Origin of the sequence: Streptomyces sp. NPDC001985 (genome assembly GCF_040296845.1) — a bacterium.
In the GTDB taxonomy this organism is placed as follows: Bacteria; Actinomycetota; Actinomycetes; order Streptomycetales; family Streptomycetaceae; genus Streptomyces.
In genome coordinates this window covers 1-46766 of sequence record NZ_JBEOYB010000066.1, presented here as the reverse complement: position 1 = coordinate 46766, position 46766 = coordinate 1, and the positions used below count along the sequence as shown (strand labels likewise).

Sequence of the window (46766 nt, the reverse complement as noted above, 5' to 3'; positions counted from 1 at the left end):
CGGACATGTTCGCGATCGACGGCAGCAACCATCTGCGGCTGTACGGAGGCACCGGCAACGGCTCGGTGGCCGCCTCCGTCGTGGCGGAGGGGCTGAGTGGACCCAGCCCGTCCGGCGCTTGAGGACGGACGCCGCGCCCCGGGGGGCCCGGGCATTCCAGCTCGTCCGGGGGCAGCTCCCGGGGAGATGGCGGACGGACCCCGTGCAACAGGACCCCGCGCACCGCGGGGCGGCCGGGAGGCCGGGGGGCGGGGGGCGCCTAGACTGGGGGGCGTGAGTGAGCATCCCGCCGACCGCCCCGCAGACCCCGACCGCTTCGACGAGATCATCGAAGCCGAGACCGACCGCGATCCCGACCTGGCGGTGATCGAGGCCGGCAGCCGCACCCTGCGCGCCCAGGCCGGAGCCCCCCAGCCCGACTCCGTCCCCGCCCGCCCCGCCGACCCCGAGGTCGACCGCGCCCTGCGCGCGGTCGAGGCGGATCTGGCGAACCGCTGGGGCGAGACCAAGCTCGACCCCTCGGTGACCAGGATCGCCGCGCTGATGGACGTCCTGGGCGAGCCGCAGCGCGCCTACCCCTCCATCCACATCACCGGCACCAACGGCAAGACCTCCACCGCCCGGATGATCGAGGCCCTGCTCTCCGCCTTCGAGCTGCGCACCGGCCGCTACACCTCCCCGCACGTGCAGTCGATCACCGAGCGCATCAGCCTCGACGGCGCCCCCATCGACCCCGAGCGCTTCATCTCCACGTACGAGGACATCAAGCCGTACGTCGAGATGGTCGACACGGCCCAGGAGTACCGGCTCTCCTTCTTCGAGGTGCTCACCGGAATGGCGTACGCCGCCTTCGCCGACGCCCCGGTGGACGCCGCCGTGGTCGAGGTCGGCATGGGCGGCACCTGGGACGCCACCAATGTGATCGACGCCTCCGTCGCCGTGGTCACCCCGATAGACCTGGACCACACCGACCGGCTCGGCTCCACCCCCGCCGAGATCGCGGTGGAGAAGTCCGGGATCATCAAGCAGGGCGCGACCGTGATCCTGGCGCAGCAGCCGGTGGACGCGGCCCAGGTGATGCTGAAGAAGGCCGTCGAGGTCGACGCCACCGTCGCCCGCGAGGGCATGGAGTTCGGGGTGGTCTCCCGCGAGGTCGCCGTCGGCGGCCAGCAGCTCACCCTGCGCGGCCTCGGCGGTGAGTACGGCGAGATCTTCCTCCCGCTCTACGGCGCCCACCAGGCGCACAACGCGGCGGTGGCCCTCGCGGCGGTCGAGGCGTTCTTCGGTGTCGGCGCGGACCACGCGCGGACCCTGGACGCGGACACCATCCGCAAGGCGTTCGCCGCCGTCTCCTCGCCCGGCCGGCTGGAGGTCGTGCGGCGCAGCCCCACGGTCGTGCTGGACGCGGCCCACAACCCGGCGGGCGCCCGGGCGGCGGCCGACGCCGTCACCGAGGCGTTCGGGTTCTCCCGGCTGATCGGGGTGGTCGGCGCGAGCGGCGAGAAGGATGTCCGGGGGCTGCTCGAAGCCTTCGAGCCGATCTTCGCCGAGGTGGTCGTCACCCAGAACTCCAGCCATCGCGCGCTGGACGCCGACACCCTCGCGGCCGTCGCCGTGGAGGTCTTCGGCGACGACCGGGTGGTGGTCGAGCCCCGGCTCGACGAGGCGATCGAGACGGCGATCACCCTCGCGGAGGAAGAGGCCGAGTACGCGGGCGCCGGGGTGCTGGTGACCGGCTCGGTGATCACGGTCGGGGAAGCCCGGCTGCTGCTCGGGAGGGGCTGACCATGCGCATGCTCTGTTCGTCCACGCTGATCGGCGAGTTCTTCATCGTCGCCTTCGCGGGTCTGGTCGCCATGAAGGACCCGGATCTGTCGACGGGCACGGTCTGGACGGTCTGCGGGATCGTCATGGCCCTGTCGGTCCTGCTCTGCGGGATGGTCACCCGCCCGGGCGGGGTGCAGCTCGGCTGGGCGCTCCAGATCGGTCTGGTGCTGAGCGGTTTCATCGTGCCCATCATGTTCTTCCTGGGCGCGTGCTTCGCGGGCCTGTGGTGGGCGTCCGTGCACTACGGCCGCAAGATCGACGAGGCGAAGGCCCGCTGGGCCGACCAGGCGCGCGTCCAGGCCTGAGTCCGCCTGAGCCCCGTCCGCGCGCGGCGGACGGCACCCGGTTGACCGGTGGTCAGGTCCGGGTGCCGCCCCCGGGGCGGCCCCCTGTAATCTCGGCTCACCGCACATGTGTATGCCTGCAAGGAGAGCCTCACACCATGACCCAGCGCACCCTCGTCCTCCTCAAGCCCGACGCGGTCCGGCGCAAGCTGGTCGGCGAGATCATCGGCCGGATCGAGGCCAAGGCCGGCTGGACCATCGGCGCGCTGGAGCTGCGCACGCTCGACCAGGAGACCCTGGAGCAGCACTACGGTGAGCACCGGGGCAAGCCGTTCTACGAGCCGCTGGTCGCGTTCATGGCCTCCGGCCCGGTCGTGGCGCTGATCGTCGAGGGCGAGCGGGTCATCGAGGGCGTGCGCAAGCTCGCGGGCCCCACCGACCCCATCGCGGCCGAGCCCGGCTCCATCCGGGGCGATTTCGGCACCATCGTCCGCGAGAACCTGATCCATGCCTCGGACTCCGAGGAGTCCGCCATTCGGGAACTGAAGATTTTCTTTCCGGGACTTTCCTGACCCCGCATCAGCCAAACAGCGCTCATGACCTGGGGCGACCGATGTAATTCGGTCGCCCTTCGGCATATGCGAACGCAATGCGGGAACGGATCGCTGCGACACCTCGTCACCTAAAGAGAGGTGGACCACCGCGCCGTGTCCGTGGAGGCGGCATTACGATGGAAGCCTCACGCCACAGCACCCACCTCGCCATCCTGAAAAGTCGTCAACGCTCGATTTGGGAAGGCCAGACGCATCCTCATGGGGAACAAAATGTCGTTCATCGGCCGTGACATGGCTGTCGACCTCGGGACCGCCAACACGCTGGTGTACGTCAGAGGCAAGGGGATCGTTCTCAACGAGCCGTCCGTCGTCGCCATCAACACCAACACCGGCGGCATTCTGGCGGTCGGCTCCGAGGCGAAGAAGATGATCGGCCGGACGCCGGGCAACATCGTTGCCGTCCGGCCGCTGAAGGACGGCGTCATCGCCGACTTCGAGATCACCGAGCGGATGCTCCGCTACTTCATCCTCAAGATCCACAAGCGCCGCTATCTCGCCCGCCCGCGCGTGGTCGTCTGTGTGCCCTCCGGTATCACGGGAGTCGAGCGCCGCGCGGTCATCGAGGCGTCGACCCAGGCCGGCGCCCGCCAGGTGCACATCATCGAGGAGCCCATGGCCGCGGCCATCGGCTCCGGCCTCCCGGTCCACGAGGCCACCGGCAATATGGTCGTCGACATCGGCGGCGGCACCACCGAGGTCGCCGTCATCTCGCTGGGCGGAATCGTCACCGCGCAGTCCATCCGGGTCGCCGGCGACGAACTGGACAACGCGATCATTCAGCACATCAAGAAGGAGTACTCGCTCCTGCTCGGTGAGCGCACCGCGGAACAGATCAAGATCACTATTGGTTCCGCCTACGACATGGACCAGGACGAGCACACCGAGATCCGCGGGCGCGACCTGGTGTCGGGGCTGCCGAAGACCGTGGTCATCTCGGCCGCCGAGGTCCGCAAGGCGATCGAGGAGCCGGTCAATTCCATCGTCGACGCCGTCAAGACCACCCTCGACAAGTGCCCGCCCGAGCTGTCGGGCGATGTGATGGACCGGGGCATCGTCCTCACCGGCGGCGGCGCCCTGCTGCGCGGACTCGACGAGCGGCTCCGCCGCGAGACCGGTATGCCCATCCACATCGCCGAGGACCCGCTGGACTCGGTGGCCCTCGGCTCCGGCAAGTGCGTGGAGGAGTTCGAGGCGCTGCAGCAGGTCCTCGACGCCCAGCCGCGCCGTTAGCCGTGCCGCCGGCCCCGCCGCCACGACCGGGGCGGGGCCCGGCCGTACCCCCCGGGCTCCCACGCCCCGGGGGGAACCCCTGTACGGGTGTCGGCCAACCCGTACGGCAGATCGTTGATATACAGACATCTCCATTCCTACGAGGAAGGCACGGCCGCCGCACGTGAGGGACACACGAGAGAGCCGTCTGCTCCTGGTGCTGCTGATCGCCATCGCGTTCGCTTTGATCACGGTGGACATCCGCGGGGGCGAGGACTCACCGATCGACGGCGCCCGGCAGGCAGCCGCCACCGTCTTCGGACCGGTGGAGAACGGCGTCGCGTCGGCGGTCAACCCGGTCGGCAACGCCATCGGGGCCGTACGGGACTCCGGCGAGCGCCATGACCGCATCAGCGTCCTGGAGCGGGAGAACGCGGAGCTGAGGGCCAGACTCGGCAGCGACGACCGGCACCGCAGCCGCGCCCGCGAGCTGGACAGGATGCTCAGGACGGCGGGCGCAGGACAGTACGGCATCAAGGGCGCCGAGGTCATCGCCATAGGAGCGGCCCAGGGCTTCTCCTGGACGGTCACCATCGACATCGGCTCCCGGGACGGCATCACGCGCGACATGACCGTCCTCAACGGGGACGGACTCGTCGGCCGGGTCACCACCGTGGGCCCGCACACCGCCACCGTCCTCCTCGCCAACGACCCCGACTTCGCCGTCGGCACCCGGATGGAGAAGAGCGACGAACTGGGCTTCGCCACCGGACAGGGCGACCGCCCGCTCTCGGTCCAGCTGCTCAACGGCAAGCACAAGGTGCGGAAGGGCGACCGTCTGGTCACCTTCGGCTCGCAGGCCGATAAGCCCTTCGTGCCGGGCGTCCCCATCGGTGAGGTGGTCCGCGTCGACCCCTCGGGCGGCGATCTGACCCGGACCATCTACGTCGACCCGTATGTCGGCTTCAGCAAGCTCGACATCGTCGGCGTCGTCGTCCAGGCCCCGCGCACCGACCCCCGGGACACCGTGCTGCCGGCCAAGCCCGCCGGGCCCCGGCCGACACCGACCGTCACGGTCACGGTCACCCCGAGCGGACCCGCCGGGCAGAACATCGCCGAGGCCCAGGGCGGCGACACCGGCCGGCTGCCGGACACCGGCCCGTCCTCCGGCACCGGCCAGGCCCCCGCGCCCGGCCGGAGCCCCGCCGCTCAGGCCCCCGGCGGCAGCCAGGCACCGGGCGCCCGCCCGACCCATGAGCAGCAGTAGGAGCTGATCCGTCATGCGAGTCAACCGGACGCTTCTCTCCACGGCCCTCGTCGTGGTCGCCCTCGTCCTCCAGGTCTCCGTACTCTCCCGGCTCCAGCTCCCCGGCGCCGTCCCCGATCTGCTGCTCCTCACCGTCCTCGGACTCGCCCTGGTCTACGGGCATGTCGCCGGCGCGTTCATCGGCTTCGGCGCCGGACTCCTCGCCGACCTCGCGCCCCCCGCCGACCACGCCGCGGGGCGGTACGCCCTGGTCCTGTGCGTCATCGGCTATCTGGTCGGCCTCGCCCGCCCCGAGAACGGCAGACTGAAGTCCGCCACCGTCCCCATGCTCGTGGTCGTCGCCGCCGCCGTCGGCTCCACCCTGCTGTACGCGGGCGTGGGCGCCCTCGTCGGTGACACCGCCGCCCGCCATGTGGGCCTCGGCAATCTGCTGTTCACCGCCGCTGTCTACGATCTGCTGCTGGCGCCGTTCACCGTGCCGTTCATCATGGCGCTGGCCCGCCGCACCGACAACGATCCGCTCGCCGACACCCAGAGCGGCGCCGGCGATGTCTCATCGGGGTGGCTCGCCTCCGGCACCGGGCTGCGCATCGGCACCCAGCGCGGCGGCATGCGCCTCAAGGCCGCGCGCAACCGGGCCGCCCGCGCCGGACGCATCAAGGGGGTCAAGCGACTGTGAGCAACATCCCGGAGACCGGCCGGACCCCACGGGTCCAGATCCGGCTCGTCGTCATCCAGGTCCTGGTCTTCTCGCTGCTGCTCACCCTCGGCGGGCGGCTGTGGTACCTCCAGATCCGCAACGGCCAGGAGTACACCGACGAGGCCAAGAACAACGGCGTGCAGCGTGTGGTCCAGCCCGCCGTCCGGGGCTCCATCCTCGACTCCCGGGGCGTCGCCCTCGCCGACAACGAGACCCGGCTCGTGGTCTCCGCCTCCCGCACCGAGCTGATGAAGATAAAGGACGACGGGAAGGCCGTGCTCGCCCGTCTCGCGGGCGTCCTCGGCATGTCGCCCAAGGAGGTCCAGGACAAGGTCAGGCTCTGCGACTCCAAGACCCCCAAGCCCTGCTGGAACGGCTCCCCCTACCAGCCGATCCCCGTCACCGACGAGGCCACCACGCAGCAGGCGCTCCAGATCCGCGAGCGCGCCGAGGACTTCCCCGGCATCACCGCCGAGCCCACCGCCGTCCGCCGCTACACGGCGCCCGGCAAGGCCAACACCGCCCAGGTGCTCGGCTATCTCTCCCCCGTCACCGACGCGGAGATCGAGAAGGCCAAGGACACCGAGTCCCCGTTCCTCCGCTCCGACCAGGTCGGCCGCTCCGGTCTGGAGCGCACCTACGACCACGCGCTGCGCGGCAAGGCCGGTGTCACCCGCTACGAGGTCGACAACCTCGGCCGGGTCATCGGCGAGGCCGACCGCGACAAGGCCCAGCCCGGCGCCAACCTCGTCACCTCCATCGACGCCCGTGTCCAGGCCGTCGCCGAGTACGAGCTGAACGAGGCGATGAAGGCCGCGCGCAAGGAGATCGACAAGAACAACACCGGGGTGAACTACAAGGCCGACGCGGGCGCCGTCGTGGTCATGGAGAACCGGACCGGCCGCGTCATCTCGATGGCCTCCCTGCCCACGTACGACCCCAACGCCTGGGTCGGCGGCATCTCCGGCAGGGACTACCAGCAGCTCACCGACAAGGCGTCCAACTACCCGCTGCTCAACCGGGGCATCCAGGGCCAGGCGGCGCCCGGCTCGATCTTCAAGGTGATCTCCTCCACCGCCGCCGTCAACGCGGGCTACGACTTCGACGCCAACTACCCCTGCCCCTCCTCCCTCTCCTTCGGCGGGCGCGAGTTCAAGAACTTCGAGTCCAAGGGGTACGGCTCCATCAACCTCGGCCGCGCCCTGGAGGTCTCCTGCGACACCGTCTACTACGGGCTCGCGCACCGCGAGTGGGTCAAGGACGGCGGCATCAACCCGAAGAAGGACCCCAAGGACTGGTTCTACCGCACCGCCCACCAGTTCGGTCTGGGCAAGAAGACCGGTATCGACCTCACCAGCGAGGTCCCCGGCCGGGTCCCCGACCGCCAGTGGAAGCAGAGCTACTGGGAGCAGCTCAAGGGCACCTGGTGCAAGGAGGGCAAGAAGGGCGGCAGCTACGTCGAGCAGATCGCGTACGAGAACTGCCTCGAAGGCAACCGGATGCGCGCCGGTGACTCCGTCAACTACTCCATCGGCCAGGGAGACACCCTCGTCACCCCGATACAGATGGCGACGATCTACGCGGCGATCTCCAACGGCGGCACGCTCTACCAGCCCACCGTCGGGCGGGCCGTGGTCAGCGCCGACGGCAGGGAGGTGACGGAGATCAGGCCGAAGCCGGCCGGCAAGCTCCCCATGGACACCGCCACCAACCGGAAGATAAACGACGCCCTCGCGGGGGTCGCGACCCGGGGCTCGGCCGCCTGGCGGTTCGGCGGCTGGCCGCAGGACGACATCCCGATGCACGCCAAGACCGGCACAGCGGAGGTCTACGGCAAGCAGACCACCTCGTGGTTCGCCTCGTACACCGACGACTACACCATCGTCATGACCATCTCCCAGGGCGGTACGGGCTCGGGCGCTTCGGGGCCCGCCGTCCGCAAGATCTACGAGGCGATGTACGGGCTCGACGAGAAGGGCACCCAGGATCTGAAGCGCGCCCTGCTGCCCGCCCCGCAGAAGGCGCTCCCGAGGATCGGCGCCGACGGCACCATCGACGCGCCCCGGATCAAGCCGTACCAGCCGCGCAAGCCGCTGGAAGAGAACCAGCAGCTCGCGGGGCCGCCCGCGCGAAGGGACTGAGGCATGGCCGGCACCAATGGCTTCTCCGTCTCCGGATACGGCCCCCGGCGCGACGGGCTCTGGTCCCAGCTCTCCGCCCGCGACTCGGTGGTCCGCCGGCTCGACTGGCCGCTGCTCCTCGCCGCCTTCCTGCTCTCCGGGATCGGCGCCCTGCTGGTCTGGTCGGCGACCCGCGGCCGGACCGAGCTGACCGGCGGCGACCCCTACGACTTCCTCTTCCGCCACATACTGAACACCGGTATCGGCATCGCGCTGATGATCGGCACCGTCTGGCTCGGCCACCGCACCCTGCGCGGCGCCGTCCCGGTCCTCTACGGGCTCTCCGTGCTGCTCATCCTGCTGGTGCTCACCCCGCTCGGCGCCACCATCAACGGCGCGCACGCCTGGATCGTCATCGGCGGCGGCTTCTCCATCCAGCCCTCCGAGTTCGTGAAGATCACGATCATTCTGGGGATGGCGATGCTGCTCGCCTCCCGGGTCGACGCCGGCGATCTCGCCCACCCCGACCACCGCACCGTCGCCAAGTCGCTGGGCATCGCCGTCCTGCCGATGGCGATCGTCATGCTGATGCCGGACCTCGGCTCGGTGATGGTGATGGTCGTCATCATGCTGGGCGTGCTGCTCGCCTCCGGGGCGTCCAACCGCTGGATTCTCGGGCTGATCGGCAGCGGAGTCGCGGGCGCCGTCCTCGTCACCGCCCTCGGTCTGCTGGACGAGTACCAGATCAACCGGTTCGCGGCCTTCGCCAACCCCGAACTCGACCCGGCCGGTGTCGGCTACAACACCAACCAGGCCCGGATCGCGATCGGCTCCGGCGGGCTGCTGGGCACCGGCCTCTTCAAGGGCTCCCAGACCACCGGCCAGTTCGTCCCCGAGCAGCAGACCGACTTCGTCTTCACCGTCGCCGGCGAGGAGCTGGGATTCGTCGGCGCCGGACTGATCCTCGTACTCCTCGGTGTGGTGCTCTGGCGGGCCTGCCGGATCGCCCGCGAGACCACCGAGCTGTACGGCACGATCGTCGCCGCCGGCATCATCGCCTGGTTCGCCTTCCAGTCCTTCGAGAACATCGGGATGACGCTCGGCATCATGCCCGTCGCCGGGCTGCCGCTGCCGTTCGTCTCCTACGGCGGCTCGTCGATGTTCGCCGTCTGGGTGGCGATCGGACTGCTCCAGTCGATCAGGGTGCAGCGGCCGATAACGGCATAAGTGCTGGTGTGGGGGTCCCGTCGGCAGGCTTCGCGAACTAGATTCGGTGCATGGCGGACACCAAGCGCGAAATCGAGCGGAAGTACGAAGCCACCCCCGAGACCCGGCTCCCCGATCTGACCGGGACGGCCGGGGTCTCGGCCGTCGCCGCGCAGGACACGGCCGAGCTGGACGCGGTCTACTACGACACGGACGATCTACGGCTCGCCGCGGCCTCCATCACCCTGCGCCGGCGCACCGGCGGCGGCGACGCGGGGTGGCACCTCAAACTGCCCGTCGCCCCCGGGGTACGGGACGAGATCGCCGCCCCCCTCTCCTGGCAGCTCCCGCGCCCCCTCCAGGGCCTGATCAGGGCCCGGGTCCGGCAGGCCCCGGTCAGCCCCGTGGTGCGGCTGCGCTCCACCCGCGAACTCCACCATCTCCTCGACGCCGACGGCACGCTCCTCGCCGAGCTGAGCCGGGACGCCGTCCGCGCCCAGCGGCTGAGCGGCGGCGACACGGAGGCCGCCTGGGACGAGATCGAGGTCGAGCTGGCGGACGGGGCCGACCCCAAGGTCCTCGACCGGATCGACAAACAGATGCGCAAGGCCGGTCTGGTGCCCGCCACCGCCCCGTCGAAGCTGGCCCGGGCGCTGGAGGAGACCGGTTTCACCGCCGATCCGGCCGTGGCACCGGCCGCGCCGGACGGCACCGACGCGGGCGGCCACATCCTCGCCTACCTCCGTGAGCAGGCCGCGGCGCTGCTCGCCCACGACCCCGGGGTGCGGCGCGACCTCCCCGACGCCGTCCACCAGATGCGCGTCGCCACCCGGCGGCTGCGCAGCGCCTTCCGCACCTACCGCAAGATCCTCGACCGCACGGTGACCGACCCGCTCGGCGAGGAGCTGAAGTGGCTGGCCGGAGAGCTGGGGGTCGCCCGTGACCAGGAGGTTCTCGCCGAACGGCTGCGCGAGCGGATCGACGCCCTGCCGCGCACCCTGCTGCTGGGCCCGGTGCGCGGCCGGCTCCGCATCTGGTCCGTCGCCCAGGGCTCGGGCGCCCGCCGCCGAGCCGTCGCCACCCTCGACAGCCCCCGCTATCTGGCCCTGCTGGACGCCCTGGACGCGCTGCTGGCCCACCCGCCGCGGCTCAGGGCCGCGTCCGGCGCCCCGGGCACGGTCCTCCCCAAGGCGCTGGTGAAGGAGTACGAGCGGCTGGCGGCCCGGGTCGGCAGCGCGCTGGACCTCGCCCCGGGCCCGGAGCGCGATCTGGCCCTGCACGACGCCCGCAAGGCCGCCAAGCGCGCCCGGTACGCGGGCGAGGCGGCGACCCCCGCGCTCGGCCGCCCCGCCAAGCGGTTCGCCAAGCGGATGAAGGCCGTGCAGACCGTGCTCGGCGACCACCAGGACAGTGTGGTGGCCCGCGACACCCTGCGGCATCTGGCGGTCCTGGCGCACGCGGCGGGGGAGTCCGCCTTCACCTGGGGACTGCTGTTCGGACAGGAGCAGCGCGCGGCCGCCGACCGCGAGCGGGAGCTGCCCGGGGTGTGGGCCGAGGCCGCCGATCCGCGGCTCCGCGAGGACCTCGGCGGCTGACCGCGCGGCCCCGGCCGGGTCCCGGGCCGTGCGGGGGCGGCTCTCCGGCGCGTTACGCTGGGGAGTCGCCCCCTTGCCAGCTCACGAAAGTCCCGAGATGTCTGCTGCTGAGTCGGTCTTCCCACAGCTCGAAGCTCTGCTCCCGCATGTGCAGAAGCCCATCCAGTACGTCGGAGGTGAGCTGAACTCCACCGTCAAGGAGTGGGACGCGTGCGAGGTGACCTGGGCGCTCATGTACCCGGACGCGTACGAGGTCGGCCTCCCCAACCAGGGCGTCATGATCCTCTACGAGGTGCTCAACGAGCGCGAGGGCGTCCTCGCCGAGCGCACCTACAGCGTCTGGCCCGACCTCGAAGAGCTGATGCGCGAGCACGGCGTGCCCCAGTTCACCGTGGACTCGCACCGGCCCGTCGGCGCCTTCGACGTCTTCGGCCTCAGCTTCTCCACCGAGCTGGGCTACACCAATATGCTCACCGCCCTCGATCTCGCGGGCATCCCGCTGGAGGCGCGGAACCGCACGGTGGACCACCCGATCGTCCTCGCGGGCGGCCACGCGGCCTTCAACCCCGAGCCGATCGCCGAGTTCATCGACTGCGCCGTCATCGGCGACGGCGAGCAGGCCGTTCTCGACATCACCGAGATCGTCCGCGCCTGGAAGGCGGAGGGCCGCCCCGGTGGGCGCGAGGAGGTGCTGCTGCGGCTCGCGAAGACCGGCGGGGTCTATGTCCCCGGTTTCTACGACGTCGAGTATCTGCCCGACGGCCGGATCGGCCGGGTCGTGCCCAACCGCTCGGGCGTCCCGTGGCGGGTCTCCAAGCACACCGTCATGGACCTGGACGAGTGGCCCTACCCCAAGCAGCCCCTCGTCCCCCTCGCCGAGACCGTCCACGAGCGGATGTCCGTCGAGATCTTCCGCGGCTGCACCCGCGGCTGCCGTTTCTGCCAGGCCGGCATGATCACGCGCCCCGTGCGGGAGCGAAGCATCACCGGCATCGGCGAGATGGTCGAGAAGGGTCTCAAGGCGACCGGCTTCGAGGAGGTGGGACTGCTCTCGCTCTCCAGCGCCGACCACTCCGAGATCGGCGATGTCGCCAAGGGCCTCGCCGACCGGTACGAGAAGGACAAGATCGGCCTCTCCCTCCCCTCCACCCGGGTCGACGCCTTCAATGTCGACCTCGCCAACGAGCTGACCCGCAACGGCCGCCGCTCCGGGCTCACCTTCGCGCCCGAGGGCGGCTCCGAGCGGATGCGCAAGGTCATCAACAAGATGGTCTCGGAGGAGGATCTGATCCGCACCGTCGCCACCGCGTACGGCAACGGCTGGCGGCAGGTGAAGCTGTACTTCATGTGCGGCCTCCCCACCGAGACCGACGAGGACGTCCTCCAGATCGGGGACATGGCGGTGAATGTCATCGCCAAGGGCCGCGAGGTCTCCGGCTCCCAGGACATCCGCTGCACCGTCTCCATCGGCGGCTTCGTCCCCAAGCCGCACACCCCCTTCCAGTGGGCCCCGCAGCTCAGCGCCGAGGACACCGACGCCCGGCTCACCAAGCTCCGTGACAAGATCCGCGGCGACAAGAAGTACGGCCGCTCCATCGGCTTCCGCTACCACGACGGCAAGCCGGGCATCGTCGAGGGCCTGCTCTCGCGCGGCGACCGCCGCGTCGGCTCCGTCATCCGCGCCGTCTACGAGGACGGCGGGCGCTTCGACGGCTGGCGCGAGCACTTCTCGTACGACCGCTGGATGGCCTGCGCCGACAAGACCCTCCCCGAGTACGGGGTGGACGTCGACTGGTACACCACCCGGGAGCGCACCTACGAGGAGGTGCTGCCCTGGGACCACCTGGACTCCGGTCTGGACAAGGACTGGCTCTGGGAGGACTGGCAGGACGCCCTCGACGAGACCGAGGTCGAGGACTGCCGCTGGACGCCGTGCTTCGACTGCGGGGTCTGCCCGCAGATGGACACCCACATCCAGATCGGCCCCACCGGCAAGAAGCTGCTGCCGCTCACCGTCGTCAAGTAGCCGCACCACAGGGCCCGGTCACCGCGCGTATCCGGTGGCCGGGCCTCTCCGTGCCCCGCGCCATGGGCCGATGCCGCGGCTGATCATCCCCGGCACCCGTGTCCACGCCTCACCCCGTTCCCGCGCGCGGAGGGCGGGTCATGTCGGCCACGCCGTCCGCCCGTCGGCCCGCCGCCGGGGTCACGCCACCGCGCTGCTCCGGGATTCCCTTCCGTACGCCCGCGAGCCGGGCATACAGTCCGTACTGATCACCGCGACACGGGCAGCACCGGTTCGCGCGAGGCCACGGGGCCGGCGGCGGAGTCCTGGAGCACGAACGGGACGGCAAGCGCCGCTACTGGATCAGCACATCCCACCAGCTGTGAGGCGCCATGGCCGACCGACCCGCCGCGACGATGAGCAGCCGTTCCGGCGCGCCGCCCGAAGGGTGTCTGGCGACCGCGATACGGATACCCGTACGGCTGGTGGCGCTGATCGTCGTCGTGCCCCTGCGGGTGCTCTGGGATCTGCTCACCGTCATCGGCCGGGCCCTGAGACCGGTCCTGCGGTGGGGGTACGAGAATCTGCTCGTCCCGCTCGGCCGCGCGCTCCGGCAGGTGCTCGTCCTCACCGCGAGGCTGCTGGTGGTGTGGCCCTGGCGGTATCTGCTGGTGCCGCTCTGGACCCGCGGCGTGGCCCGGCCGCTCTCCTGGCTGTGGACGCATGTGCTCCGGTACCTCCTGGTGGTGCCGCTGATCCGGCTCTGGCAGTGGGTGCTGGTGCCGGCCGGGCGGGGGATCGCCTGGGTGGTCGAGAACGCCGTCGTCCCGCCGCTGCGGCTGCTCTGGCGGCATGTGCTGCGGCCCCTCGGCCGGGAGGTCCTCGCCGCCCTCAAGGCGGCCTGGCGGATCGGGGGGCATGTCTCCCGGGCGGTCGGCACCGTCCTGAAGTGGCTCCTCTGGTACCCGGTGCGCTGGACCTACCGGCATGTGTGCACACCCGTCGGCCATGTTCTGCGCGATCTGTGGCGCCCCGTCGGCGCGGCGCTCCGTTCGGCCCGGGCCACCGCGCGGGAGGCCGGGCGGGCGGCCTGGCGGAGCCTGGGCGGCGGGGCGCGCGGGCGGGGCGGTCCGGGAGGCCGGTGACGGGCTCCGGCCGAGCCCGGGGAACCTTGGACGCCCGCGGCGCGTACTCTGGGTAGTACAACGACTGTCCCCGGCGCGGCGGCCGGGCCCGAGGTCTCCCTCCACCAGCGGGGGTGAGCCGGGCCGGCCCGCACGGGGCGAACCGCCTTCCGAGGGCGGCGCCACCAGCGCCGTCCCGCACCGAGGAGAAGAACCACTGGGCAAGCGACAGCCCGAAGGCCCGCCGCCCGCACCCGCGGTGCAGCGCATCCGACTGCGCTACACCAAGCGTGGCCGCCTCCGGTTCACCAGCCACCGTGACTTCCAGCGCGCCTTCGAGCGGGCGCTGCGGCGTGCCGAGGTGCCCATGGCGTACTCGGCGGGCTTCACCCCGCACCCGAAGGTGTCGTACGCCAATGCCGCACCCACCGGCACGGGCAGCGAGGCCGAGTATCTGGAGATCGCCCTCACCGAGCACCGCGACCCCGCGACCCTGCGGGAGCTGCTCAACGAGTCGCTGCCGAGCGGGCTCGACGTCACCGACGCCGTGGAGGCCCGCACCCCGGGCCTCGCCGACCGGCTCACCGGCTCCGAGTGGGAGCTGCGGCTGGACAAGGTGGCGCCGGCGGACGCGGAGCGGGCCGTCGCGGCCTTCCTCGCGGCGGAGACCGTCGAGGTCCAGCGCAGAACGAAGAACGGCATGCGGACCTTCGACGCCCGCCCGGCCGTGGCCGAGCTGCGGGTGGTGCCGCCACAGCCTGATAGGCCCGTGGACGGCCCCTGTGCGATACTGCGGCTGGTTGTTCGGCACGTAACACCTGCCGTGCGACCCGACGACGTCCTGTCCGGTCTCCGCGCTGTGGCCGACCTGGCGCCGCCGGTCCCCGCAGCGGTGACCAGGCTGGCGCAGGGGCTCTTCGACGAGGAGACCGGCACGGTGACCGACCCGCTCGCGCTCGACCGCGAGGCAGTTCCGGCCGCCACACCCACGGCCGTCGGATCGGCCTCCCCCCAGTCCTGACCCGGGGGGTCCCCACGCAGGCGGGGTGTTTCCGGTCCCGCCGCGCTCACAGGCAGTCGTTGCAGCACGGCCCTGGTACTCGGGAGCCACCTGAGTCGGGCCGCGCGAAACCACAAAAGACTTTCGCCAGGCCGTGCGTACATCGCGCACGGAACCGGCGGGCCAGACACAACAGCTCCCGTGCGGCGCCCACGCCCCGGACGGCACCACCGCGCGACGCGCGGCCGTGCCGTGCGGTAGGCCCGGCGCCCGGGAGCGTGACGGGAGAACCGCCCGCATGCACGAGCTGAACGAACCCGGTACCACCGGGGACACCAACGAGGACCAGAACAACAGCCCCAGCGACACGCTGCCCCCGCGCCGCCGTCGCCGGGCCGCTTCCCGCCCGGCGGGACCGCCGGGAGGCGCGGCCGAGACCGCGGCACCGGCCGCCGAGGCCGCTCCCGCCGCCGAGACCGCTCCGGTCGAAGAGGCCGCTGAGGCTGTGGAGGAGGCTCCGGCGCCGCGTGCGCGTCGTCGTGCGACGCGTAAGGCGACGGCGCCCGCTGGTGCGGCGCAGGGTGAGGAGTCGGAGGCGGCTGAGGCTGTTGCGGCGCCTGCTCGTAAGCGTCGTACCGCCGCCGCTGCGGCTGCTCCGGTGGAGGAGGCCGCTCCGGTCGAAGAGGCTGCTGAGGCTGTGGAGGAGGCTCCGGCGCCGCGTGCGCGTCGTCGTGCGACGCGTAAGGCGACGGCGCCCGCTGGTGCGGCGCAGGGTGAGGAGTCGGAGGCGGCTGAGGCTGTTGCGGCGCCTGCTCGTAAGCGTCGTACCGTCGCCGCTGCGGCTGCTCCGGTGGAGGAGGCCGCTGAGGCTGTGGAGGAGACTCCCGCGCCGCGTGCCCGCCGCCGTGCCACCCGTGCGGTGAGCACCCCCGAGCCCGTCGCCGCCGAGATCCCGGCCGAGGACGACGAGGCCGAGGAGGCCGAGGAGACCGCGGAGACCGAGGAGGTCACCGCGACCGCCGAGGCCCCCGAGGCCGCCCCCGCGCCCCGCGCCCGGCGCCGCGCCACCCGCGGGGCATCCGCCCCCGCCGTGGCCGCCGAGCCCGCCGCGTCCGCCGAACCGGTGGAGCCCGTGGAGCAGCCCGCACCCGCCGCCCCGGTGGAGGAGGCCGCTCCGGCGCCCCGTGCCCGCCGTCGCGCCACCCGTGGCGCCTCCGCGCCGGCCGCCGAGGCCGCCCAGGCTCCGGAGGCCCCCGAGGCCGCCGCCGTGGAGTCCTCCGACACGGAGGCCGACGCGGGACCGCGCAGGCGCCGCCGCGCGACCCGTGCCGTGAGCGCGCCCGCCGAGCCCACGGCTCCCGTCCAGCGCGAGGAGCCCGCCGCGAGCGCGCCCGCCGCGCCCGCCGCCGAGCCGGTCGCCGCCACCCGTGGCCGTGGCCGCAGGCGCGCCGCGTCCCCCGAGTTCACCGCCCAGCCGGCCCGGGACACCGAATCGCCGCGCGCCCGCCGCGCCGCGCGTCCCGCCGTCGCCGTCTTCCAGGCCCCGGTCTTCACCGAGCCGATGTTCCAGACCCCGGAGACGGCCGCCGCCGCTGCCGCCGCGGCCGCGGTCCCCGACGAGGAGCCCGTGGAGGAGCCGGCGGTCCAGGAGACCCAGCCGGTGCGGGAGCCCCGGCAGCAGCCCGCCGCCGAGCAGGCCGCCGAGCCCGCCGGGCGCCGGCGCCGCCGCCGCCGTGGTGAGAGCGCCGAGCAGCCGGTCGCCGAGGCCGCGCCCGCGCCCGCCGCTCCGGTCGAGGCGCCCGCCGCCGAGGAGCCCGCCGAGGACGAGGCCGACCAGCCGGCCGAGCCCGCCGGCGGCGAGGACCACGACGAGTACGAGGACCGCCCCTCGCGCCGCCGCCGCCGCGGTGGCCGCCGCCGTCGCCGGGGCGAGGCCCCCGACGCCGACGAGTCCGGCGACGAGCCGTCGGACGAGCACGCCTCCGACGACGCCCCGGACGAGGAGCAGGACGACGAGGACGAGCACGCCGCCGGCAGCTCCAGCAGCCGTCGCCGCCGCCGTCGCCGCCGTCGCAGCGGTGAGCCGGCGGGCGACGAGAACAACGGCGTCAGCGACCCGGAGCGCACGGTCGTCAAGGTCCGTGAGCCGCGCGCCGCCCGCTCCCGTGGCGACGAGCCGTCGGACGAGGTGCAGTCCATCAAGGGCTCCACCCGTCTGGAGGCGAAGAAGCAGCGCCGCCGCGAGGGCCGCGAGCAGGGCCGCCGCCGGGTGCCGATCATCACCGAGGCCGAGTTCCTCGCGCGCCGCGAGGCCGTCGAGCGGGTGATGGTCGTCCGCCAGAGCGGCGAGCGCACCCAGATCGGTGTCCTGGAGGACAACGTCCTGGTCGAGCACTACGTCAACAAGGAGCAGGCGACCTCGTACGTCGGCAATGTCTACCTGGGCAAGGTGCAGAACGTACTGCCGTCCATGGAGGCCGCGTTCGTCGACATCGGCAAGGGCCGCAACGCCGTGCTCTACGCCGGTGAGGTCAACTTCGAGGCGCTCGGCATGGCCCACGGGCCGCGCCGGATCGAGGCCGCGCTCAAGTCCGGCCAGTCCGTGCTCGTCCAGGTGACGAAGGACCCGATCGGCCACAAGGGCGCCCGGCTCACCAGCCAGGTCTCCCTGCCCGGCCGCTACCTGGTCTATGTCCCCGAGGGCTCGATGACCGGGATCAGCCGCAAGCTGCCCGACACCGAGCGCGCCCGGCTGAAGACCATCCTCAAGAAGATCGTCCCCGAGGACGCGGGCGTCATCGTGCGCACCGCGGCCGAGGGAGCCAGCGAGGACGAGCTGCGCCGCGATGTCGAGAGGCTCCAGGCGCAGTGGGAGGACATCCAGAAGAAGGCCAAGAGCGGCAACGCCCCGACGCTGCTCTACGGCGAGCCGGACATGACCGTCCGGGTCGTCCGGGACATCTTCAACGAGGACTTCTCCAAGGTCATCGTCAGCGGTGACGAGGCGTGGCAGACCATCCACGGCTATGTCGCGCATGTCGCCCCCGACCTCTCCGACCGCCTCCAGCGGTGGACGAGCGAGGTCGATGTCTTCGCGACGTACCGCATCGACGAGCAGCTGATGAAGGCGCTGGACCGCAAGGTCTGGCTGCCCTCGGGCGGTTCGCTGGTCATCGACAAGACCGAGGCCATGATCGTGGTCGACGTCAACACCGGGAAGTTCACCGGCCAGGGCGGCAACCTGGAGGAGACCGTCACCAGGAACAACCTGGAGGCGGCCGAGGAGATCGTCCGCCAGCTGCGGCTGCGCGACCTCGGGGGGATCGTCGTGGTCGACTTCATCGACATGGTCCTGGAGTCCAACCGCGACCTGGTGATGCGCCGGCTGCTGGAGTGCCTGGGCCGGGACCGCACCAAGCACCAGGTCGCCGAGGTGACCTCGCTGGGTCTGGTCCAGATGACCCGCAAGCGGGTGGGCCAGGGGCTGCTGGAGTCCTTCTCCGAGACCTGTGTCCACTGCAACGGCCGTGGTGTGATCGTGCACATGGAGCAGCCGACCTCCGTCGGCGGCGGCGGGGGCGGTGGCGGCAAGCGCTCGAAGAAGCGCGGCCGCGGCGGCTCCGAGCACACCGAGCACGACCACGCCCAGGAGCACGAGGACACCGGCCGCGCCGAGCACGCCGAGACCGAGGCCGAGACCGAGGCGGAGGTCGCCGCGGAGGTGGCGGCGCCGACCGCGCTGCCCGAGCCCGCGTTCGTCCCGGACGAGGATCTGTACAGCAGCGCCGCCGAGGCGGAGGCCGCCGCGCTGCGCGGCCGTGGCCGCCGCCGGGCGACCCGCAGGGCGTCGGCTCCGGCCGGTGCGCCGAGGGCCGCCGAGCCGGAGGTCGTGATCGAGGCCAAGCCGGAGCCGGAGCCCGCGCCGCAGAGCGCGCCGGAGCCGGAGCCGGAGCCCGCCGCTGTCGTGGCCGACGCCGCCCCGCCGAGGGCCCGTCGCCGGGCGACCCGCAAGGTCTCCGCGCCGGCCGGTTCGCCCTCGGGTTCGGCGGACGCGGCGGTCGTCGTGGTCGACACCCCGGTGGAGTCCGCGCCCGAGGCCGAGCCGGAGCCCGAGGCTCCGGCCAAGAAGGCGGTCCGCAAGACCGCCGCCAAGAAGGCCACGGCGAAGAAGGCCGCCACCAAGAAGACGGCGGCCAAGACCACGGCCAAGAAGACGGCGGCGAAGAAGACGACCGCCAAGAAGGCCGCGAAGAAGACGGTCGCGGCCGAGCAGCAGGCGCCGTCGTCGGTCTCGGCCCCCACCGAGGGCTGACCGTCCGGTCCGGTCCCGACTGCCGTGCCCCCGCCCCGTACTCCGGGTCGGGGGCGCGGTGCGTGTGCGGCGTCGGGGCGGGTTGCTGGGCAGGTGGTGTCGTTGTTGGTTTCCGCTCCGGCCGAGGGCTGATCGTCCGGTCCGGTCCCGACTGCCGTGCCCCCGCCCCGTGCTCGGGGTCGGGGGCGCGGTGCGTGTGCGGCGTCGGGGCCGCTTCGTCCACCGCGCCGAGCCGCCGCGTTCCGGCCCGCCGCGCGCGCCCCGCGCCCCCTTCGCCGGGACCGCGAGCGCTCGCCCTTCACCCTCGGGCCGTACGGCCCGACCGCCCGACCGCCCGACCGCCCGACCGCCGTACGGGCCGCCCGTGCGGCCGAACGGTTGACGCGCCGGGTTGACGGGGCGTTCGCGTTGCGCCGATGGGGTGTGCCCGGCCTCGTGAGACATCCCCGGCCCCCTCCCCCTCCTGCACGATGGCACTGCCGCGATCAAGGAGGGCGTCCATGACGTACCAGGTGGTGACCCGCCGTCAGGGCCCCTTCCCGCACCGGATCGCCGCGGTCGGGGTGGTCAAGGACCCGGCCACCCACGACATCGGCCTCGCCGGCCGGGTGACCGGACAGGAGTACGCCTCGGTCGCGGCGCGCACGGTCCCCACGTCGGGCCGTCCGCACGAGGACATGGTCTCGGTGGTCGGCCGCCTCCGCGACGGCACCATGGCCGGCCATCTGGTGAACCGGCTCGGCCCGCTGAAGGAACGCTTCATCTCGGTCACCGCCGAGAAGGGCTGCTTCGTCGCCGATCCCGCCCCCCCACTCCCACGCCGCGCGGGCCACCGGGTGGGAGGCGCTCCGGGTGTTCCGGGGGGTCTGTGAGGGCGACATGATCCGGTACGCCATCGCCGAGCGGGACCCCTTCCTCGTCGAGCACGAACTGTTCCGGGACGCGGTGCTCGGCGGCCCCGCCGACCTCTGCGCCCTGCGCCGGGGGCCGCGGACGGTGGAGGTCGCGGTGGCCGTGCCGGAGTCCGCCGCCCACGGCCGTACGGTCGACCTCCCCGCCTCCGCAGCGGCCGGGTAGGCGGAGCGCCGTGGCCACCGCCGAGCCCCGCGACGGGAAGCCCGGGGATTCCGGGAAGCCCTCCGCCGCCGCTCCGGAAGCCGCCGCTCCGGAGGGCGCCGTCCCGGGAGCCGCCGCTCCAGAGGCCACCGCCCCGGAAGCCGCCCCTCCGGAGGGCGCCGTCCCGGAAGGCGCCGCTCCAGAGGCCACCGCCCCGGAAAACACCGTCCCCGATGTGACCGTCGTCCTCGCCGTCCACAACACGATGCCCGATCTCACCGAGTGCCTGGACTCCCTGCTCGCCCAGACCATCGGCCTCGGCCGGCTCCAGATCGTGGCCGTCGACGACGGCTCCACCGACGGCGGCGGCGAGGAACTGGACCGGCTCGCCCGCGCCCACCCGGACACCGTCACCGTCCTCCACCAGCCGGACTCCGGCGGCCCGGCCGCGCCCAGCAACAGGGGCCTGGAGCGGGCCCGCGGCCGGTACGTCCACTTCATGGGCGCGGACGACCGCCTCGGCGAGGAGGCCCTCGCCCGTCTGGTGGCCCACGCCGACGCCCTCGGTTCCGACATCGTCATCGGCCGGATGACCGGGGTCGGGGGCCGCTATGTCCACCAGGGGCTCTTCCGCCGCAGCGACCCCGACATCACCCTCCACGGCTCCGCCCTGCCGTTCACCCTCTCCAACGCCAAGCTCTTCCGGCGCGAGCTGGTCGAGCGGCACCGGCTCCGCTTCCCCGAGGACCTGCCCGTCGGCAGCGATCAGCCCTTCACCATCGAGGCCTGTGTCCGCGCGGGCAGGATCTCCGTCCTCGCGGACTACACCTACTACTACGCCGTCCGCCGCCGCGACGCGGGCGACATCACCCACCGGGCCGGCCACCTCGAACGGCTGCGCTGCACCGCCCGGATCATGCACCACGCCGCCGGTCTCATCGGCCCGGGGCCCGAGCGGGACAGCCTTCTCCACCGCCACTTCACCTGGGAGCTGGCCAAGCTCCTCCAGCCGGACTTCCCGGACCTCGGCGAACCGGTCCGCCGGGAGCTGTGCGCCGGGATCGCCGAGCTGGCCGACGCGTATCTCACCGAACCGCTGCGGGACTCGCTGCCGGTGCGGCGGCGCGCCCTGCTCGCCCTCGCCCAGCGCGGCGCGGTGGACCTCCTGGTCCGGGCGATCGAGGACGCCGCGGCGCACGGCCCGCTGTTCCTGCTGGAGGGCGACCGGGCGTATCTGCGCTGCCCCGGCTTCCGGGACCCCGCGCTGAACCTCCCCGACCGGGTCTTCGAGGTGCTCGACGAGCCCCTGACCGCCGTGCTCTGTGCCGGTACGGAGCTGCTGGCGGCCGACTGGGACCAGCGCGGCGACGACCTCGCCCTCTCGCTCACCGTCCGCACCCCGCTGACCGGTGACACCTCCGCCACCGTCGTCCGGCTGATGCGCGGCTCCCTGCCGAGGAGCGCGGACCGGGCGGGCGGCCGGCGGCTGCCCGAGCCCGACACTCTGCCTCCCGCCGCGGGCGACTTCGAGCGCGGGGGCGGCGACGGGACCGTGATCCACGCCCGTATCCCCGTCGCCGCGGCCACCGCCTCGCTCGGCGTCCGCGTCCACGCCCGGGTCGCGGGCCGCACCTACGAGATTCCCCTGCGCGCCCGGGGCAAGCCCATGCCGCTCGCCCGCCGCTGGCGCCTGGAGGACTCCTACCGGGCCGCCGCCCGGGTCAGCGGCAAGGGCAGGATGACCGTCCGCACCGGCCCGGTGGACCCGCCGCGCGAGCGCCGCTGGCCGGCCCGGCTCCGCCGCGCCCTGCGGTTCCGTCCCCCGCCGACCCGCACCGGGGCCGCCCGGGAGGGGAAGTGACCATGGACATCCGTGTGGTGGCCCTCGGCGGGATCGGACTGCCGCTCGCCGTCCGGTTCGCGGCGAAGGGCCACCGTGTCACCGGCGCGATCCTCCAGGCCGACCACGCCGAGTACCGGGCCCTGGCCGCCGCCGGTCCGCCCGGGGCGCGGGTGCTGGTCGGCGGCCGCCGCACCACCCGACCCCGCCCTCCGGGAGGGCGTCCGCCGGGTCGTCATCGGCGGCTGACCACCATCCGCCTCCGGAGCACAGGAAGGACCGATGCGCATGCCGCCACCGCCACCCCTGCCGCGCCGCGCCCCCTGCCGTGCCGGCACCCCCGTCGCGCCGGCGCCCGCGCCCGCGTCCGAGCGGCGCCGCCCCGCCGAAGCCGGCCGGCGTCGTCGCCCATGCCGACGAGGAGTCCGTCGCCGCCCGCGGGGTGCCACCCCCGATCGTCGGCGCCACCCCCGCCACCCCCGCCACCCCGGCCGGCGCCGGCCCCGGCGCCGGCGAACGGCTCCTGGACGACCGCGACCCGGCCGCCGCCACCGGCCGCGCCCGTGCCGCCTCCGCCCGCACCCACCACGACGGCACGGCGACGGTGGCCGCCCCGGCCCCTTCCTCAACTCCTGACGGCCCTCATGTCCCGCTCTCCTCCAGGAGCCGCACGACACGCCGCGCGGCCCCGCCGTCCCCGTACGGCGCCCCGCGCGGCGAGGCCGGCGCCGCCCGCGCCGCGAGCCCCGCCCACCGCCCGGCCGGCAGCTCGTGCGGATCGGGCACCAGCAGATTCCAGCCGCCGTCCAGGGTCTCCAGCCACTCCGTCTCCGGCCGCAGCGTGGTGCACGGCCGGCCCAGCAGATACGCCTCCTTCTGGAGCCCGCCCGAATCGGTCACCACCCCCGCCGACGCCAGCACGGCGGCGATCAGCTCCGCGTACGGCAGCGGGCGCCGCACCCGCACCGAGCCCCGCGCGAGATCGATGCCGAACTCCCCGGCGCGCGCGACCAGCCGGGGGTGGGCGGGCAGCAGCACCGGCAGCGGCAGCCGGGCCAGCGCGCCGAGCAGGGCGGAGAGCCGGGCCGGGTCGTCCGTGTTGTCCGGGCGGTGCAGGGTGGCCAGCAGAAACGGCTCGCGGGGCAGTTCGGCGACGGCGGCCGGCGGGCGTGCCAGCACCGCGTCCCGTACGCGCAGACAGATGTCGACCATCACATCCCCGGCCAGCCGGGTGCGCGCCGCGAGACCCTCCCGGGCCAGGTGGCGCACCGCCTCCTCGGTGGGCGCGAGCAGCAGATCGGCGCAGTGGTCGGTGAGGACCCGGTTGTGCTCCTCCGGCATCCGGCGGTTGAAGGAGCGCAGCCCCGCCTCCAGATGGGCCACCGGGACCCGCGACTTCACCGCGCAGAGCGCGCCCGCCAGCGTCGAGTTGGTGTCCCCGTACACCAGCACCCAGTCGGGGCGCTCCTCGGCGACGACCTTGTCGAGCGCGGCCAGCGCCGCCCCCGTCTGCGCCCCGTGGCTGCCCGAGCCGACCCCGAGATGGACATCGGGGCCGGGGATCGCCAGCCCGGAGAAGAACACATCGGAGAGGTCGGCGTCGTAGTGCTGCCCGGTGTGCACGATCGTGTGCCGGTGGTCCGTCGAGGCGAACGCGGCGGCGACGGGGGCCAGCTTCACCAGCTGGGGGCGGGTCCCGACCACACTGAGGACCTTCATGACCGCTGTGCTCCCTGCGCTCGTCCCCTGGACCGGTTTCGCCGAGCGGCGCGTGGCGAATGCGCCGGAAAACCGATCAAACCATGACGATGGGGTGGCGGGTGGGAGAACCGGCCGGAACCAGCCGACCGGGGCACCGGCCCGCCGGGAGCGGGTCGGGCAGATCGGGAATGGAGTCCGCATGGAGCCCTCGCACGGCACCCGGGGCCGGGTCGTCATGCTCGTCGACAACGAGGTCAGGGCCGACTCCCGCGTCCAGAAGGCGGCCCGCTCCGCCGCTTCCGCGGGCTGGGACGTGGTCCTCCTCGGGGTCTCGCCGACCGCGAAGCCCCAGTCCTGGAGGCTCGGCGCGGCCCGCGTCCGGCTGCTCCCCAAGCCCGCGCATCTGGAGCCGCGCCGCCATGAGCTGCGCCATCCGCTGCTGCGCCGCCCCCTGGCGTACCGCTCCCGGCGGCTGGCCCGCTACCGCGTGCAGACGGTCAAGGCATGGCGCTCCGATCTGGCGTTCCGCCGGGCGGCGGCGCGGGCCGCGCGCGCCGGGCACCCCGGCGCCAGCGCGAGCGGCTCCGCCCTGCGGCTGCTGCTGCCGCGCGCCTGCGCCCGGGCGCTCGGCGCGTGGGTCGCCCTGCGGGCCCGGGAGACCGACCGGCTGCACCGGCTGCGCACCCCGCTGACCGCGCCGCTGGACCGCACGTCGACCGCCGTGTGGTCGAAGCTGATGGGGGAGCGGGCCTGGCGCCGGCTGATGCCGAACCTCTGGGACTACGAACTGGCCTTCGCCGCCACGATCGACTCCTGCGAGCCCGATCTGATCCACGCCCACGACTTCCGCATGCTCGGCGTCGGCGCCCGGGCCGCCGTCCGCGCCCGCGCCCGGGGCCGCTCGGTCAAGCTCGTCTGGGACGCGCACGAGTACGTCCCCGGGCTGCCCGCCTTCCACGGCCGCTGGCTGCCCGGCCATATCGCCTGGGAGAAGGAGCACGCGGTCTTCGCGGACGCCGCGATCACCGTCTCCCAGCCGCTCGCGCGGATGCTCCAGGAGCGGCACCGGCTGCCGGAGCCGCCCGCCGTGGTGCTGAACGCGCCCGTCATGGAGCCGGACGACGAGGAGATCGCGGACGCCCCGCCACTGCCGGACCTGCGCGGACTGTGCGGCATCGGGGCGGACACCCCGCTGCTGGTGTACGCGGGCGGGATCAGCCCGGTGCGCGGGGTCGAGACGGTCATCGAGGCGCTGCCGGAACTGCCGGGGGTCCACCTCGCGCTGGTGTCGGTCACCCCGGGGAAGCTGAAGGCCGTCGCCACCACGCGCTCCCTCGCCGAGGTCACGGGGGTGGCGGACCGGGTCCACTTCCTGCCCTTCGTCCCGCACTGGCAGGTGCCGCACTTCCTCGCCCCGGCGGACGCCGCCGTCAGTCCGCTGCACCATCTCGCCAACCACGAGCTGGCGCTCGGCAACAAGTTCTTCGAGTACGCGCAGGCCCGGCTGCCGCTGCTGGTCAGCGACATCCGCACCGTGGCGGAGCTGGTGGAGGCCACCGGGCAGGGCGAGGTCTTCCGGGCCCGCGACCCCGAGGACTTCGCCCGGGCCGCGCGGGCGGTCCTCGCGGAGCCGGGGCGCTACCGCGCGGCCTATGAGCGGCCCGGGCTGCTCGACGGCTGGACCTGGGAGGCGCAGGCCGGGATCATCGACCGGCTCTACACCCGGCTGCTGCCGGACCGCGCGGCGCCGTCCGTCCCGCTCAGCGTCCCCTCGGGCGACTCGCGGTAGCGGGCGCCGGTCTCCGCGCACTCCCACGCCCCCGGCTCGCCCGGCAGCTCGGTCAGCCGCGCCCCGGCCCGTCCGACCCGTCCGACCCAGCCGCGCCCCGGCCCGTCCGACCCGTCCGACCCAGCCGCGCCCCGGCCCGTCCGACCCGGTCGCCGCGCCGCGCGGCTCCGGGCCGCTCCGGGCCTCCCCGGGCGCGTCCGGCGAGCACAGGGCCGGTTTGACCCCCGGAAGCGGCCCCCGCTACTCTTGACCCTCGGTGTGTTTCCCTATGCACCCACCTCTGAGCACCCACCTCCCCGCGGTTTCACCTGACGCGGGGGGAGGCCGCTCGTCCTTCCGGATCATCACGGGCCCCGGCCCATGTGAGCGGCTGGCATCAGGGGTCCCGATCCGAGTGAGAGAGAGATCCGCGTGTACGCCATCGTGCGCAGCGGTGGTCGCCAGCACAAGGTTGCTGTCGGCGACATCGTTGAGGTTGACAAGATCCCCACCGCCAAGGTTGGCGACACGGTAGAGCTCTCTACCCTGCTCGTTGTCGACGGCGACGCCGTGACCAGCGACCCGTGGGTCCTGGACGGCATCAAGGTCACGGCTGAGATCGTGGACCACCACAAGGGTGTGAAGATCGACATCCTGCGCTACAAGAACAAGACCGGCTACCGCCGCCGCCAGGGTCACCGCCAGCAGTACACGGCGATCAAGGTCACCGGCATTCCCACGGCCGCGAAGTAAGGGACTGAGGAGACATGGCACATAAGAAGGGCGCATCGTCCACTCGGAACGGTCGCGATTCCAATGCTCAGCGGCTCGGCGTGAAGCGCTTCGGCGGTCAGGTCGTCAACGCCGGTGAGATCCTGGTCCGCCAGCGCGGCACCCACTTCCACCCGGGCTCGGGCGTCGGCCGCGGCAGCGACGACACCCTCTTCGCGCTGAACGCCGGTGCGGTCGAGTTCGGCCGGCACCGTGGCCGCAAGGTCGTGAACATCGTTCCGGTCGCCGGCTGATCGAGCAATCGGTCTTTCCGGAACCGTAGAACGGTTTCCACCGCGGAGTATTCCGCGGGATTTCTGTGGAGGCGGATCTCACTTCCCCAATCGGGAAGCGGGTCCGCCTCTGCTGTGTTACAGGTAGGGACAATTCCGTCAGCAATGGAGGCACACCCATGACCACCTTCGTGGACCGCGTCGAACTGCATGTCGCCGCGGGTAACGGAGGCCACGGCTGCGCCTCCGTTCACCGGGAGAAGTTCAAGCCGCTCGGCGGCCCCGACGGCGGCAACGGCGGCCGTGGCGGCGATGTGATCCTGGTGGTGGAGCAGTCGGTGACCACCCTGCTCGACTACCACCACAGCCCGCACCGCAAGGCCACCAACGGCCAGCCCGGCGCCGGTGACAACCGCTCCGGCAAGGACGGCCAGGACCTGGTCCTCACCGTCCCGGACGGCACCGTCATCCTCGACAAGGAGGGCAATGTCCTCGCCGACCTCGTCGGCCAGGGCACCACCTTCGTCGCGGGCCAGGGCGGCCGCGGCGGCCTCGGCAACGCGGCGCTCTCCTCCGCCCGCCGCAAGGCCCCCGGCTTCGCGCTGCTCGGCGAGCCCGGCGAGGCGCGCGATGTCGTGCTGGAGCTGAAGACCGTCGCCGATGTGGCGCTGGTCGGCTACCCCAGCGCCGGCAAGTCCTCGCTGATCTCCGTGCTCAGCGCCGCCAAGCCGAAGATCGCGGACTACCCCTTCACCACCCTCGTGCCGAACCTGGGCGTGGTGACCGCGGGCTCCACCGTCTACACCATCGCCGATGTGCCCGGACTGATCCCCGGCGCCAGCCAGGGCAAGGGCCTCGGCCTGGAGTTCCTGCGCCATGTCGAGCGCTGCTCGGTCCTGGTGCACGTCCTGGACACGGCGACCCTGGAGTCGGACCGCGACCCCGTCTCCGACCTCGATGTGATCGAGGCCGAGCTGAAGCAGTACGGCGGCCTGGACGACCGCCCCCGGATGGTCGTCCTCAACAAGGTCGACATCCCCGACGGCCAGGACCTCGCCGAGATGATCCGCCCCGAGCTGGAGGCCCGCGGCTACCAGGTCCTGGAGGTGTCGGCGGTCGCCCGCACCGGGCTGAAGGAGCTGTCCTTCGCCCTCGCGCAGATCATCGCCGAGGCCCGCGCGGCCAAGCCGGCCGAGGAGGCCACCCGGATCGTCATCCGCCCCAAGGCGGTCGACGACACCGGCTTCACCGTGGTCCGCGAGGAGGAGCGCCTCTACCGGGTGCGCGGCGAGAAGCCCGAGCGCTGGGTCCGCCAGACGGACTTCAGCAACGACGAGGCCGTCGGCTACCTCGCCGACCGGCTCAGCCGCCTCGGTGTCGAGGAGAAGCTGATGAAGGCCGGGGCCCGCGCGGGCGACGGCGTCGCCATCGGCCCCGAGGACAACGCCGTGGTCTTCGACTGGGAGCCGACCATGATGGCCGGCGCCGAGATGCTCGGGCGCCGCGGCGAGGACCACCGCCTGGAGGCCCCGAGGCCCGCCGCCCAGCGCCGCCGCGACCGCGACGCCGAGCGCGACGACGCCCAGCGCGAGTACGACGAGTTCCACCCGTTCCAGTGAGGAAGCCGATCCGGTGACGGAACCGAACCGGTGACGGGCCGGGCCCCGTCCCGGACCGGCTCCGCCCGGCACCGGCCCGGTGCACGGCGCCCCGCCCGGGCCCGCGCCGGCCCCGCCGCCCACAGCCGCTGCCATCAGGCAGCGGCTGTGACGGTTCACCCTGGTCTCACGGCTCGGGCCGGACGGCCCCGGCGGACGAGCGGAGCACCGGTGAAGATCTCATTCCTCATCCACACCATCTACGGCATCGGCGGGACCATCCGGACCACGCTGAATCTGGCGGAGGAGCTGGCCGGCGGCCACGAGGTCGAAATCGTCTCGGTCTTCCGCCACCGCGACCGCCCCCTCTTCGACATCGATCCGCGCGTCGCCGTCGTACCGCTGGTCGACATCCGCCCCAAGGCGCCCGCCCGGGAGAAGGAACACCCGCTCCGCGCGGAACCCGCCGAGCACTTCCTCCGCTCCGAGGCCCGCTACGGCGAGTACAGCGCCCTCACCGACGAGCGGGTGCGCGGGCACTACGCGGCCTCCGGCGCCGATGTCGTCATCGGCACCCGGCCCGGTCTGGTCGGTTACGCGGCCCTGTTCGCACCCGCCGGCGCGGTGGTCATCGGCCAGGAGCACATGACGCACCATCACCACAGCGAGGCGCTCCGGGAGGAGCTGCGGCCCCATCTCGCGGCCATCGACGCCCTGGTGACGGTCTCCGAGGGCGACGCCGCCGTGTGGCGCGAACGGATGCCCCTGCCCGGCACCCGCGTGCTCGCCATCCCCAACAGCGTCCCCGCGCCGGTGGTCGCCCCCTCCGATCTCTCCGACCGGATCGTCGTCGCGGCCGGCCGGCTCTCCCGCGAGAAGCAGTACGAGGTGCTGATCCGGGCCTTCGCCCAGGTCGTCGAGCGCCACCCGGAGTGGACCCTGCGCATCTGCGGCTGGGGCGCCGAGAAGGACCGGCTGCGCCGCCGCGTACTGCGGCACCGGCTCGGCAACCACGTCCATCTGATGGGGCCGCGCTCGCCGATCGACCCCGAGTGGGTCAAGGGCGCCATCGCGGTCTCCACCTCGCGCCACGAGTCCTTCGGGATGACGCTCGTGGAGGCCATGCGCAATGGACTCCCGGTGGTCAGCACGGACTGCGACTACGGCCCGCGCGAGATCGTCGAGGACGGCGAGGACGGACTGCTGGTACCGGTCGGCAGCGCCGACGCGGTGGCCCGCGCCCTGATCACCCTCATCGAGGACGAGGGCATGCGCCGCAAGATGGGCGCCGCCGCGCTCGCGAACTCCCGCCGCTTCGACCCGGGCGCCGTGGCAGGGCGGTACGCGGACCTCTTCGCCGAACTGGGTGCGGGCACACCGGCCCGGCGCCGCGCCGGCACCCCCGCGGAACCCGCCCCGGTCGCGGGCACCCCGCACGGTGCTGTCCCGGAAGACGTACGGGACGGCCCGGAGGTTGCCTCCGATGGCGCGTTCGTGCCCCTGGTGGACTGTGTCGCCCGGGACGACGGCTCCATCGACGTCACCCTGGTCGGACCCGGGGCCGCCGGCGGTCCCGGTGGTGCTGGTGGTTCCGGTGGTTCCGGTGGTTCCGGTGGTCCCGGTGGTGCTGGTGGTTCCGGTGGTTCCGGTGGTCCCGGTGGTCCCGGCGGTCCCGGTGTCCCGTCCGGGCTCCGGCTGGTCTGCGTCCTCGGGGCCGGCGGCGGTCCCGAGGAGACCCGGAGCTTCCCCTTCGGCCCGGACGGCACCGCCACCGTCCCGGCCGCCGCCGACCTCCCCGAGGGCCAGTGGCTCTGCCACACGGAGCACCCGGCACCGCCCGACGGTCCGGGGGCGGCCTCCCCCCGGCCCCCCGAGTCCCCCGGCGGTGCCGCACCCTCGGGCGCCCCCCGCACCGGGGCGCCCGAGCCCTCGCCGGGCGCGCCCGGCGCCACTCTCCGTACGCCGTTGCCCGCCCGCTCGGTCGACCAGCGCGGCTCCCTGCGGGTCGCCGGCCGGCTCGCCCCCGGGGACGGCGTCCGCCACCGGGTGCCCCACCGGCGCGCCCCCCGGCAGCAGCTCGCCCTGCGGTCCTGGGTGCGCCCGGTGCACGCCGAGGCGGGCGGAGTCAGCCGCGACGGCACCCGGCTGACCCTGGAGGGCCGGGTGCTGGGCCCGGTCGAGCCCTCCGGGGCGCCCTCGCTGGTGCTGCGCCGCCGAGGCGGGCCCTGGGAGGAGCTGGACCTCCCCGCCGACCGCGAGGGCGCCCGGGAGTTCCGGGCCGTGATCGACGGGGACACGGTCGCCCGGCGCCGGCTCACCGAGCACGACGTCTGGGACGTCTTCCTCCGATTCGCCCCCGGCCACAGCCCGGTACGGGTCGCGCGCCTCCTTGACGACGTGGTCCAGAAGAGTGATGTCTTCGTCCACCCCGACGCCCTCGCGCACCGGCGGCGCCCGCTGCTGCTGGCCCGGCGGGTGGTCCGCCGGCTGCTCCGCCGGGAGCAGCTCCTCGTCCGGGTGACCCTCGCCTACGACGGTGACAACGGACTGGTTTTGCGGGTGGTCGACCGCTGAGCACCCGGGCGGCCCCAATACCGCCTCGTGAAGGGCACCAAACGCACCTGGGCTGTGGCGTCCGTCACTTCCGGGCACGGGTCGTGGGGGCCCAACCTCCCTGGCCACTCCGTGAACCCCCGGCTACCACCGGGGGCGGGGCGGCTTCCACTCGCTTGCGAGACGGTCACACAGAGTGCGACCATCGCACGGTCCCACTCGTCTGAAGGTAGGTCGTTCTGTGTCTGTGCCGCACGAAGCCAAGCCCCGTACCACGGCAGTCGTTCTCGCCGGCGGTACCGGCCAGCGCGTGGGTCTGTCGATCCCGAAGCAGCTGCTGAAGATCGCCGGCAAGGCTGTCATCGAGCACACACTGACGATCTTCCAGCAGGCGGAGTCGATCGACGATGTGATCGTGCTGATGGCGCCCGGGTTCGTCCCCGACATCGAGAGGATCGTCGCCAAGGCCGGACTGACCAAGGTCACCCAGGTGATCGAGGGCGGCGCCACCCGCAACGAGACCACCGAGCGGGCCATCGCCGCCCTGGGCGAGGGCCTCGCCGAGGGCGAGGACCGGAACGTCCTCTTCCATGACGCCGTCCGCCCGCTGTTGTCACAGCGAGTGATCCAGGACTGTGTGGACGCGCTGGAGCGCTACCAGGCCGTCGACGTCGCCATCCCCTCCGCGGACACCATCATCGTGACCCGCACGCACGGTGAGGACGGCGAGTTCATCACCGACGTCCCGGACCGCTCCCGGCTGCGCCGGGGCCAGACCCCGCAGGCGTTCAAGCTCTCCACGATCCGCCGTGCCTACGAGGTCGCCGCCGGCGACCCCAACTTCCAGGCGACCGACGACTGTTCCGTTGTCCTCAAGTACCTGCCGGACGTGCCGATCCACGTCGTCGCGGGCGACGAGTACAACATGAAGGTCACCCAGCCGGTCGATGTCTTCATCACGGACAAGCTCTTCCAGCTGGCCTCCACCGCCGCCCCCCGCCAGGCCGACGAGGCCGCCTACCGCGAGCTGCTGAAGGGCAGGACGCTGGTCGTCTTCGGCGGCTCCTACGGCATCGGCGCGGACATCGCCGAACTGGCCGCGACCTACGGCGCCAAGGTCTACCCGCTGGGCCGCTCCACCACCGGCACCCATGTCGAGAACCCCGAGCACGTGGACGACGCCCTCTCCAAGGCGTACTCCGAGACGGGCCGGATTGATTACGTCATCAACACCGCGGGCGTACTGCGTATCGGCAAGTTGGCGGAGACGGACAACAGCACCATCCAGGAAGCGCTGAACGTCAATTACCTGGCGCCGGTGCAGATTGCCCGTGCCTCATACAAGTATCTGGCCGAAACCAAGGGGCAGTTGCTGCTCTACACATCGTCCAGCTATACGCGCGGGCGTGCCGAGTACAGCCTTTACTCCTCCACCAAGGCCGCGATGGTGAATCTGACGCAGGCCCTCTCCGACGAGTGGGCGAATGAAGGCATCCGCGTCAACTGCGTCAATCCCGAGCGCACGGCGACCCCGATGCGCACCAAGGCCTTCGGTGCCGAGCCCGCGGGCAGTCTTCTCTCGTCCGAGGCGGTCGCCAGGACCTCCCTCGATGTGCTCCTCTCCGAACTGACCGGCCATGTCATCGACGTACGCCAGCAGGACCCGACCCGGGGCGCCAGCGAGGCCTCCGGCTTCGAGCAGGCGCTCGCCGCTGTCCTGATGCGCGAAGAAGATATGCAATAATTCGCTGTTAATGCGATGAATGCTGTCACAGCAGTTCTGCGGGCCCCCTGTGAGCATCCTGACGCGCGGAATACCGGGATGCTGGGGACACGGGGCCGGCCATGCACTGTGCGGAGTCCTGACTGCACCTTCGGGTAGCGAAGTTCCGGGATTTGCAATTCTCGCAAAAGGACCAAACCGCCACCCTTGGAGCAGGTTCTTCGTGATTTCCACAGCCATTCGTCTGGCGCGCGTCGGCAGCCTGTCCGAGCTGGCCGCCGCAGTTCTTCTCGGACTCGGTTATCCCTGCGTGATGATCGCCGCCCTGCTGCCGAACACCTGGCTGTTCGCGGCGGCGGCGGCAGTCACCTACGCGTCCGACTGGTATCTGCACCGCAGGGGCAGCTACCTGATCAACCGCCTCGGCAAGCTGCGCGTCGGACTGACCATCCGCTTTCTGCTGCGCCAGGTCCTGCTGGTCCTGCTGCTCGCCCGCGAGGGCCTCGCCGAGACCACGCTCTTCTACGTCGCCGTCGCCGGCTTCCTGGTCTTCTACGGCCTCCAGGCCCCGCACGGCGCCCTGGTCACCCTGATCCGGCTGCGCCGGGTGATGCCGGTCGTCACCCGCAATGTCGATCTCCAGCGGCTGAACATCCCCGACGCCCCGCCGAACGCCCTGCGCACCCGCGCCGCCGAGAAAGTCCTCCACCTGGACATCCCGGCCGTGATCGGTGTGCTGCTGGCCACCGCTCTCCAGCGGGACGTCATCGGATACGCGGGCGTGGCCGCCAGCATCGCGCTGATCGTCCTCTACATCGCCGCGCTCGCCCCGTATCTGCGCGCCAAGCGCCGGGTCCCGCAGGCCCCGGTGGTCCTGGAGGCCGTCAGCGACTGGCTGCGCGAGTACCGCCCCACCGTCGTGCTGTACTTCTCCGGCTCCAAGGAGTCCGCCTACCAGGCCAATATGTGGCTGGAGACGATGGAGGAGATCGACGGGCGGCCGCTGATCATCATGCGGGAGCGCGGTCTGGTCAACAAGCTGAACCCGACCACCGTCCCCGTCATCTGCGTGCCCGGCGCCACCCATCTGATGAACATGGACCTCTCCACGGTCCGGGTCGCGCTCTACGCGGCCAATGTCGGCAAGAACATCCACCTGCTGCGGGTGCCGACCATCCAGCACGTCTTCATCGGCCACGGCGACAGCGACAAGCTGGCCAGCGTCAACCCGTACAGCAAGGTGTACGACGAGGTGTGGACCGCCGGCCGGGCCGGCCGCGACCGCTACGCCCTCGCCGACGTCGGTGTCCGCGACGACGACATCGTCGAGGTCGGACGCCCCCAGCTCGCCCCCATCCAGTCCTGGACCGGGACGCCGAAGAACCCCGTACCGACGGTGCTCTACGCCCCCACCTGGGAGGGCTGGGACGACAACCCCGGCAACACCTCCCTGCTGCTGGCCGGCGAGAACATCATCCGGCGGCTGCTCACCGCCGAGCGGCCGGTGCGGGTGATCTACAAGCCGCACCCCTTCACCGGCATCCGCGACCAGCGGGCCAAGGCCGTCCACGAGCGGATCACCGCGATGATCACGGAGGCCGTCGCGGCCCGCGCCGCCGACCCCCGCTGGTCGGGCCGGGCCGCCGCCGCGAAGCCCGCCCAGGAGGCGGCCCGCGCCGAGCTGGCCCGTATCGAGGCGGAGCTGGCCGCGCTCGCCAAGCCCGGCCGGGCCCGCCGCGACGGTGCCGAGGAGTCCCGCGACTCTCTCGCCGACCCGCAGCGACTGGAGCGGATCAAGGCACTCCGGGACGCGTGGAACACCGCGTACTGGCGCTCCACCGGCTTCTGGGAGCACCTGGTCGTGACCGGCCCCGAGCCCAAGCTCTACGACTGCTTCAACGAGTCCGACGCGATGGTCTCCGACATCTCCAGCGTGGTCTCCGACTTCATGGCGAGCGGCAAGCCGTACGCCCTCACCGACTCCGCCGAGCTGGGCGCCGGGGAGTTCCTGCGGCAGAACACCGCCGCCCGCGCCGCCGTCGTCCTCAGCAACAGCGCCGTCGAACTGGACGCCCTGCTGGCGGCCGTCGCGTCCCCGGAGCACGATCCGCTGGCCGGTGCCCGCCAGGAGCTGAAGGAGTACCTCCTCGGCCCCGACCACCCCACCTCGATGGACCGGTTCAACGCCGCCGTGCGGGAGCTGGCCGCCGAGTCCGAGGCCCGCAACCTGGGCGTCGAGGCGCGGCTCAGCGAGGAGGCGCAGTTCGAGCTGAACCTCCAGCCCGACGCGGGCCCGGCCGCCGTGCCGGCCGAGGCGGAGACCGCCGAAGCGGCGGACCCGGCCGACCCCGCCGAAGCGGCGGGCCAGGCCGAAGCGGTGGACCCCGCCGACCCGACCGAGCCGGTCGACCCGGCGGACCCGGTCGACGCGGACGGGACGGAAGCCGGAACGGAAGCCGGAACGGAAGCCTCGCTCCGGCGCTGAGCCGGTCGGTCGACGCACGGCCCGTACGGCGCGCGCCGTACGGGCCCCGCGTCTTCCGGCACCTTTCGCGGCCGTCCTCCGGCACCCGCTGTCCAGCCGGTGAAATACCGGCGCACCCGGCGCGGGGCCTGACGTAGATTCGGTCCGTGACAGTGGTGAGGCAGCAGGTAACCCAGGCCCGCAGGATTGTCGTCAAGGTCGGTTCGTCCTCGCTGACCACCGCGTCGGGCGGACTCGACGCCGACCGGGTCGACGCGCTCGTGGACGTGCTCGCGAAGATCCGCGACGGCGGCGAGAAGGAGATCGTGCTGGTCTCCTCCGGCGCCATCGCCGCCGGGCTCGCCCCCCTCGGCCTGGCCCGCCGCCCCAAGGGCCTCGCCCGCCAGCAGGCCGCGGCCAGCGTCGGCCAGGGGCTGCTGGTCGCCCGCTACACCGCCTCCTTCGCCCGCTACGGCGTCCGGGTGGGCCAGGTGCTGCTCACCGCCGACGACACCAGCCGCCGTGCCCACTACCGCAATGCCTACCGCACCCTGGACCAGCTCCTGACCATGGGCGCCGTCCCCGTCGTCAACGAGAACGACACCGTCGCCACCGACGAGATCCGCTTCGGCGACAACGACCGGCTCGCCGCCCTCGTCGCCCATCTGGTCCGCGCCGACCTCCTGGTCCTCCTCTCGGACGTGGACGGCCTGTACGACGGTGATCCGGCCAGGCCCACCAGCACCAGGATCGACGAGGTGCGCGGCCCCGCCGACATCGCGCACGTCGAGACCGGCGGCGCCGGAAAGGCCGGGGTCGGCACCGGCGGCATGGCGACCAAGGTCGAGGCCGCCGGGATCGCGACGGCCGCCGGCGTCCCGGTCGTCCTCACCTCCGCCGTGCACGCCGCCGACGCCCTCGCCGGCCGGGCCACCGGCACCTTCTTCCACCGCACCGGACGCCGCGTCACCGGCCGGCTGCTCTGGCTGGCGCACGCCTCCACCCCCCAGGGCGCGCTGATCCTCGACGACGGCGCGGTCGAGGCTGTGGTCGTCGGCCGGAAGTCGCTGCTGCCCGCCGGAATCGCCGCCGTCGAGGGCGAGTTCGCCGCCGGGGACCCGGTGGAGCTGCGCGACGCCCGGGGCAGCGCCGTCGCCCGGGGGCTGGTCAACTTCGACGCCAAGGAGATCCCCCAGCTCCTCGGCCGCTCCACCCGGGACCTGGCCCGGGACCTCGGTCCCGCCTACGAGCGGGAAGTCGTACACAGGGACGATCTGGTCGTCCTGCGCCCCTGAAACGGCTGAAACTCCCGTCAACCAACAGGGACCTTTACCAAAACCACCCCATGTTCCGTCCGGGACTGGTCAACTTTGTTGCGGGGGGATGGCGGGGTACAGCACGACGACACATGCAATCAGGAGGCCGCCGGTGAGACGAGCGCGCCCAGGGGATGTGCCCCGAGGAAACGGGGGCGTCCCGCACCTTCGCAGGACTGCGGCGGACCACGCCCGCAGGACGGCGGGTGAGCAATCCCGCAGGACGGCGGGCGACCAGGCCCGTCGGGCGGCGGGCGAGGAACGGGCTCTGACGAGCGTCGAGGCAGGCGCCGACTTCGAGGGCGCCGACTTCGACGGCGCCGAGGAGGGACAGGAACAGGACGAGCCACAGGAACAGCGGCCGGCCCGGGTACCGGGCCGGGGACAGGAGCCGGGCGGCGCCGCCCGTACGGGGGAGACCTCGGCGCGCGCCGAGGAGCGCGTCCAGTCGAAGCTCTGGCACATCACGCTCAGCGTCTCCGGCGACGAGGCGCCGCTCAGAGAGGTCCGGCGCGGGCTCGAACAGCTGGCGCACGACCACCCCTTCCTGCTGACCAGCCGCTATGCCGGTGACCATGCCGAGATCAGGTACTGGGAGGAGGCGCGGGACCTGCACGACGCGGCGGCCGTCGCGCTGCGGCTCTGGGGCGAGCACCGCTCCACCGCGAAACTGCCGCCGTGGACGATCGTGGGGCTGGAGGTCATCGACCGCCAGACGTACCACCAGCGGATCGCGGAGGGCTATGGCCCGCCGCCCGCCTCTCCGGTGGGCGTCCACCCCTTCTGATCCCCGGCGGTCCCCACGGACCTCTCCGACCCGATCCGACCTGACCTGACCTGACCTGAACCTCATCCGACCTGATCCGACGCGATCCGATCCCTCCGAGCCCGGCCGCTGTCTCGCAGTACGGGACGGCACGGGATACCGGCCGGACGGCCGCGGCGAGCGCACTACCCTGCGGGTATGACCACGCCCTCGCCGCTTCCGCCGTACGACTCCCTCTCGCCGGTCACCCGTGCCGCCCACCGGGCGCGCGCCGCCGCGGCCGACCTCGCCCCGCTGCCGCGCTCGGCCAAGGACGAGGCGCTGCTGGCGATCGCGGACGCGCTGGAGGCCCGTACGGACGAAGTGCTCTCGGCCAACGCCGAGGACACCGCGCGCGCCCGGGAGGCCGGCACCGCCGAATCGGTCATCGACCGGCTCACCCTCACCCCCGAGCGGGTGCGGGCCATCGCCGCCGATGTCCGCCATGTCGCCGCCCTGCCCGACCCGGTCGGCGAGGTCGTGCGCGGCTCGACCCTGCCCAACGGCATCGACCTGCGGCAGATCCGGGTGCCTCTCGGGGTGGTCGGCATCATCTACGAGGCCCGGCCCAATGTCACGGTGGACGCCGCCGCCCTCTGCCTCAAGTCCGGCAACGCGGTCCTGCTGCGCGGCTCCTCCTCCGCCCACTCCTCCAACACCGCCCTGGTGGCGGTCCTGCGCGACGCGGTGGGCGCGGCGGGACTCCCGGCCGACGCGGTCCAGCTGGTCCCCGGTGAGTCGCGGGACTCCGTGCGGGAGCTGATGCGCGCCCGCGGGCTGGTGGACGTGCTGATCCCGCGCGGCGGCGCCGGACTGATCCGCACCGTGGTCGAGGAGTCCACCGTCCCCGTCATCGAGACCGGCACCGGCAACTGCCATGTCTATGTCGACGCCCTGACCGACCTCGACATGGCCGTCGACATCCTGATCAACTCCAAGGCCCAGCGCCCCAGCGTCTGCAACGCCGCCGAGACCCTCCTCGTCCACCAGTCCGTCGCCGCCGCGTTCCTGCCGCGCGCCCTGGACGCCCTGGCGGACGCCGGGGTGACCGTCCACGCCGACGAGCGGGTGCGCGAGCACGCCGGTGCCACCAAGGCCACGGTCGTGCCGGCCACCGCGGAGGACTGGGAGACCGAGTACCTCTCGTACGACATCGCCGCCGCCGTCGTCGACTCGCTGGACGACGCCGTCGCCCACATCCGCCGCTGGTCCTCCGGCCACACCGAGGCCATCGTCACCACCTCGCAGGCCGCGGCCCGCCGCTTCACCCAGTTGGTCGACTCCACCACCGTCGCCGTGAACGCCTCCACCCGTTTCACCGACGGCGGCCAGTTCGGCTTCGGCGCGGAGATCGGGATCTCCACCCAGAAACTGCACGCCCGCGGGCCCATGGGACTGCCCGAGCTGACCTCCACCAAGTACATCGTCACCGGCGACGGTCACACCCGGTAGCCGGTGCACCGGGGCCGCACTCGGGCTGCCCAAACCCACCGCCCGGGTCTACCCTGAGGGCGTGCCGGACGACGTGGGGGGCAGGCCGTTCCCGGACGGCTGGGAGCCCGACGACGACCGCGGAGGCGCGGACGAGGACTTCGCCTCCGCGGTCTTCGACGAGGACTTCGTCAGGGCGGCCGAGATCCATGAGCCGACCGCCGTGGAACGGCTGCTCGCCGCCGCGCAGGCCCGCGCCGAGGCGGAGGCGGCCCGCGCCGCCGGATCGGGCCGCCCGGGCCGTGACGACGATCCGTACGGCGACGGATACGGCCCCCATGACCGCGAACGGCTCCACGACGACGGCCCGCTGGACGACGACGGCCCCTACGGACGGCACGGCGGCGCGCTGCGCCCCTACCGGAGCAGCGCCCGCTGGCACCGGCCGGTCGCCTGGATTCTCGCCCTGCTGATGGGCATCGGCATGGTCGCCCTCGCCTTCACCGCCGTCTACCGGGGCGCCGCGGGGAGCCGCCAGGACCAGGTGCCCCCGCCCGCGACCAGCGGAGTCGACGCCACCAACCCGGCCGTGCCGTCCGCCGACCGCCTCGTGGGCCCCGCCCTCCCGGCGGACCGTCCCGCCTCCTCCCTGTCCGCCGAACCGCGCACACCCTGACCTCGCGCCCCTGTTCGGCCCCCGCGCGCTTGGCCGGGCACGCACCGGCGCTCGTCCGGGGCTCGTTGGGGGCTCGTCGGGGTTTGTTGCGGAGCACCGGGTTTACCGGAGCCCCGCTCGACCCACCCTCAAGGTATGGCTGGTCGCGAGGACCCGCCTGAGGGGACAGCCGACGGTCTCCCCGGCGGTGGAGAGGACGAGTACCGGTCCGTCGTCTTCGACGAATCGTTCGTCCGGGCTGCGCGGCTCCAGGAGTACTCCGCGCAGGAGCGGATGGGTGCCCACGCGCGCGCCGTGCGCGCCCTGCCCACCCGGCCGCTCCGCTCCGGCCCCACTCCGGCTCTGCTGCTCGTCCTGCTGGTCGCCTTCGCGTTCGCCACCGCGGTCTATCTGGGGGTCCGCCCCGTCCACCAGACCTCGTCCGCCAAACGGGCCGAGCCGCTCCGTATCACCCTGATCCCCCTCTCCCCCCGGGGTGCCGTTCCCGGGGGCACCCCCGACGATCTCTACGCCCACAGCGCCGCCGCCCACTTCCGTGTCGGCGCCTCGGGCATCACCCTCCCGGGCGCCCGGCGCACGGAGAACTTCTCCCCGAGCCAGGTGATGACCGCGCTCACCACCGCGAAGGACTATCTGGTGGGGTCCTCGCTCGACCCCGATGTCCTCACCGGCGGCGCGGTCCGGCCCGTGCGGGTGCTGCTGGACCCCGCCCAGCTGGAGCAGTTCGACCGCAGCATGGCCTCCCCGGCGAACGACGGCAGCCACGCGGCCACGGGCTGGCTGGTCCGCTACGACCCGGAAGCGGTGGCCCTCGCCGACCCCGAGATCCGGGTCAGGGGCACCCTGACGGTCACCGAGGCGGGCCCCGACACCCTGGAGATCGCCTCCGACCACACCTTCGCCTACACCCTGCGCCCCGCCGCCCGCCCCGGTGGGCCCTCCCGGGTGGGCGGTTCGGGCGCGGCGCGCGGGACGGACGGCGCCTCGCTCTTCACCGTCCGCCGGGAGCTGCGCTTCCGCTTCGACCGGGACGATCTGTACCGGCACCGGACGGAGCTGCTGACCAGCCATGTCCAGGCGGGGCCCCAGTCCTGTGCGGACGACTCCGCGGGGACCCTGCGGCCCCTGCTGGCCGGTCGCCGGGCCGAGCGGCCCGCCCCGGCGGACACCAACCCCTACGCCCTGGAGGCCCCCGCGACGGCGCTCTGCGGCGCCTTGGCCCCCGGCGCCCAGCCGAGCCCCCGGCGGTGACCCCCCGGGCCCCCGGCGGTGACCCCCCGGGCCCCCGGCGGTGACCCCCCGGGCCCCCGCGGGGGCCGATCGGACGGTGGCCTAGCCGGCGCCGCCGGGCCTGTCGCCGCCGCCCGGTGCGCCGCCGCCCGGTGTGTCACCGCCGCCGGCGCCGTTCCCGTCGCCCGTGAACTTGTCGCGCAGCTTCCCGCCCAGATCGCCCGCGCCGCCGGCTATGTCCCCGACGAGCTTCATCAGCGGGTCCCTGCTGGTGCGCACGGTGTCCGCGTAGTGCGACGCGGACTCCCGGATCGAGTCGCTGACCGAGGCGTCCTTGTCCTCCGACCGGCGCGGGTAGTGGCCGTCCATGATCCGCTGGTAGTCGCGGCTCTCGGCCCACTTCTTCAGCTCCGCCGCCCGCACGGTGGTGAACGGGTGCGAACGGGGCAGCACATTGAGGATCTTCAGCACGGAGTCCCGGAGGTCGCCGCCCTTCTCGTACTCCTCGGCCTGCCGCAGGAACGCGTCGACGTTCATCTCGTGGAGATGGTTGCCACCGGCGATCTTCATCAGCCCGCGCATCGACGCCTTCAGGTCCTGCCCCACCAGCAGCCCCGCCCGGTCGGCCGACAGCTCCGACTTGCGGAACCACTCCCGCAGCGCGGTCACGATCGCCATGATCGCCACATTGCCGAGCGGAATCCAGGCGACCTTGAGCGCCAGGCTGGTGAGGAAGAGCAGCACCGTGCGGTAGACCGCGTGGCCGGAGAGGGCGTGACCCACCTCGTGGCCCACCACGGCCCGCATCTCCTCCTCGTCCAGCAGCTCCACCAGACCGGTGGTCACCACGATGATCGGCTCGTCCAGGCCGATGCACATGGCGTTGGGGCGCGGGTCCTGTGTGACGTACATCGCCGGAACCTTCTCCAGGTCCAGGATGTAGCAGGCGTCCCTGAGCATCGAGTGGAGATGGGCGAACTGCTCATCGCTCACCCGGACCGAGTCCGAGAGGAAGAGCAGCCGCAGACTGCGCTCCGGCAGCAGTCCGCTCAGCGCCTTGAAGACGGTGTCGAACCCGCTGAGCTTGCGCAGCGCGACCAGCGCCGAGCGGTCCGCGGGGTGTTCGTACGCCCGTGAGGAGATGCCGGGGAAGCGCTTGCGCTGCCTGCTCGGCACGTTCTCGTGGCTGCTTTCGGTCATTCATGCCCCCTGTGTGACCCGGATGGTGCCCGGCGCGGCGCTCTCCCGCGCCGTCGCCGCTGTTCAAGGTTGAACGTGTGGCTGGTGTGTTCGTCCCCCTGGCGGATTCCAGCGTAGGCGCTGGGAGAGAACCGCGGCGGGGGCTGTGGACAACCCCGGGAACGCGGGCGCCACCGGCCCTGCGTACCCTTCACGGCACCGCCGGAACGGCGCCGTGATCACCACAACGACTGAGTCGGCGTGAGCGTGCCCGAGCGGCCCGCATACGATGTGGGCGAAGTCTGTCCGCCATGTCCCTCCGATCGACAAGGGCCCGCCGAAGATGAGCCTCAACAGCACCGCCACCCACCTGGTCACCCTCGCCGAGGCATCCGAGGGCGGTGGCCGACACCAGAGCCTCGAACCGTTGGTCGTCGGCGCCGGCGCGCTGATCGCGCTGCTCCTGCTGCTGTGGATCACCACCCGCTTCAACCGCGACCGCTGAGCCGGGCGGGTCGGGCCGGGCCGGCGTGCCAGTAGGCTCTGCACGCATGGGAGAGCAGACAGTGCCGACGGGCTCCGCGTCCGGCCGGCGGCGACTCGGTGTGATGGGCGGGACATTCGACCCGATCCACCACGGACACCTGGTGGCCGCCAGTGAGGTGGCCGCGCTGTTCCACCTCGACGAGGTGATGTTCGTACCGACCGGGCAGCCGTGGCAGAAGACCCACAAGGCGGTCTCCCCCGCCGAGGACCGCTATCTGATGACGGTCATCGCCACGGCGTCGAACCCTCAGTTCTCGGTCAGCCGGATCGACATAGACCGGCCCGGGCCGACGTACACCATCGACACCCTGCGGGATCTGCGCTCCCTCAACGCGGACGCGGATCTGTTCTTCATCACCGGGGCCGACGCGCTCTCCCAGATCCTCGGCTGGCGGGACGCGACGGAGCTGTTCTCGCTGGCCCACTTCATCGGTGTGACCCGGCCGGGCCACGATCTGACGGACGACGGGCTGCCCGAGGGGAAGGTCTCCCTCGTGGAGGTACCGGCCCTGGCGATCTCCTCGACCGGCTGCCGGGGACGGGTCGCCAACGGCGAACCGGTCTGGTACCTCGTGCCCGACGGTGTGGTCCGCTACATCGACAAGCGGCAGTTGTACCGCGGCGAGTGAGCCGCGGAGAGGGGCACCGGTGAACGACCAGCAGAACCCGTACGACCCGTACCACCCGCAGCCGGAGATCATCGGCTACGACGAGTACGGGCAGCCGGTCTATCAGCAGCCCCAGCCGTACGACTCCTACGGCCTCCAGCCGCAGGTCCCCGGGCAGGGCTACGGCCACGACCCGTACGCCCGGCCCCAGGCGCCCGCCCCCGGGTACGGACAGCCGCAGGATTACGGACAGCAGCCCGAGGCGCCCGCGCCGGCGTACGGGCAGCCCCAGCCGTACGACCCGTACGGCCAGTTCCCCCAGCAGTCCCCGGTCCAGCAGCCCCCGGTCCAGGAGGGCCCGGCCCAGGGACAGGCGTACGGCTACGGCCAGGACCAGGGGTACGGCCGGGAGCCGGCGGCGGCGCCCGCCCCCGAACAGCCCGCCGCCCCCGAACAGCCCGCCCCGCGGCAGGCTCCCGAACAGCCCGGCGAGCCCGGGCCGCGGGTGCCCGGAGAGCGCGGCCCCGGCGCCGAACGCGACTACCGCACCGAGCAGTTCTCCTTCATCGAGGAGCCGGACGCCGACTCCGAGGACGTCATCGACTGGCTCAACTTCACCGAGAGCCGCTCCGAGCGCCGCGAGGAGGCCAAGCGCCGGGGGCGCAACCGGGGCGTCGCGCTCATCGTCGCCCTGGTGCTCGCCGTCGCCGGCGGTGTCGGCTACCTCTGGTACGCGGGCGCGCTGCCCGGCGGCTCGGGATCGGACGAGGGCGGCGGGAGCGCCGGCGGCCCGCAGAAGCGGGACGTGATCGTGCTGCATCTGCACAACACCAAGAAGAAGGGCACGTCGACGGCGCTCCTCGTCGACAATGTCACCACCCGTCAGGGCACCACCGTCCTCGTGCCCAACACCCTCTCCGTCGCCACCGACGACGGCACCGCGACCACGCTGGGCGAATCCGTGGACGACGACGGCTCGGAGGGCACCCGCGAGGCCATCGGCACCCTCCTCGGCGCGAAGATCACCGGCACCTGGCGGCTGGACACCCCGTTCCTGGAGAACCTGGTCGATCTGGTCGGCACCATCGACCTGACCACCGACACCATGGTCCCCAGTGCCAAGGACGGCGAAGCCCCGCTGGTCAAAAAGGGCGAGAACCAGACACTGAACGGCCGTGCGGCCGTCGCCTACGCCACCCACCGCGGCTCGGGCGAGCCCGAGGCCAAGCAGCTCCAGCGCTTCGGCCAGGTCATGCAGGCCGTCCTCAAGAAGATCCCGAGCGACGCCAAGTCCGCCACGGTCACCGTGGAGACCCTCGCCCAGATCCTCGACCCCTCGCTCACCGAGAGTGACCTCGGAGCCTCGCTGGCCAAGCTCTCGGAGCGGGCCAAGGGCGGCGACTACCGGACCGCGCTGCTCCCGGTCCAGCAGGACGGCACCCTCACCCAGGAGGCGGCCGGCACCGTCGTCAAGGACATCCTGGGCGGCTCGGTCGGCGGCCCCGAGAAGGGCGACGCCGTCCGGGTGGGCATCCGGAACGCCACCGGCACCGACAAGGCCACCGAGACGGCCAGGGTCTCCCTGGTCAACGGCGGCTACGCGGTCGTCGACAGCGGCAAGGGCGACACCGCGACCACCTCGAAGGTGACCTACGGTGACGACGCGCGCAAGGAGGAGGCCGCCGAGGTCGCCAAGACCCTGGGGCTCCCCGCGAGCGCCGTCCAGAAGGGCGACCAGGCCCCCAACGCCGATGTGGGCGTGGTGCTCGGCCAGGACTTCGGTACGGACTGACCGACCGGTCCAGCGGGTCTGACCTGCATGGACAGCGATGTGATGATCGAGGACGGAGAATCGGCGCGAGGGCTGTCGGCGGTACGTGAGACCCTGGTGGGGTCAATACGACCGCCGACGAAAGCCTGCTAGTGACCGCTACGGACCGCGCCATCGAGCTTGTCAGCACCGCCGCCCAGGCGGCCGCCGACCGGCTCGCCCACGACATCATCGCGTACGACGTCAGCGATGTGCTGTCGATCACCGATGCCTTCCTGCTCGCCTCCGCTCCCAACGACCGCCAGGTCAAGTCGATCGTCGACGAGATCGAGGAGCGGCTGAACAAGGAGCTGGGCGCCAAGCCGGTCCGCCGCGAAGGCGACCGCGACGCCCGCTGGATTCTCCTGGACTACGTCGACATCGTCGTCCATGTCCAGCACAGCGAGGAGCGCGTCTTCTACGCCCTGGAGCGGCTGTGGAAGGACTGCCCCGAGCTGCCGCTGCCCGAGGACGCCGTGAAGACCCGCGGCAAGGGCCAGGAGCACGCGGAGCTCCACGGCAAGGCGGACGGTGAGTTGAGCTGAACGAGGACGCCTACAAGAAGACCGGCCGCCGGATCGTCCTGTGGCGGCACGGTCAGACCGCGTGGAACCTGGAGCGCCGCTTCCAGGGCACCACGGACATCGAGCTGACCGGGACCGGGGTCGCCCAGGCCCGCCGGGCCGCCCGGCTGCTGGCCTCCCTGAAGCCGGACGCGATCATCGCCTCCGACCTCAAGCGGGCCGCCGCCACCGCCGAGGAGCTGTCCGCGCTGACGGGGCTGCCCGTCCAGTACGACGAGGCGCTCCGCGAGACCTGGGCCGGCGTCTGGCAGGGCCTGACCCACCAGGAGATCATCGAGCGGTACACCGAGCAGTACACCGCCTGGAAGCGCGGCGAGCCCGTGCGCCGGGGCGGCGGCGAGCTGGAGACCGAGGTCGCCGACCGGGCCGCTCCCGTGGTGCTCCGCCACGCCGAGAAGCTCCCCGAGAACGGCACGCTCGTGGTGGCCAGCCACGGCGGCACGATCCGCACCACGATCGGCCGGCTCCTCGGGCTGGACTCCCGGCACTGGGAGAGCCTGGGCGGGCTCTCCAACACCTGCTGGTCGGTGCTGGGCGAGGGCGCGCGCGGCTGGCGCCTCCTGGAGCACAACGCCGGCACCCTCCCGGAACCGGTCCTCGGCGACGACGACTGACACCGGCCGCCCGCCGGTCCGGCCCGTCCCGCCGCCGGCTCCGCCGGACGGGGACGGCCCGACCCTCGGCCCCGTACCCCCGGATTTCGCTTTCCGGCAGGTCGCAGGCTAAAGTTCTTCTTGTTCGCAGCGCCGAGCGCGAAGAACACAAGGGGCTATAGCTCAGTTGGTAGAGCGCCTGCATGGCATGCAGGAGGTCAGGAGTTCAATTCTCCTTAGCTCCACAGAACACACCTCACGTATCCCGTCCTCAGCAGAGGGCGGGATTACGCGTTTCGCACCACTTCACGTCGACGCCGCTGACCCCGTTGCGCGACCATGGCAGAATCGGACGGCCGGACCGGACCGCCGGCCAGGACGGGAGGGAGAGCGATGTCCGTTCTCCTCGGCTGCCCGTCCTGCGGATCGGCGCATGTCGCCCAGGTCCTCGGCGACAACGGCGGAGTTTCTTACGTGTGTACGTCCTGCGGTCACAGCTGGAGCTGAGTGATGGGGGCACACAGGCGTAAATGCGACTGGTGCGGCAGTGGTACGCCCATCGTCAGGGACATGGACCCGGTCAATCCCGAGTATCAGTACTGGTGCGAGGAGTGCGCACGGGCGCTGATCATAAAAGGCGACCCGATCGAGACCTATCGGGAGCTGGAAGGCGAGCCGATCTACGGCCGGCTGCTGGACGAGCACTGCACCCTGAAACGTTTCTACTCCTTCGCCACCGCGTGAGCGGGCGGCCCGGGGGGTGCCGCGCGGCGGCGGGGGAGGGCCCCCGGCCCCGCCGGCCGGGGCCCGGGGGAATGGATTTGGTGAAGGGCGAGGGAGGGCGTTAATGTTGTCCACGTCGCCGCCCGCGGAGAGAGCTTCCGGGGAGACGGCATCTCGCAAGGGGCTATAGCTCAGTTGGTAGAGCGCCTGCATGGCATGCAGGAGGTCAGGAGTTCAATTCTCCTTAGCTCCACAGGTGAAGAGGCGGTGATCCACCCGATCGGGTGGATCACCG

At 72.6% G+C, this 46766-nt stretch carries 34 protein-coding genes, 2 tRNA genes and 1 pseudogene; 35 read left to right on the top strand and 2 right to left on the bottom strand.

The window, feature by feature from the left end:
* Positions 1–273 precede the first annotated feature (273 nt).
* The 15 genes and pseudogenes from folC to ABT122_RS25845 all read left to right on the top strand — a co-directional run bounded on the left by folC (position 274) and on the right by ABT122_RS25845 (position 22180).
* Entirely contained in the window at positions 274–1785 is a 1512-nt protein-coding gene (gene folC, locus ABT122_RS25915) for a bifunctional tetrahydrofolate synthase/dihydrofolate synthase (protein ID WP_351556906.1), read from the top strand.
* Between the two features lie 2 nt (positions 1786–1787).
* Complete coding sequence (locus tag ABT122_RS25910; protein WP_351556903.1) at positions 1788–2132, top strand: DUF4233 domain-containing protein; 345 nt, start codon at positions 1788–1790, stop codon at positions 2130–2132.
* A 137-nt stretch (positions 2133–2269) separates the two neighbouring features.
* Positions 2270–2683, top strand: a complete 414-nt coding sequence (gene ndk, locus ABT122_RS25905) for a nucleoside-diphosphate kinase (RefSeq protein WP_351556900.1) — start codon at positions 2270–2272, stop codon at positions 2681–2683.
* A gap of 252 nt (positions 2684–2935) precedes the next feature.
* On the top strand, positions 2936–3955 hold the full coding sequence (locus tag ABT122_RS25900; protein WP_351556897.1) for a rod shape-determining protein: 1020 nt from the start codon (positions 2936–2938) through the stop codon (positions 3953–3955).
* A 163-nt stretch (positions 3956–4118) separates the two neighbouring features.
* Positions 4119–5201: a rod shape-determining protein MreC gene (mreC, locus tag ABT122_RS25895; protein ID WP_351556895.1), complete on the top strand. Its 1083-nt coding sequence runs from the start codon at positions 4119–4121 to the stop codon at positions 5199–5201.
* A 13-nt stretch (positions 5202–5214) separates the two neighbouring features.
* On the top strand, positions 5215–5880 hold the full coding sequence (mreD, locus tag ABT122_RS25890; protein WP_351556893.1) for a rod shape-determining protein MreD: 666 nt from the start codon (positions 5215–5217) through the stop codon (positions 5878–5880).
* A complete protein-coding gene (mrdA, locus tag ABT122_RS25885) occupies positions 5877–8042 on the top strand; it encodes a penicillin-binding protein 2 (protein ID WP_351556891.1) in 2166 nt (721 codons plus the stop codon). Before mreD ends, mrdA begins: the two co-directional genes overlap by 4 nt.
* Before the next feature lie 3 nt (positions 8043–8045).
* A complete protein-coding gene (gene rodA, locus ABT122_RS25880; protein ID WP_351556888.1) occupies positions 8046–9248 on the top strand; it encodes a rod shape-determining protein RodA in 1203 nt (400 codons plus the stop codon).
* A gap of 50 nt (positions 9249–9298) precedes the next feature.
* Positions 9299–10822 carry a CYTH and CHAD domain-containing protein gene (locus ABT122_RS25875; protein WP_351556885.1) on the top strand — a complete coding sequence of 508 codons (1524 nt, stop codon included), beginning with the start codon at positions 9299–9301 and terminating at the stop codon, positions 10820–10822.
* Between the two features lie 97 nt (positions 10823–10919).
* Positions 10920–12848: a TIGR03960 family B12-binding radical SAM protein gene (locus ABT122_RS25870; RefSeq protein ID WP_351556882.1), complete on the top strand. Its 1929-nt coding sequence runs from the start codon at positions 10920–10922 to the stop codon at positions 12846–12848.
* A 371-nt stretch (positions 12849–13219) separates the two neighbouring features.
* Entirely contained in the window at positions 13220–13972 is a 753-nt protein-coding gene (locus ABT122_RS25865) for a hypothetical protein (RefSeq protein WP_351556879.1), read from the top strand.
* 238 nt (positions 13973–14210) lie between these two features.
* A complete protein-coding gene (locus tag ABT122_RS25860; RefSeq protein ID WP_351556876.1) occupies positions 14211–14972 on the top strand; it encodes a TIGR03936 family radical SAM-associated protein in 762 nt (253 codons plus the stop codon).
* 277 nt (positions 14973–15249) lie between these two features.
* Positions 15250–19263 (top strand): Rne/Rng family ribonuclease, encoded by a 4014-nt coding sequence (locus tag ABT122_RS25855; protein WP_351556873.1) that lies wholly within the window; start codon positions 15250–15252, stop codon positions 19261–19263.
* 506 nt (positions 19264–19769) lie between these two features.
* Positions 19770–20340, top strand: a pseudogene (locus ABT122_RS25850) (Gfo/Idh/MocA family oxidoreductase); the annotation flags it as partial.
* A 214-nt stretch (positions 20341–20554) separates the two neighbouring features.
* Positions 20555–22180, top strand: coding sequence for a glycosyltransferase family 2 protein (locus ABT122_RS25845; RefSeq protein WP_351556871.1), 1626 nt, complete (start codon positions 20555–20557; stop codon positions 22178–22180).
* Positions 22181–22801: 621 nt separating this feature from the next.
* On the opposite strand, the gene wecB is transcribed toward ABT122_RS25845, so the two are convergent.
* Positions 22802–23878: a non-hydrolyzing UDP-N-acetylglucosamine 2-epimerase gene (wecB, locus tag ABT122_RS25840; RefSeq protein ID WP_351556868.1), complete on the bottom strand. Its 1077-nt coding sequence runs from the start codon at positions 23876–23878 to the stop codon at positions 22802–22804.
* A gap of 181 nt (positions 23879–24059) precedes the next feature.
* On the opposite strand from wecB, the gene ABT122_RS25835 reads away from it, so the two are divergent.
* The 12 genes from ABT122_RS25835 (at position 24060) to ABT122_RS25780 (ending at position 40449) form a co-directional block, all read left to right on the top strand.
* Positions 24060–25649, top strand: coding sequence for a glycosyltransferase family 4 protein (locus ABT122_RS25835; protein ID WP_351556865.1), 1590 nt, complete (start codon positions 24060–24062; stop codon positions 25647–25649).
* A 411-nt stretch (positions 25650–26060) separates the two neighbouring features.
* Positions 26061–26381: a 50S ribosomal protein L21 gene (gene rplU / locus ABT122_RS25830; RefSeq protein WP_351556862.1), complete on the top strand. Its 321-nt coding sequence runs from the start codon at positions 26061–26063 to the stop codon at positions 26379–26381.
* Positions 26382–26395: 14 nt separating this feature from the next.
* Positions 26396–26653: a 50S ribosomal protein L27 gene (gene rpmA, locus ABT122_RS25825; protein ID WP_351556859.1), complete on the top strand. Its 258-nt coding sequence runs from the start codon at positions 26396–26398 to the stop codon at positions 26651–26653.
* Between the two features lie 158 nt (positions 26654–26811).
* Positions 26812–28251, top strand: a complete 1440-nt coding sequence (gene obgE / locus ABT122_RS25820) for a GTPase ObgE (protein ID WP_351556856.1) — start codon at positions 26812–26814, stop codon at positions 28249–28251.
* Positions 28252–28461: 210 nt separating this feature from the next.
* The gene (locus ABT122_RS25815; RefSeq protein WP_351556853.1) at positions 28462–30804 is read left to right on the top strand and encodes a glycosyltransferase family 4 protein; all 2343 of its coding nucleotides are present in this window, start codon (positions 28462–28464) and stop codon (positions 30802–30804) included.
* Between the two features lie 220 nt (positions 30805–31024).
* Positions 31025–32527, top strand: a complete 1503-nt coding sequence (locus tag ABT122_RS25810; protein ID WP_351556851.1) for an SDR family NAD(P)-dependent oxidoreductase — start codon at positions 31025–31027, stop codon at positions 32525–32527.
* Positions 32528–32729: 202 nt separating this feature from the next.
* A complete protein-coding gene (locus tag ABT122_RS25805) occupies positions 32730–34991 on the top strand; it encodes a hypothetical protein (protein ID WP_351556848.1) in 2262 nt (753 codons plus the stop codon).
* Between the two features lie 146 nt (positions 34992–35137).
* Positions 35138–36265 carry a glutamate 5-kinase gene (proB, locus tag ABT122_RS25800; RefSeq protein ID WP_351556845.1) on the top strand — a complete coding sequence of 376 codons (1128 nt, stop codon included), beginning with the start codon at positions 35138–35140 and terminating at the stop codon, positions 36263–36265.
* Between the two features lie 289 nt (positions 36266–36554).
* Positions 36555–37073 (top strand): DUF8830 family protein, encoded by a 519-nt coding sequence (locus tag ABT122_RS25795; protein WP_351556912.1) that lies wholly within the window; start codon positions 36555–36557, stop codon positions 37071–37073.
* Positions 37074–37250: 177 nt separating this feature from the next.
* Positions 37251–38543: a glutamate-5-semialdehyde dehydrogenase gene (locus tag ABT122_RS25790; RefSeq protein ID WP_351556842.1), complete on the top strand. Its 1293-nt coding sequence runs from the start codon at positions 37251–37253 to the stop codon at positions 38541–38543.
* 61 nt (positions 38544–38604) lie between these two features.
* A complete protein-coding gene (locus tag ABT122_RS25785) occupies positions 38605–39198 on the top strand; it encodes an SCO2584 family spore wall biosynthesis protein (protein WP_351556839.1) in 594 nt (197 codons plus the stop codon).
* A gap of 135 nt (positions 39199–39333) precedes the next feature.
* Entirely contained in the window at positions 39334–40449 is a 1116-nt protein-coding gene (locus ABT122_RS25780) for an SCO2583 family membrane protein (protein WP_351556836.1), read from the top strand.
* Positions 40450–40530: 81 nt separating this feature from the next.
* On the opposite strand, the gene ABT122_RS25775 is transcribed toward ABT122_RS25780, so the two are convergent.
* On the bottom strand, positions 40531–41628 hold the full coding sequence (locus tag ABT122_RS25775) for a M48 family metallopeptidase (protein ID WP_351556834.1): 1098 nt from the start codon (positions 41626–41628) through the stop codon (positions 40531–40533).
* A 322-nt stretch (positions 41629–41950) separates the two neighbouring features.
* On the opposite strand from ABT122_RS25775, the gene ABT122_RS25770 reads away from it, so the two are divergent.
* The 8 genes from ABT122_RS25770 to ABT122_RS25735 all read left to right on the top strand — a co-directional run bounded on the left by ABT122_RS25770 (position 41951) and on the right by ABT122_RS25735 (position 46724).
* Entirely contained in the window at positions 41951–42112 is a 162-nt protein-coding gene (locus tag ABT122_RS25770; RefSeq protein ID WP_351556831.1) for a hypothetical protein, read from the top strand.
* Positions 42113–42158: 46 nt separating this feature from the next.
* A complete protein-coding gene (gene nadD / locus ABT122_RS25765; RefSeq protein WP_351556828.1) occupies positions 42159–42782 on the top strand; it encodes a nicotinate-nucleotide adenylyltransferase in 624 nt (207 codons plus the stop codon).
* Positions 42783–42801: 19 nt separating this feature from the next.
* Positions 42802–44553 (top strand): LCP family protein, encoded by a 1752-nt coding sequence (locus ABT122_RS25760; protein WP_351556825.1) that lies wholly within the window; start codon positions 42802–42804, stop codon positions 44551–44553.
* A 131-nt stretch (positions 44554–44684) separates the two neighbouring features.
* Entirely contained in the window at positions 44685–45116 is a 432-nt protein-coding gene (gene rsfS / locus ABT122_RS25755; RefSeq protein WP_351556822.1) for a ribosome silencing factor, read from the top strand.
* A complete protein-coding gene (locus tag ABT122_RS25750) occupies positions 45113–45769 on the top strand; it encodes a histidine phosphatase family protein (protein ID WP_351556909.1) in 657 nt (218 codons plus the stop codon). Before rsfS ends, ABT122_RS25750 begins: the two co-directional genes overlap by 4 nt.
* A gap of 151 nt (positions 45770–45920) precedes the next feature.
* Positions 45921–45993 (top strand) — tRNA-Ala (locus tag ABT122_RS25745).
* 265 nt (positions 45994–46258) lie between these two features.
* Positions 46259–46492, top strand: a complete 234-nt coding sequence (locus ABT122_RS25740; protein ID WP_026277450.1) for a hypothetical protein — start codon at positions 46259–46261, stop codon at positions 46490–46492.
* Positions 46493–46651: 159 nt separating this feature from the next.
* Positions 46652–46724: transfer RNA gene (locus ABT122_RS25735), tRNA-Ala, on the top strand.
* Positions 46725–46766: the final 42 nt, after the last annotated feature.

Bases quoted from the DNA above. Each gene is read 5' to 3' on its own strand.
- ABT122_RS25910 (WP_351556903.1), top strand. From the start codon at position 1,788: ATGCGCATGCTCTGTTCGTCCACGCTGATCGGCGAGTTCTTCATCGTC.
- ndk (WP_351556900.1), top strand. From the start codon at position 2,270: ATGACCCAGCGCACCCTCGTCCTCCTCAAGCCCGACGCGGTCCGGCGC.
- ABT122_RS25900 (WP_351556897.1), top strand. From the start codon at position 2,936: ATGTCGTTCATCGGCCGTGACATGGCTGTCGACCTCGGGACCGCCAAC.
- mreD (WP_351556893.1), top strand. From the start codon at position 5,215: ATGCGAGTCAACCGGACGCTTCTCTCCACGGCCCTCGTCGTGGTCGCC.
- rodA (WP_351556888.1), top strand. From the start codon at position 8,046: ATGGCCGGCACCAATGGCTTCTCCGTCTCCGGATACGGCCCCCGGCGC.
- ABT122_RS25875 (WP_351556885.1), top strand. From the start codon at position 9,299: ATGGCGGACACCAAGCGCGAAATCGAGCGGAAGTACGAAGCCACCCCC.
- ABT122_RS25870 (WP_351556882.1), top strand. From the start codon at position 10,920: ATGTCTGCTGCTGAGTCGGTCTTCCCACAGCTCGAAGCTCTGCTCCCG.
- ABT122_RS25865 (WP_351556879.1), top strand. From the start codon at position 13,220: ATGGCCGACCGACCCGCCGCGACGATGAGCAGCCGTTCCGGCGCGCCG.
- ABT122_RS25855 (WP_351556873.1), top strand. From the start codon at position 15,250: ATGCACGAGCTGAACGAACCCGGTACCACCGGGGACACCAACGAGGAC.
- wecB (WP_351556868.1), bottom strand. From the start codon at position 23,878: ATGAAGGTCCTCAGTGTGGTCGGGACCCGCCCCCAGCTGGTGAAGCTG.
- ABT122_RS25835 (WP_351556865.1), top strand. From the start codon at position 24,060: ATGGAGCCCTCGCACGGCACCCGGGGCCGGGTCGTCATGCTCGTCGAC.
- rpmA (WP_351556859.1), top strand. From the start codon at position 26,396: ATGGCACATAAGAAGGGCGCATCGTCCACTCGGAACGGTCGCGATTCC.
- obgE (WP_351556856.1), top strand. From the start codon at position 26,812: ATGACCACCTTCGTGGACCGCGTCGAACTGCATGTCGCCGCGGGTAAC.
- ABT122_RS25790 (WP_351556842.1), top strand. From the start codon at position 37,251: ATGACCACGCCCTCGCCGCTTCCGCCGTACGACTCCCTCTCGCCGGTC.
- ABT122_RS25780 (WP_351556836.1), top strand. From the start codon at position 39,334: ATGGCTGGTCGCGAGGACCCGCCTGAGGGGACAGCCGACGGTCTCCCC.
- ABT122_RS25775 (WP_351556834.1), bottom strand. From the start codon at position 41,628: ATGACCGAAAGCAGCCACGAGAACGTGCCGAGCAGGCAGCGCAAGCGC.
- ABT122_RS25770 (WP_351556831.1), top strand. From the start codon at position 41,951: ATGAGCCTCAACAGCACCGCCACCCACCTGGTCACCCTCGCCGAGGCA.
- nadD (WP_351556828.1), top strand. From the start codon at position 42,159: ATGGGAGAGCAGACAGTGCCGACGGGCTCCGCGTCCGGCCGGCGGCGA.
- ABT122_RS25740 (WP_026277450.1), top strand. From the start codon at position 46,259: ATGGGGGCACACAGGCGTAAATGCGACTGGTGCGGCAGTGGTACGCCC.